Genomic DNA, 56,371 nt, shown 5'->3' with positions numbered 1-56,371 from the left:
CGCCACGTTCAACCAGTCGTCGCGCGTGACCTTGACGTTGCCGACCAGAGGCTCGGCCTTGGGGTCGTCACGGTGCAGGATCGGTTTGCTGTTCATATCAACTCTCCGGCGGCGCGCCGCCCTCGGCGGTTCGGCGGGCAATGAAATCACGCATTGCGTCCAGCCCCGGCTGGTCCTGCGCGGGTGGTTCGAAATTGTTCAGGATGTCACGCCAAACCGCAGTTGCCCGGTGGTTCGCATCGACCGATCCGCGTTCGGTCCAGGTGCCGAAATTGGCATAGTCATGCAGGTGCGGTTCGTAGAATTCGGTGGTGTAGCGCTCCATCGTCTGGCTGGCGGCAAAGAAATGGCTGCCGGGCTCGACCTCGCGCAACGCAGTGTCAAATCCGATCTCCGCCGAACCCGCCTGAGCCCCTGCGCACAGCTCGGCTACCATGTTCAGCACCTCGGCATCGCAGACCAGCTTTTCGAAGGACACGGTTAGCCCCCCTTCCAGCCACCCGGCCGAATGGATGATCACCGTGGCCCCCGCCATCAGACAACCCCACAGCCCGAACTGATTTTCATTGGCCGCCTGCACGTCATTGGCGTTCGAGGCCGACCCGGCCGCCGACCGCCACGGCAGGCCCAGATGGCGCGCCAGTTGCCCTGCCGCCAGCGAGGCCTGGAAATGCGAGGGCGTGCCAAAAGCCGGGGCGCCGGATTTCATGTCCACGTTGCTGGTGAAGGTGCCATAGCAGACCGGCGCGCCGGGTTTTGCCAGTTGGGTCAGCGTCAGAGCCGCCAGCGCCTCGGCATGGGACAGGGTGATCGCGCCCGCGACCGTGATCGGTGCCATCGCCCCCATCAGCGTGAATGGCGTGATGATCGACATCTGCCCGTAGCGGGCAAAGTCGATCAGCCCCTGCGCCATCGGAATGTCCAGCGTGCGCGGGCTGTTGGTGTTGATGATCGTGTAGCAATGCGGGTGGGCGTGGAACTCGTCGTCCGACAGACCCCGCGCGACGGCCAGCATCTGGAAACAGTCCATCACCTGCGGCGTCCCGCGCGAGAAGAAGAACGGGAACTTGTCGGTAAGTTCCATCTGCGCCTGCGTGGTGAAATAGTGGCGCAGATGGGTCGGCACGTCCTGCGGCTCGACCTGCGGCGAGATCATCTGGAACACGTCGAAATGATGGGTGAGCTTCAGGAATTCGAGGTAATCCTGCCCGCTGGCCGGGCGGCGGCCGCGTTCGAGATCGGTGGCATTGGGCGCCCCTGCGCCGGGCTGAAAGACAAGGCTCCCCAGCTCCAGCGTGAAGTCGCGATGCCGCGCCCCGGCCCTGCAGGCGATGGATTTCGGGGCCGAGGCCACCGCAGCCTCGACCAGATCGCGGCCGATGAACACCATCTGGCTGTCTTCATCCACCCGCGCGCCTGCAGCGGCAAAGAGACGCCGCGCCTCGGGCAGCAGGACCTTGACGCCCAGTTCCTCAAGCGTGCGCAGAGCGGTTTCGTGCATGTCGGCGATCTGGTCGGCGGGAAAGACCTCCATCACCGGAAACGGGTTGCGCAACTGTCGATAGTTCACATCGCGGCTGGCGGTCTCCGCGCCCCGGCCCCGGCGCCGGCCTTCTCTGCCCCGCGCCGCCACGATCAGCCCCGCATCGCCTTGCCTTCGGGGTCATAGGGCGACGGCGCGATCACCCGCGCGGGCCGCTCGACCCCGACCACATGCACCGACAGTTCGGTGCCCGGCTGCGCCTTGTCGCGGTCCACCAGCGCCATGGCCAGCGACTTGCCGATATAGTGGCCATACCCGCCCGAGGTCACGAAACCCACGCGCTGGTCGCCCGCCCAGACAGGTTCGTACCCGCTGGCGTCGGCATCCAACGCATCGACCTCGAGCGTCACCTGAACCTGCGCCGGGCCGTTACCTTCACGCTCGGCCAATGCCGCGTCCTTGCCGACGAAGTCCTTGTTCCAGTCGATCCAGCGGTCCATTCCGGTCATGCCGGGGGTGTAGGCCTGAGTGAACTCGGCCGACCAGATGCCAAAGCTTTTCTCAAGCCGCGTGGACAGCATCGCGTTGAAGCCGCATTCGCGTATGCCTTCGCTGGCCCCGGCCTCGAGCAGCGCGCGGCGCAGGGCGATGTGGTCGCCATAGCGGCAGTTGATCTCGTACCCTTTCTCGCCCGTGACCGACATGCGAGCCACCCGGGCGCGCACGAGGCCGATGTCATAGTCACTGCAGCCCATGAATTTCAGGGTTGAGATATCCTGTTCGGCCAGTTTCTCGACCACCACCTGTGATTTCGGGCCAACCACGGCAAAGCCGCAGGCCTCCTCGCCGAGGTCGCGCACCTGTACGCCATCGATCATGTGATCGTCGAACCAGCGCATGTGCCAGGCCCGCAGGTAATAGCTACCCATGATCCACCAGTTGCCATCGCCCCAGTTCAGAACCGTCAGGTCGCCCTTGAGCCGCCCGTTCTCGCCCAGCATCGGCGCCAGTTTCGCGCGGCCCGGTCCCGGCAGTTTCGAGGCCATCACCTTGTCGAGCCAGATTTCCGCATTGGGCCCCGAAACCTCGAACCGTGAGAACCCGGTGATGTCCATCAGGCCCACGCCTTCGCGGATGGTGCGGCATTCCTCGGCCACGATGTCGAAGGCGTTCGAGCGTTTCAGGGTTGGCGTTTCCTCGAACCCCTCGGGCGCGAAATAGAGCGGCACCTCGAGATCCCAGCTGACCCCCCATTTGCAACCCGCTTCGGTCATCGCGTCATGGGCCGGCGACATTTTCAACAGGCGTCCGGCGGGCAATTGCTCGTTCGGATAGGTCATCACGAAACGGCGTGAATAGAACTGGCCCGTCGTCTCGCGAATGTAGCGCTTGTTCTGGGCAAAGTCGCCATAGCGCGCCACGTCCATCGGCCAGGCGTCGGCCTCGGGCTCGCCATGGATCATCCATTCGGCCAGCGTCTTGCCGACGCCGCCGCCCTGCAGGAACCCGGCCATCACCGCGCAGGCGGTCCAATAGCCGCGCTTGCCCGGCACCGGACCGACCAGAGGGTTGCCGTCGGGCGAGAAGGTGAAGGCACCGTTCACCCATGTCTTGATGCCCACGTTCTGGATCGCCGGATAGCGTTCGAAGCCCAGCGTCAGTTCGTTCTCGATGCGGTCCAGCTGCTCCTGAAACAGCTCCTCGCCATAATTCCATGGCGCGCCGTCCATAGCCCAGTGTTCGTGATCGACCTCGTAGATGCCGACCAGAACACCCTTCTGGTCCTGCCGCATGTAGGTGAAGCCCTCGAGATCCACGGTCATCGGCATCTCGAAATCGGCCGCTGCGACCTCGGGCACCGTGTCGGTGATCAGGTAATGGTGCTTCAGTGGCGACACCGGCAGTTCGACCCCTGCCATGCGCCCCACCTGCTTGGCCCACAGGCCGGCGGCGTTGACCACATGCTCGCAGGTGATCGTTCCCCTGTCGGTCACCACCTGCCAGCCATCGGCGGTCTGGATCAGTTCCTCAACCTTGGTTTCCTCGTAGTATTCCGCCCCGCGCTTTTTTGCGGCACTGGCATAGGCCTGCACGGTGCCGGTGGTGTCGATGTAGCCCTCCCGGTCGGCCCACATCGCGCCCAGAATGCCGTCGGTGGACATGATCGGGCAGCGTTTCTGCGCCTCTTCCGGGCTCAGCAATTCGCAATCGTCGATGCCGATGGACTGGAAGATGCGGTAGTTCGCCTGCAACCACTCCCACCGTTCGGGGGTTCCGGCCAGCGTCAGGCCGCCGGTCATGTGCAGGCCGATAATCTGGCCCGATTCCTTCTCGATCTCGCTCAGCAAGTCGATCGTGTAGGCCTGCAGCGCCGCCATGTTCGGATCGGCGTTCAGCGCGTGGATGCCCCCCGCCGCGTGCCATGACGACCCCGAAGCCAGCCGCCGGCGTTCCAGCATAACCACATCCGGCCAGCCGAACTTGGCCAGATGATACAGAACCGAGGCGCCGACGACGCCACCCCCGATGACTACAACGCGATACTGCGATTTCATCCCGACCTCCCCTGGACGATTCCCAAAGGACGCTAGGGGCACTGTTCACTTCTGTCTAGACATTTCTGTACAGTGCTGTCAGGCGCTGGCGCTGGGTCGCGCCTGCACGCTGTCGAACCAGGCCCGGGTTGCCGTATTGCCCTCGGGGATGCGCATCTTGATGACGCGGGCGAAATCCACGAACACGAAGGTCGAGATATCGGCCAGCGAGAACGCCTCGCCCGCGATGAAGGGGCTGTCTTGCAGGCGCTCTTCGAGCAGGTCGAAGAACGCCCCGACGCGCGCGAGGCCGCGTTCGGCCAGTTCTGGGATCTGAGCATGGTTCTGCGGGCCGGGAATGGCGCGGTCCTTGAAGGCCGGATGCGTGTTGCGCAGCGCGTCGGCGATGGGCGCTCCGCCCTGTTGCTCGACGATCGCGTTCAACATCAGCACCAGCCCTTTCTCGTCCGGTGTCCGCCCCATCAAAGGGGGCTCGGGGAAGCGTGCCTCGAGATAGGCTGCGATGCCGAGGTTTTCGGTCAGAACGGTCCCCTCGTCGGTGACCAGAACCGGGATGGTGGCGCGGGGATTTACCTTTCGGAACTCCTCGCTCATTTGCTCGCCCTTGGCGATCGAGATGTCGCGGGTTTCGATCTGAAGCCCTTTTTCGGCGATGAACATGCGGGCACGGCGCGGGTTCGGGGCGGTCGAGCAATCATAAAACAGCATGGCGGTCCTTTGCGTGAACGTCACGCGAAGGTTAGACCGTCCGCCGTGCCGGGATCGAGTCCCCGCGCAAAGTGACCCTGCGGAACGCCGCTCAGCGCCGGTAGATAAAGCAGCGACCTGGAACCGCATCTGCGGGAAGGGTCTGCTCCGTGAGCGTCTCGAAATACATCCGGTCGCTCGAGACCATCAGCCCGCCCTCGGCCAGCAGCGGTTCGATCAGCGGTGAAACGAAGCGGGCGAAGGCATCGTTCTTTTCGCGGTTGTGACCGCCCAGATCGGCATGGATCAGGCTGGCGGTCGCGCCGAACCGATCCAGCGCGGCGGGCAGAGTCTCGCGCACGTCGCCTAGGATCAGACGATCTTCGGGCGGGGTGGAATCGGGGTGCGAGGCCACAGCGCGTTCGAACACATAGACGTGTCGGTTGCGGACCCGGTTCATCATGTGATGATAGGTGCGCCCGTTTCCCAGACCCAGTTCGAACACCGGACCGGCCAAATCGGCCGTGTCGGCAATCGCAAAATCCAGACATGCCCGCTGCGAGACCATGCGATCAATGAACAGATCCAGTCGGCTTTGCGCGTCGGACATTGCGAAATATCTCCCTGATACTTTAAAGACCACCGATCGCGGCCAATCGCGGCTTTGATGACAAAAACTCAAGACTTTGTGTAGGCACAATGCACTGTTCGTCACGTTTCCGCGACATTTCAGCCCAAGAAGGTATTTGACTAGTCGCCCCCAAGCGCGCGAAACTGCGACAAAAAAACCAGGGAGTTCAAAACCAATGTCACGTGGTGGCCACACGGGTGGAAAGCCCGCATGACGGCCTTGTTGTCTGTCCGAGACCTGAGCATCGGTTTCGGCGCCGGGGAGCCCGTCGTCAGAGATGTGAATTTCGATGTCGAGGCCGGGCAAACGCTGGCATTGGTCGGGGAATCCGGGTCGGGCAAGACGATCTCTTGCCGGGCGGTGCTGCGCATTCTGCCCAGGACAGCCCAGATCCGCAGTGGCGTAATGCAGCTGAACACTTCCAAGGGCAGCGTCGCGCTGTCCGAAATTTCCGAACGTGAGATGCGTGGCATCCGCGGCAATCGAATTTCGATGATCTTTCAAGAGCCTATGCGGTCGCTTTCTCCGTTGCACAAGATCGGCAACCAGGTCAGCGAGGTTCTGTGGCTCCATCGGGGCGCCTCCGAGTCTGAGGCTCGCAAGGAAGTGCTGTCGCAGTTCGAACGCGTGGGCTTTCCCGATCCGGCGCGTGCCTATGACTCGTATCCCTTCGAACTTTCGGGCGGGATGCGTCAACGCGCGATGATCGCGATGGCGATGGTGTCCAAACCGGAACTGCTGATTGCCGACGAACCGACAACTGCACTGGATGTGACGACCCAGGCTCAGGTGCTGGGCCTGATCAAGGATCTGCAGAAAGAAACTGGTATGGCGCTGGTTTTGGTGACGCATGACCTGGGCGTGGTCGCCAATATGGCCGAACACGTCGTCGTTATGCACAAAGGCCGGGTGATGGAGGCGGGTTCGGCCGAGCTGATCCTGAATGCTCCGGCCCATCCCTATACCCGCCAGCTGTTTGATGCGGCCCCCGAGATCCCGGACAAGGAAGCCGTGGGAATTCCGATGCCGGACGAGGATCTGATCCTCGATATGAAGGATGTGTGCAAGACCTACACGATGCGGTCGTCGCGCGGTTGGAAAGCGGGCAAGCTGATTTATGCCTGCCGGGGCGTCGACCTGAAACTGGCCCGCGGCAAGACGTTGGCCGTAGTCGGCGAAAGCGGATCGGGCAAGACCACCGCGGCCCGGATCGCGCTGGGGGCCGAGTTGCCAGACCCGGGCGGCGAAGTGCTTTTTCGCGCCGCGCCGGGCGAGGACCCGATACGCGTCCACCAGATGACCCGCGAGGAGCGCACGGCGTTTCAGCGCAAGGCTCAGATGGTGTTTCAGGATCCCTACAGTTCTCTGAGCCCGCGCATGCGCATTCAGGATGCGATGACCGAACCGCTGGAGATCCACAATATCGGTACGACGGCCGAGCGCCGCGACAAGGCCGCTGAGATGCTCGAACGCGTGGGATTGAACGCCGGGATGCTCAAGCGCTACCCCCACGCTTTTTCCGGCGGGCAACGCCAACGCCTGTCAATCGCCCGTGCGATGATGCTGGATCCGTCCCTGATCGTCTGCGACGAGCCGACATCGGCTTTGGACGTTTCGGTCCAGGAACAGATCCTGACCCTTCTGGAAAGACTGCAGGACAGTCTGAACCTGTCCTATCTTTTCATTTCTCACGATCTGGCCGTGGTCGCCCGTATCGCGGACGAGGTCGCGGTCATGCGCCAGGGGCTGGTCGTCGAACAGGCTCCACCCGAGACGTTGTTTTACAACCCGCGCCACCCCTACACCAAGGCACTGATTGCCGCACAACCCGAACCCGATATCAATCGTCCCATCGATCTGAAGCTGGTCGCCCTTGGCGCCGGGTCTCCGGACAGTTGGGATGACGCCTTTAGATTCTCTGACACCATGATACCTTCACTCGTGGAAATGGAGCCCGGCCATAAGGTACGTTGCCATGTTTAAGACCACTCGATTCAAGTTTCTGGTCGCCGCGCTGACGCTGGGCGCGGCGCTGCCCGCCTGGGCCGACACCCTTCCCGACCTGCAGGAAAGCACGTTCTGGAAAGCCGAGGTGGACATCGGAAACCTGCCCCCGGTGCAAGATCGCATCCCGCAGGAACCGCTGATCGTCGACCTGTCTTCGAAGGGGCGCGAATTCGGCAAACAAGGCGGAACCCTGCGCACGATGGTCACCCGGTCCAAGGATATCCGGCAGATGGTGGTCTATGGCTACGCCCGACTGGTGGGCTTCGATGCCCAGTACAATCTGGTCCCCGATCTGCTGGCGTCTTACGACAACGAAGAAAACCGCAAGTACACCCTGCACCTGCGCAAGGGACACAAATGGTCGGACGGCACACCGTTCACCTCGGAAGACTTCCGATACTGGTGGGAAGACGTGGCCAACAACGAGCTTCTCAGCCCGTCCGGCCCCCCAGATTTCCTGCGGGTTGAGGGCAAGCTCCCCACTGTCACGTTCCCGGACGAAACGACGGTGATCTATGAATGGGACGACCCGAACCCGAACTTTCTGGCCTCACTGGCGCAGGCGCGACCGCCATTCATCTACCGCCCTGCTGCGTTCCTGAAGCGTTATCATGAGAAATATGCCGACAAGGAAAAGCTGGACTTCGAGGTCAGTGACGCACGTGTCAAAAGCTGGGCTGCCCTGCACAACAAGTTGGACAACCTCTACAAGTACGACAATCACGAACTGCCCACTCTGCAGCCTTGGCTGAACGCCAGCTCGGGCAAGAAGATCCGGCACAATTTCGTCCGCAACCCATATTACCACCGCATCGATTCGAAGGGTTTGCAACTGCCATACATCGACGTAGTCGAGATGGAGATCGTGGCTCCCGGCCTGGTGGCGGCCAAGGCCAATGCCGGTGAGACCGACCTGCAGGGCCGTGGGCTTGATTTTCGGGATGCGTCGATCCTGAAAAAGGGCGAAGCCAACGGAAATTATAAGACGCTACTCTGGAAAACCGGTGTCGCGTCACAGATCGCGATCTACCCCAACCTGAATTTCGAAGACAAGGTCTGGCGCAATGTGCTGCGCGATGTCCGTGTCCGTCGCGCTCTTTCGCTGGCCATCGACCGGCAGACCATCAACCAAGCGCTGTACTTCAAATTGGCGCATCCGGCCGCCATGTCCGTTCTGCCTGCCTCGCCCTTCTACAGTGAAGAGAATGCGCAGGCCTGGGCGCAATACGACGTCGCACAGGCCAACGCCCTGCTGGACGAGGTCGGGCTGACGCAGCGCGACAAGAACGGCATACGCGTGTTGCCGGACGGCCGCCCCATGGAGCTGGTGATCGAGACGGCCGGGGAACGCCAAGAGGTCGAGAACGCGCTGCAGATCGTGACTGATACCTGGCGGGAAATCGGGGTGAAACTGGTCATGCGTCCGCTTGACCGCGACATCCTGCGCAACCGCGTATTCGCCGGCAATACGATGGCTTCGGTCTGGTATGGCTGGGATGATGGCATCCCGCAGCTGCATACGTCACCGGTTTACCTGGCCCCGACCGACCAGGTGTTTCTGGCCTGGCCAAAATGGGGGCAGCACTATCAAACCGGCGGCGAAGCCGGCGAGCCGCCCGACCTGCCCGAAGCCCAGCGCTTGCTGGAGTTGAACCACATCTGGGAACTTGCAAAAACCGAGGATGAACGCCGGGCGGTCTGGGAGGAGATGTTGAAGATACACGCCGACCAGATCTATGGCATCGGAATTCTGAACGGGGCGCCCCAGCCGATCGTGGTTTCAAACCGTCTGCGCAATGTGCCCGAACAGGCCATGTGGGCGTGGGAACCCGGCGCGCATTTCGGAGTGCACCGCCCAGACGAATTCTTTCTCGCCGACTGACAGGAGCGGATAGATGATCATGCTCCGCTACGCGGTGTATCGCTTTTTCACGATGCTGCTGACCCTGTTGGTGGTATCGATGCTGATCTTCGTGATCATCAACCTGCCGCCGGGAGATTACCTCAGCAACCAGATTGCCGAACTGCAAGCTTCGGGGCAGTCGGCCGGTGTGGCCAAGGCGGAATTCCTGCGAAAGGAATACGCTCTGGACCGCCCGATGTGGGAACAATACCTGATCTGGGTCGGCTTCTTTCCCGGCCCTCATGGGTTTGAGGGGTTGCTGCAGGGCAACTACGGCTGGTCCTTTGAATTCGATCGTCCGGTGGCCGACATCGTCGGGGACACGCTGTGGCTGACCGTGGTCGTGAACCTTGCCGCGATCCTGTTCGTCTATGCCGTGGCCTTGCCTCTGGGCGTAATGGCGGCGGCCAAATCGCGGACCTGGGTGGACTATTCGACCGCCTTCGTGGGGTATCTGGGATTGGCGACGCCCAACTTTCTGCTGGCGCTCATCCTGTTCTACTACGGTCACCGTTACCTCGATTTGCCCATCGGCGGGTTGATGGACCCGGTGTACGAGGGGCAACCCATGAGCTGGGACAAGATGAAGTCCATCTTGGTTCATCTGATCGTGCCCACATTCGTGATCGGCACCTCGGGCGCCTCGGCCATGATGCAGCGCCTGCGCGCCAACATGCTGGACGAATTGGGCAAGCCTTATGTTGAAACCGCTATTGCCAAGGGCATGTCACCGTCGCGGATGCTGACCAAATACCCGCTGCGCGTCGCCTTCAACCCCTTCGTGGCCGACATCGGCAACCTGCTGCCCTCGATGGTGTCGGGATCGGTTTTGGTTTCGGTGGTGCTGGGTTTGCAGACCATCGGCCCCACGCTGCTGACGGCGCTTAAGACACAGGACCAGTTCCTGTCGGCCTTCATTCTGATGTTCGTGGCGCTGCTGACGCTGATCGGCACCATGATCTCCGACATTCTGCTGGTCATGCTTGACCCGCGTATCCGGTACGAGGGGCGCGAAGCATGAGCAAACTTCCCGACGGCCGCTTTGTCGACGACGCCCCGTTCGATCCCGAAGCATCTTTGCAGCAATTGGAGCGCAGGGATCTGGACGCCCCGAATTGGGTTCTGGTCTGGCGCAAATTCAAGACACACCGGCTGGGTCTGATATCGGGCATTTTCCTGCTGCTTTGCTACCTGATGCTCCCGTTTGCAGGGTTCATCGCGCCTTATGGCCCGAACGAACGAAATGGCGAACATCTCTACGCACCGCCCCAATCGGTGAACTGGTTCCACCAGGGCGAGTTCATCGGGCCGTTCGTTTACCCGATCGTGGCCGAGGCCGACCTCGAGACGTTCCAATGGAAATTCGTCCCTGACACCGAGGATCCGCGACCCGTGCGGTTCTTTTGCGAGGCATCCGAGTACAAGCTGGCCGGGCTCATCCGGTCAAACACGCATCTGTTCTGCGCACCAGAAGGCACGACACTGTTCCTCTGGGGCTCGGACCGGCTGGGCCGCGATATCTTCAGCCGCATCCTATACGGCGCACAGCTTTCGCTGACCGTGGGCCTGATCGGCATTTCGGTCTCATTCTTCCTTGGCATCCTGTTCGGGTCTATGGCCGGCTACTTCGGCGGACGGATCGACTGGGTCATCAACCGCGTGATCGAAATCCTGCGGTCTTTGCCCGAACTCCCCCTGTGGCTGGCACTATCGGCGGCGGTGCCGTCGAACTGGTCGCCGGTTGCGGTGTTCTTCATCATCTCGATCATCCTCGGCATCCTCGACTGGCCCGGGCTGGCCCGATCCGTGCGCGCCAAATTCCTGTCGCTGCGCGAAGAAGAATATGTGCGCGCCGCCGAGATGATGGGCGCCAGTTCCGGCCGGGTAATCCGCAAGCACCTGTTGCCGAACTTCATGTCTCACCTGATTGCCTCGGCCACGCTGTCGATCCCCGCCATGATTCTGGGGGAAACGGCGCTCAGCTTCCTTGGCTTGGGCCTACGGGCACCGGCGGTCAGCTGGGGCGTGATGCTGAACGACGCGCAAAACCTCGCTTCGATCGAGATCTATCCGTGGACGGCCATCCCGATGCTGCCGATCATCGTGGTGGTGCTGGCCTTCAATTTCCTGGGTGACGGGCTGCGCGACAGTCTGGACCCATATCAGCAATGAGCCTGTTGGCTTCGCTTCCACCGTCCGAGGCCTATCAGGTCGCCGGCTCCGGTGCGCTTCCCAGCGCATTTGCCGTGTCCGAGCTGGCAACAGCCAGCTTTGCAGCCGTGGGCCACGAGCTTGGACGGTTCATGCAGGCCACCAACCTTGTCTCGCTCCCACCCAAAGCAATGGTCGATCACCGCCTCGCGTCGCTGTGGTTCGGATACTCGTTCAAGCCCGAAGGCTGGGATATGCCAAGCCTCTGGGATCCGATCGCGGGCGACTATCGGGGGGCCGATGGCTGGATCAGGTTGCACACCAACCTCCCCCACCATAGGGAAGCGGCCCTCAGGGTTTTGGCGGCCGAGGGTGATCGTACGGCGGTGACGCAAGCCATCAAGAGCTGGTCGGTCTCGAACCTTGAAACGGATATCGTGGCGCAGGGTGGTGTTGCCGCCGCCATGCGCAGCCGGGCCGAGTGGCTTGACCACCCGCAAGGCCGCGCCGTGACGCGGGATCCGTTGATCGGCTGGCACGGCCCACGCCGGATCACCCTGCGCGACAGGCCACAGGCGCGCGCGGATCGGCCTTTGGCCGGGCTTCGGGTTCTCGACATGACGCGCGTGCTGGCCGGCCCGGTTTCCACCCGCACGCTGGCCGGGTTCGGAGCCGAAGTGCTGCGCATCGACGCACCGGGTTGGGATGAGCCGGGCGTGATCCCCGATATCTCGCTCGGCAAGCGCTGCGCGTATCTGGACCTCAAGACACCCGCTGGCCTAGAAAAGCTGCAAGAGCTGCTTGCGCAAGCGGATGTCTTTGTCCATGGCTACCGACCCGGTGCGCTGGATGCTCTGGGCCTGACAAAAGAGGTGCGCGATACGGTCGCTCCAAACCGGGTCGAGGTCACGCTGGATGCCTATGGTTGGCAGGGGCCCTGGGCCACCCGTCGCGGATTTGACAGCCTCGTCCAGATGAGCGCGGGAATCGCTGACGCCGGCCGCGTTTGGGCCGGAGCGGACAAACCCACCCCGCTGCCAGTTCAGGCACTTGACCATGCCACCGGCTATTTGATGGCCGCCGCTGTCCTCTCGGCCCTGACAGAAGCGGCTTTGGGGCATTCGATCATGGATGGGCGCCTGTCGCTAGCGCGCACCGCCGAGTTGCTGGCCAGTCTCGCGAAATCCGAGACAGGCGACCCGTTCACCGCTGCCGCACCCGGGGACTACGCATCCCGATCAGAAGAGTCCGGCTGGGGCCCCGGCAAACGGCTGAAACCCGCGCTGAGCGTCGGTGAGGCACGGATGCACTGGCCGATCCCGGCATCCCGGCTCGGCACGTCCGATCCCACGTGGCAAACGACCTGAATTAAGGCCCAACCGCCGCGCGGAACGCGCGGCCCTGCCCAACGCTTGGAACGGCGGCGCACCGTCGCCGCAGGTCAAAGGGGCGGGAACGCCCTAGCGGTCGTCGCCACCGGGGCCGATATCGTCCAGATACTCCTCGTCAATCGCGGCTTGCACTGCGCCGGTGACCGCCTCGCGTTGTGTCGGAGACAGGTCTTCGGGGTCCTTGCCATCGGCCAGTCGAACCGTGACTTCGCGGTGGGCAAACTTGATGCCTTCGCGCGCGAACAACTCGCGGATTTCTTGGTACACCTTCTTGCGCACCAGCCACTGGTCGCCCGGCTTGGTCATGAACTTCACCCGGATGATCATCGCGGAATCCTGCATCTCGATGACGCCCTGCGACTTGAGCGGCTGGATGAAGTTGTCCCCGATCACCGGATCCTCCAGCAACTCCTGCCCCAGCTTCTTGATCAGCTTGCGGACCTTCTCGACGTCCGTGTCATAGGTCACGCGCAGAGGCAGTTTCATAATCACCCAGTCGCGCGAGTAGTTGGTCAGAACCTTGATTTCACCAAACGGAATCGTGTTCAGGGCCCCCAGATGGTGGCGCAGCTGGAAAGACCGGACCGAGATTTTTTCGACCGTGCCTTTGACATCTCCGATGTCGATGTATTCGCCCTTGCGGAACGCGTCATCCAGCAGGAAAAACGCGCCCGAGAAAATGTCCCGCACCAGGGTTTGCGAGCCAAAGCCCACGGCCAGACCGACAACGCCGGCGCCTGCAAACAGCGGGCTGACATTTATGCCAAGTTCCATCAGAACGATCAGCACGATGGTCACGACCACCACGGCCAGTATGGCGCCCCGGAACAGAGGCAGCAGCGTGGCAAGGCGGCTTTGACCGCCCTCTCCGCCCTCGTCACCCAACTCGGCTTCGGCGGCTCCATCATCGGTTTCTTCAGCGATTTTGGTGTCGATCCAGATCCGGAAGAAGTGGAACAGGATGTAGCCGATGAACAGGATCACCATAACATCCAGCGCCCTGCCAATGGGCAAATCCTCGCTCCAGCTGGCTTCGGGATTCCAGATGACGACCAGTGCGTAGATGCCAACGACAAAGGCCAGGATGCCTGCGACACGCCGCGCAAGATCTTCGTAGGTCACCAATGTGTGCTTGCGCTTCTCCGCCTCGGGCGTCTCCGAGGTCCGCATGGTATCTTCATCGGTATCGAGTTCGGCATTCAGAGCCTCGATCTGCCGGTTGCGATCGAAGTACCGCTCGAGCAGATAGTTCATGGCGCCATAGGCGATGACGACCGACATGAAGATCATGTAGCTGCTTGCGACGATCGGCAGCGAGTCCTCGGTTTCGAGCACCAGATCCACCGCCAGCTTGAACCAGCTGAAGACCAGATAGACGATCAGGGCCGGGGCCCAGCCAAATGATACGAACCGCAGCAACCAGGACACCTGGTCTGGCTGGCGGCCGCCTCGGATGGCGTTCGAAATGGCCCGGGCATTGAACAGGATCATCAGGATGTTCCCGACCATCCCGATCAGGGTCAGCCCGCCATAGACCATCGCGTAGACGTTGTAGTTGAGCCCGAAATCCGCCACCCAAGTGGAAAACAGAACAGCGGTAATGTCATAGGTCGCCAGCGCCGATGCCCAGATGTACAGCCGCTTGGCGTCACGGTCCGAGAATGGCGGCAGCCTGTACTGGCTGAGATACGGCGACAGCACCATCCGCCACAGGTCGGAAACCGTACGTGAAAGGAAAAACGCCGTGAAAATCGCCGTGACGGTGAACTGGATCGAAATATCTTCGGCCTCGCCGAAGAACAGGTACCCAACGATCAGAGCCATCAGCATTGCGAACACCGTGGCCCCGATACCCATCAAGAACCGGAACACAAGGAACGGCATCTTTTCCCGATACCCTTGCGGGTTTTCCTTGATCCGGGCGACGACCCACCGTCGGGCAAAGCGCTTGCCGTACAGCTCGATCGACAGCCATCGGCCAACCATCAGGAACAGTATGTTCCATCCCAGCACCTCGACATAGGTGAAAATCCGGCCATCAGGACTGGTTTGCTCGAGGATGTAGCGCACCTCGAAGATCGAATAGGGCAACGCCTCAAGGCGGGATCGCACGGCTTCGCTGAACTTGGCAAAGCGCTCCTGCGCCTTCATCAACTGCGAACTTTCCGCCATCGGATCATGAGCGACGTCCTCGGGCTGGCCACCAGCCTGCCCAACCGAGGATACGACCTGCCCGGCGCTGTCGATGACGATCACGCTGGCGCCCGCCTCGGTCGCGGCGCGGATCGCGGCCGCAACATCGTTGTCCTGCGGGGCCTCTGTTTCACCGGACGCCCCGGGATACCCCGGGATCAGCGAGGTCTGCGCCGCCGCACCGGTCGCGAAGGCCAGAGCGATTGTCCACGTCAGGAACAGTACACGGACAAGAAAGTTCGGTTTCATAAGGTCTTGCATCCTGATCTCTTGCTGCACGACAGCCTATAGAACGCACCGGCCTTGATCAAACGATCCACTCGCTGCTTCCCGACATCGTGTAGGACCGTGTTTTTGGCGCAAGCCCAAAGGCAGGATGTTTCCAACCCTATGGAATTCCTATAAGAGCAGGCAGCATCCGGCAAATCCGGGCTTTGCCAACTTCGGGGAATGTTGCAGGCTTCGCGTTATTGGTGACTTGCGCAATGGCTGTTGCCAAATCGCAATGATTGACGCATTTGCGGCTTTGACACAGACCCTTTGGCAGGCGGCGTCAAAAAATATAAGATAACTGGTGCGAAACGCGCGGAAACTGCACCGTAACAAAGATACGAGCGAGGGCATGAGCCTAGGCATCGACGACAAACAGACCGGTCGCGCTCCGCGCATAATGTTCTACAGTCACGATACGTTCGGACTGGGTCATCTCAGACGCTCCCGAGCGCTGGCTGCGGCAATGACGCGGGCGAACCCGCGGGCCTCGGCCCTGATCCTGACTGGCTCGCCCGTTGCCGGGCGCTTCACTTTTCCGCGGCGCGTGGACCATGTGCGCCTGCCGGGCGTGACCAAGCGGGCCGATGGTTCGTATGCCGCGCGCACAATCGGAATGGGGATTGACGAGGTCACTGAGCTGCGTTCGGGACTGATCCAGACCACCATGCGCCAATTCGACCCGGACGTCGTCGTCGTCGACAAGGAGCCGACCGGATTCCGGGGCGAACTGCTGCCCACCCTGGAACAGCTGCATCAATCCGGGCGCGCCAAACTGGTGCTGGGCCTTCGCGACGTTCTGGACGAACCCGAGGTTCTGGCGGCGGAATGGGCCCGAAAGGATGCTGTCGCCGCGACCGAGAAATACTATCACGAAATCTGGGTCTACGGCCTGCGATCTGTTTATGACCCGACAGAAGGATTGCCGCTCAGCCCGTCGGCGCAGGCGCGGATTCACTGGACCGGCTATCTGCGCCGCGATCTCGGCCCTGTCGGCGAACCTCCCGAGCAGCCCTATATCCTTATCACGCCCGGAGGCGGTGGCGACGGGAAGGCAATGGTCAACCTTGTCCTGTCCGCATATGAAAAAGACCCTGATCTGTCCCCCCGAGCCCTGCTTGTCTATGGCCCTTTCCTGTCCGGTGAGTTGCGCGAAGAGTTCGAGACCCGCGTGGCGGCCCTGAACGGTCGTGTGACGGCGGTCGGGTTCGAATCCCAGATCGAAACCCTGTTCGCCGGCGCGGCGGGTGTGGTCTGCATGGGCGGATACAACACGTTCTGCGAGGTGCTCTCCTTTGACAAGCGCGCGGTGATCGTCCCGCGAACCACCCCGCGGCTGGAACAGTGGATCCGCGCCTCGCGCGCCGAGGAACTGGGTCTTGTGCGGATGCTGGACGAGACCCGCGATGGGTTGACGGCCGATGCGATGATCACGGCCATTCGCAACCTGCCGCAGCAGCCCCTTCCCTCGCAGGCGATCCGGGCCGGTTTGCTGGATGGCTTGGACTATGTCTCTGATCGGGTCGAGGCCCTGCTGAGCGTGGAACAGGAACGAGCGACCGGATGACCAAAGCAGAGCCGAGACTGGCGGTGTTGGTCAAAGGTTGGCCGCGCCTGTCCGAGACGTTCATCGCTCAGGAACTGGTTGCTTTGCAGGATGCCGGCCACGCCTTCGACATCTGGTCATTGCGCCACCCAACCGACACCAAACGCCACCCCCTGCACGACCGGCTTCAGGGGCGGGTGCACTATCTTCCCGAATACCTGTACCAGGAACCCCAACGCGTATGGGCGGCGAGACGAACCGCACAGGCGCTTCCGGGTTACGCACAGGCCTACCGGGTGTGGCGACAGGATCTGCGCCGCGATCCCACGCACAACCGGATCCGCCGCTTTGGGCAGGCTTGCGTTCTGGCCGCGGAAATGCCCGGCGGCACGCGCGCGCTGTATGCCCACTTCCTGCATACCCCGTCCTCGGTTGCCCGCTATGCTGCAATCATGCGCGGCCTGCCGTGGAGTTTTTCGGCTCACGCCAAGGATATCTGGACGTCGCCCGAGTGGGAAAAGCGTGAAAAACTTCATGCTGACACCTTCGGAGCGGCGTTCGGCGCAACCTGTACCGAGATCGGCGCGCGGCACTTGCGCGATCTGGCCGATGACCCCGCCCGTGTCGATCTGATCTATCACGGGCTGGACCTGACGCGATTTCCTGAGCCGCCCGTACGAAAACTGCGATCCGTCGATGACCGGTTCCATATGGTGTCCGTCGGACGACTGGTAGAAAAGAAAGGCTTTGATCGCTTGATCCACGCCTTGGCCATACTCCCCCCAGAGATCGACTGGCACTGGACCCACATTGGCGGCGGCACCTTGTCGGACAACCTGCGCGGCCTGGCGGAAAACCTGCGCCTACAGGATCGCATCGCCTGGAAAGGCGCCTGCGATCAACCCGAAGTCATTGCGGCCATGCGCGAGGCGGATCTGTTCGTGCTGCCCAGCCGCATCGCCGCGGACGGGGACCGGGACGGACTGCCCAATGTCCTGATGGAAGCCGCGTCGCAAAAACTGCCGATCCTGTCCACTCCGGTCTCGGCCATTCCCGAATTCATCCAGACCAACGTGCACGGCATCTTGTCCGATGACGAACCCAAGGCGCTTGCAGCCGCCATTTCCACCCTGGCCGCCGACCCGCAGAAAGCGGCGATCATGGCCGATGCGGCTTATGACCGCTTGCTTGCCAATTTTCGCATGGACCCCGGCATTGCGCGTCTGTCCCGCCGCCTGAAAGCCTTGTGCGCGGAGGGTGCCTGATGGTTCGGGTCGCCTTCTATGCGCCGATGAAAGCCCCAGACAGCCCGGTTCCGTCCGGCGACCGCGAAATGGCTCGCAACCTGATGGCTGCAATTGGGGCCGATGGGCATCGTGTTGACCTGGTCTCGCGGCTGCGCATCTATGACAAGACCGGAGACCCGGACCTTCAGAACCGTCTCTACCGCGAAGCCGCGGCCGAGACCACCCGACTGAGCGCAGAACTGCCTGCGGATACAGGCCTCTGGGTGACCTATCACAACTACTACAAAGCTCCGGACCTTTTGGGGCCCGCGGTCTGCCGGGCGCGCGGAATTCCCTATGTTCAGCTTGAGAGCACCCGCGCCATGTCGCGCCTTTCCGGGCCCTGGGCCGGCTTTGCCCAAGCTGCGCACGATGCCTGCGACGCCGCGCAGGTGATTTTCTATCACACAGCGAATGACTTGATCACACTGGAACGCGAGCGGTTCGGTGATCAGTCATTGATTGAACTCCCACCCTTCCTGCCCCGATCGGACCTGCCTCGGTACTCTCGATGCGCGGGGCCGATGCTGACGGTGGGAATGATGCGTTACGGGGACAAGTTGGAGTCCTTCCGCATTCTGGCCGATACGCTGGCATTGCTGAATGGGGATTGGACGCTGAACATCGCCGGCGACGGGCCAGCCCGCCCGGAAGTCGAGGCTTTGATGTCCCCCTTCGGCACACGTGTCCGGTTTCTGGGCCTGCTGAGCCGCGATGACCTTGAAACGATCTACTCCGATGCTGCTCTGTTGGTCTGGCCGGGCGTCAACGAAGCCTACGGGATGACCTATCTCGAGGCGCAGTCCGCGGGCGTCCCCGTTGTCGCCCAGGATCGCCCAGGAGTGCGCGACGTACTGACGCCTGCCAATCATCCTGCCCCTGATTACGGCGCCGCCGCGCTGGCCGATCGAATTGACCGGCTGCTGTCCGATCCCGAACTGCGTCGGAGCGAAGGTCAAAAAGCGCGCGAATACGTGGCCGGCCGTCATTTGATGCCAACCGCAACACGGACGTTCTGGTCGGGTGTTTCTTCGCTGGTAGGGGAGATGTCATGACACGTCTGGCCCTTCTGCGCCACGGTCATACCGCCTGGAACCGCGCAGGGCGCATTCAGGGGCGCAGCGACATCAGCCTCGATGATCAGGCAAAGGCCGAACTGGCCCGATATCGCTTGCCAACTCCTTGGGACCGGGCCGAACTATGGTCCAGCACCCTGACCCGCGCCAGCGAAACTGCGCGGCTGGTCGCCGGGCGCGAACCCGCAACCTCGGCCGCTTTGGTCGAGATGAATTGGGGCGACTGGGAAGGCCAACGCGGGGAAGACCTGATTGCAGATGCCAACACTGGTTACCGGCATATCGAGGATTGGAGCTGGGAATTTCGTCCCCCCAACGGCGAAAGCCCGGCCGACATTCGCCGCCGCCTTGTGCCATGGCTGTCCAGCCTGACCGGTGACAACGTAGCTGTCTGCCATATCGGAATCATGCGGGTCATCTTGGCCCATGCCTGGGGGTGGGAGTTCCAGGGCCCCGCGCCGTTCCGCATCAAACGCAATCGCCTTTACGTGGTCGATTTGGAGCAAATGCGACCGGAGGCAGAGCCCGTCCGGCTTATCCCGCGCGAGGCCAGGTCATGAGGACCATGATCGTCGTCACCCATCTGCTGGGGACCGGACATCTCAGCCGCGCCCTGACCTTGGGTCGGGCTTTTGCGGATGCCGGACACGACGTGACCGTCGCATCCGGCGGGATGCCTGCACCTCAACTGAACACGGATGGAGTTTCCCTGCTGGCGCTGCCACCCCTGCGTTCGGATGGTACCGATTTCACGCGGTTGCTGACGGCCGACGGAGATATTGCAGACGCGGCCTATCTGAACTCCCGCGCTATTGCCCTGACCGAGGCTGTTCGACGGGTAAACCCCGATGTCCTGATAACGGAACTCTATCCCTTCGGGCGCCGAAGCCTGGCCGACGAGTTTCTGGCCCTGCTGTCCACTGTGCGGTCACTGCCGTCCAGTCCCGTTGTTCTGAGTTCGGTCCGGGACATCCTCGCGCCACCGTCGAAACCCGCCAAAGCTGCGCGGACCGAAGAAATCATTGTGCGTTTCTATGACGGTGTACTGGTTCATTCCGACCCCGAAATCACGCCGCTGGATGCCAGCTGGCCGGTTACAGACAATTTGGCCGAACGCCTGTTCTACACGGGCTTTGTTGCCCCGCCTGCGCCGGGCCCTCATGAACAGGGGGAAGGAGCGAACGAAGTCCTGGTCAGCGCTGGCGGCGGATCGGTCGGACAACCGATCTTTCGCGCGGCCATCGAGGCCGCCCAAAAGATGCCCAACAGGCGCTGGCGCCTGCTGGTCGGCGGACAGGATGCCGAAGACCGAATTGCCGAACTGAGGCACATGACAAATGGCGAAAATGTCCTTCTGGAACCCGTACGTCCGGATTTCAGACAGATGCTACCGCTGGCCGCAGCCTCGGTTAGCATGTGCGGGTACAACACCGCCATGGACTTGCTGCAATGCGCGACCCCGGCCGTTCTGATCCCATTTGACGATGGCAAGGAAGTGGAACAGACCCTGAGGGCAAGGAGCCTGGCGCGCCTGCCTGCCGTCGACGTGCTGACCAGCGCGAAGCTGACCGGAGGGACATTGGCCCAAGCAGTCGACCGCGTTCTGCATCAAGGCCCGCGCAAACCGTTGGATGGCGGGTTTGACGGAGCTCGCAAGTCGGTAGAGATTGCCACCTCGCTCTGGGAGGCTCGGCAATGACAACCGATTGGGCACCGCTGCGATCCGAATTGCAGGTGTGGCGAGAGGCTGGGCTTACGCTTCCACTGTGGTGGCGGGACGATGACGCGATCGCGCCCAGCCCGCAATTGGACCGTTTGGTGGGCCTGTCATCCCGAACCGGGCTGCCGGTTCATTTGGCCATCATTCCACGCGATGCCAGTCAGGATCTGGTCGACCAAATTGCCAACCAGACCAGCTTGGTTCCGGTGGTTCACGGCTGGGCGCACCAGAACCACGCGCCTGAAGGCGAAAAGAAGTCCGAGTTCCGCCTGCATCGTCCGCCCGCCTCGATTGTGTCTGATGCACGCAATGGCTTCCTGCGTCTGCAGGAGTCCTTCGGTGATCGTCTGTGCCCGATGTTCGTCCCCCCTTGGAACCGCATCGCGCCCGAAGTGACGGCAGAGCTTGCGGAGATCGGCTATCAGTTCCTGTCCACGGCCACGCCCAGAACGCACGTAGAAGCAGCGCCGGGCCTGACTCAGGTCAATACCCATCTGGATCCGATCGACTGGCGTGGTAAGCGAGGGTTGGCCGATCCGAATGCGTTGATCGCCAAAACCGTCTCGATGCTGCAGGATCGCCGAGAGGGACGTGCCGACCCAACCGAACCTTTTGGCGTGTTGACCCATCATCTTGTCCATGATCAACAGATCTGGGACTTTACCGAGGCGCTTCTGGATTGTCTCATGGCGGGCCCCACACGCGTCTGGTCCGCGGGACCACACTGAATACCCGAGGAGACCTAGATGAGCCGACTGGATTCCATGCTGCGACGCCTGACCGCCCAGCGCGACGGGCTGAACTGGGCTGCGGCGCGGATCAAAGGGCTGAAAGGCGATGTGCTGGACATGGGATTGGGCAACGGCCGCACCTATGACCACCTGCGCGAGATCCTGCCCGATAGGCGCATCTGGGTGATGGACCGGGTTCTGCAATGTCACCCGGACAGCACCCCGCCGGCCGAAGATTTTCTGCAGGGCGAGGCCGAACCGATGCTGAAGAAGCTGGCCGAAAACGGCCCGCGGATCGCATTGGCGCATTATGATTTCGGTCGCGGGATCAAACATGAAGACGTGGCCGAAGCGGCGAGACTCAGCAAGCTGATTGGCTCGGTCATGGTTCCAGGCGGATTGCTGATTTCCGGCCAACCGCTGGAAGGGTTCGAGCAGATCAACGGCCCGGACTCCATCGCGCCTGACCGCTATCTGTTTTACCTCGCCTGATCAGGCCACGCGCTGCCCGCGCGACCAGACGGCAGTCAGGGCCGGGACGTCGCCCCGCATTCGAAAACGGACCAGGTCTGCCCGCAGCCCCGGTTTCAGAGCGCCGCGATCCGCAAGGCCCGCCGCCCGCGCCGGAGCCCGTGTGACAGTGGCGATGCCACGCGCCATGTCATCCCAGATGCGCCCAAGAGTAACGGCTGACAACAGCAAGGCTGACGGCACATAGTCCGACGACAGAATGTCCAAACACCCCAAGTCGGCCAGTTCCCGTGCTGCCACATTCCCAGAATGTGACCCGCCCCGGATCAGGTTTGGCGCGCCCATCATGACCTGAATGTCATGAGCGTGACAGGCCCGTGCGGCCTCGACCGTCGTTGGGAATTCGGCCAGCCGAATGCCATGACGGGCGGATATCGCCACTTGCGCCTCGGTCGTGTCGTCGTGGCTGGCCAGAACCGCTCCGAAGCGGCGCGCGGCGTCCACGGCCTCTTGCTCGTGGCGGTCTCCATTGCGGTCCCTCAGCCTCCGCAACTGGTCGACGTGCCGTGCGAACATGTCGTCATCCATAGCGTACTTGCCCTTGAGATAGGCTTCGAACTTGGACAGGTCCCTAAACTGGCGCTGGCCGGGCGTGTGATCCATCAACGAAACGATGCCCACCCGGTCTTCTGGACCGAATTCCTGCAGTTCCTCGACCAGCGTCTCAGAACAGACTTCGGCGCGCAGATGCAGAAAGTGGCTGATCTTGAGTGCGTCCTGCTCTCGCAACTCCCACAGCTCGCGCGACAGTCCGCGCGCGTATTTCAGATACCGTCCGGCACCGGAGGGAATCGACCCCACCCGCATGGCGTCAAAGACCGTCGTGATCCCGGTGCTGGCCAGTTCCGCGTCATGCGCCAGAATGGCTGCGGCATGGGGCCAGTCCACCTTGGGCCGCGGCTGGATGTGGCGTTCCAGGTTGTCGGTGTGCAACTCGACCAGGCCGGGCGACACATAGTCCCCACCACAGTCAATCGCGCCTTTCGGAACAGCCGCGCCGGTGTCTATGTCAGCGATCGTCTGGCCAAAGATACGGACACACCCCCGGACGGTCTCATCCGGCAGAACAAGCAACGCATTGGCAAGGGTCAGTTCATCTGTCATCGGATTTTCACGTGGTTTGAGGTAAGGAGAGGCCACGCAACAGGAGGCCATTGTGAATTTTGCGCGATACGCGATCTATTTCGTTCCCCCAGCCCAATCCGACTGGAGCAGGTTTGCAACCGCGTGGCTGGGGTGGGACATCGATGCGGGACGGACCGTCGACCATCCGGCCATTGACGGGTTGGACGTCGCCTCGGTAACACAAGTGCCGCGCAAATACGGGCTTCATGCCACGATGAAGCCGCCATTTCGCTTGCGTGAAGATCAGTCGCTGTCCGCTTTGGAGGACACCTGCGCCCGTTTGGCCGGTAAATTCGCCCCCGTTTCGCTGGACGGGCTCGAAGTTGCACGCCTTGGTCGGTTTCTTGCTTTGCGGCCCGTGGGCGACACACGAGACCTGAACGCGCTTGCGGCGGCTTGCGTCCGCGACCTGGACCCTTTTCGTGCCCCGGCCTCGGAAACCGAGATTAACCGGCGCCGAGCGGCCGGGCTGACCATGGAGCAGGACGCCAATCTGACGAACTGGGGCTACCCATACGTTCTGGAGGCTTTCCGCTTTCACATCACCCTGTCCGGTCGCCTGAGCAAGCCGATGCTGGCAAACGTGCAAACCGTGCTGAACCAACGGCTTGTCCCATTGCTGCCAGCCCCTTTTGACATAGGGGACCTGGCCCTTGTGGGCGAGGCTGAGGACGGGCGGTTCCATATGCTTCAACGGTACGCCCTTTCGGGTTGAAGGCCGGACAAGATGGTTTCAACGGTTGCATCCAGTGACCCGGAATTGTCGACCTCGATCACGTGGTTCAGGCCTTCGGGCAGGGCTGCAGTGGCGCGCCCCAAACGCCGGGCTTGATCAGCCGCGCTTTCCCGGCCGCGCACTGCCAGACGTTGTGCCAGAACCTTTGGTTCGGCCGTCAGGGATATCACGATCAGCTCTCGAAATTCCTTCTGCGCCTCGGGCAACACAGCCCTTGAGAGGTTGACCAGAACTGCATCGGCCCTTCGGCGTTGGTCCGTGATCGCAACGGGTATGCCGTAGTGCAGCCCGTGCGCGGCCCAGCACAGAACAAAGCTGCCCTTTTGGACCATTGTTTGAAACGCCCGGTCGGACACGCGGTCAAAATCCTCACCGCCTTCGCCATGGGGACGGGTGATGACTCTACGCACCCTTTCGAAGTTCGACGCGCGCGCCAGCAGTGCTTGGATCACGCTGTCTTTTCCAACACCCGAAGGCCCGACAACTGCAATGACCGGGGCCATCTTCATGCCGCCGCCCCCGGCGCAAACTGCGTGACATCGACCACGCGGCTGCAGACCCGGTCACGGGCCTCTTGGTCGTGGAATATCCCAATGATCGCCGCGCCGCGGGCCTTTGCCTCTTGGATCAGGGACAGCACGGTTTCGCGGTTTCGTGCGTCAAGGCTGGCCGTGGGTTCATCCAGCAACAGAGCCGGATAGTCATGCGCAAAACCACGCGCGATATTCACCCGTTGCTGTTCACCGCCCGAAAATGTCGTGGGACTGAGGCGCCAAAGCGGTTCCGGAATATTCAGGCGCTGAAGGAGGCCCGCTGCCTTGTCCAGTGCGGTCTGCCGCTCGCACCCCTGAACCAGAAGCGGTTCGGCCACGACCTCCAGCGTCGGCACACGCGGCACAACACGCAGAAACTGACTGACATAGCCCAGAGTTTCGCGGCGCAGCTGCAGGATCTCGCGCGGTTGGGCCCGGGCGACGTCCAGGCCACCCACCCGCACCTGCCCCGAGGCCGCCAGGTAATTGCCGTAGATCACCCGCATCAGTGTGGACTTCCCGGCCCCGCTGGCCCCGGTCAGGGCCATGCATTCTCCGGCCCCGACCTGCAGCGACGCGCCCGCCATCACCGGGATCACGGCGCCGCCCTGATTGTGCAGGGTAAAGCTCTTGCTCACGTCGATCAGTTCAATCATCGGATTTCATCTTTTCTGTAGCATTCAAACCTGCAGGACGCTGGACACAAGCAGTTGCGTATAGGCATGCTGCGGGTCGTCCAGCACCTGATCGGTCAGCCCCGCCTCGACCACATCGCCATCCTTCATCACCATCAACCGGTCCGCCAGCAGCCGCACCACGGCCAGATCATGGGTGACGATGATGGCGCTCAGACCCATCTCGCGCACCAGACCGCGCAGCAGATCCAGCAGCCGCGCCTGTACCGAGACGTCCAGCCCGCCGGTCGGTTCATCCATGAAGACCAGCCGCGGACCGGTCACCAGGTTGCGCGCGATCTGCAACCGTTGCTGCATGCCGCCCGAAAACGCGCTGGGGCGGTCGTCCACGCGGCTTTCCGCTATCTCGACCCGGCCCAGCCAATCCAGGGCCTGCCCGCGGATCTGGCCATAGTGCCGGCTCCCCACGGCCATCAGCCGCTCGCCTATATTGCCGCCGGCGCTGACCGACATGCGCAGCCCTTCGCGGGCATGTTGATGCACAAAGGCCCAGTCGGTGCGCCCCAGCATCCGGCGGGCAGGTTCCGACATCGTGACCGTGTCCACCGGCCCGTCGGCGCGGGTATCAAAGATCACCTGCCCGGCATCCGGCTTAAGATGCCCAGCCAGACAGTTCAGCAGGGTCGACTTGCCCGACCCGCTTTCGCCGACGATCCCCATCACCTCGCCGGGGTAGAGGTCGAAACTGACATCCCGGCAGCCGATCCGCGCGCCATAGCGCTTCTCGATGCCTTTGACCTGCAAGAGCGGGGTCATGCCGCATCCTCCTGCGCCAAACTGCCTTGGTGTCCGGCCTCGCGGCGGGACCGACAGTAATCGGTGTCCGAACACACGAACATCCGGTTGCCTGCATCGTCCGTGATCACCTCGTCCAGGTAACTGTCTTCGGCCCCGCACAGATCGCAGGCATGATCGGCCTTGCTGGCCTCGAACGGGTAGTCCTCGAAATCGAGGCTGACGACCCGCGTGTGCGGCGGCAGTGCATAGATCCGCTGCTCGCGCCCCGCCCCGAACAGCTGGATCGCGTCCATTTCCAGTTTCGGATTGTCGAATTTCGGGATCGGAGACGGGTCCATCACATAGCGGTCGGCCACCCGGACCGGATAGGCATAAGCCGTGGAAATCGCGCCGTGCTGGCTGATGTCTTCGTAGAGTTTCACATGCATCAACCCGTATTCCTGCAGGCTGTGCATTTTGCGTGTCTCTGTCTCGCGCGGTTCCAGAAACCGCAGCGGTTCGGGGATCGGAACCTGATAGACTAGGATCTGATCGGCGCGCAGCCGGGCCTCGGGGATGCGGTGGCGGGTCTGAATGATGGTGGCCTTCTCGGTCTCTTCGGTCGTGGCCACGCCCGCCGTCTTTTCAAAGAACTTTCGGATCGACACGGCATTGGTCGTGTCATCGGCGCCCTGATCGATCACCTTGAACACATCATCCGGGGTCAGCGTTGCGGCCGAGACCTGAACCCCGCCCGTGCCCCAGCCATAGGGCATGGGCATCTCGCGGCTGGCAAACGGCACCTGATAGCCGGGCACCGCTAAACCCTTGAGAATGGCCCGACGGATCATCCGCTTGGTTTGTTCGTCCAAATATGCGAAGTTATACTCATTCATTTGATGTATCACTTTCGTTTTTTGGTGTTGTTGTGGACGGTTATCTGGTTACCTCGACCTTCGCGGTCGTCATGCTCTACTTTCTCTGGCGCAGGATACATTCCCGGCGACGGCGCCGGGCCATGCGACGCGACCAACATGGCGAATGGGCCGCGATCGGCGCGGACGCGCCACGCCGGGCTGCGGCTGGCAGGGCATCTCGGCCGGCGGACAGGATGCAGGAAGGGCACTGAAGTCATTCGGCGGCCTCGCGCGGTTCCAAGCGTCCTTCGGCCTCGCGGCGCAATTTGCGCACCAGTTCCAGTTCGGACTGGAAATCGACGTAATGCGGCAGCTTTATATGCTCCAGAAAGCCGGTCGCCTGAATGTTGTCGGCATGGCTGAGGACGAATTCCTGATCCTGCGCCGGAGCTCCCAGATCGTCTTCGCCCAATTCCTCCCAGCGCAAGGCGCGGTCCACCAGCGCCATCGCGATGGCTTTGCGCTCGGACTGACCGAAGACCAGCCCATAGCCGCGTGTGAACTGCGGAGGCTCGGTTTTTGATCCCTTGAACTGGTTCACCGTTTCGCATTCAGTCAGGGCGATCTCTCCGATCTCGATCGCGAAACCCAGTTCGGGGATTTCCATCTCGACCGCGACGGTGCCGATGCGCAGCTCACCCACGAAAGCGTGGTTGCGGGCATAGCCGCGCTGGGTCGAATAGGCCATGCCCAGCACGAACCCCTCGTCCCCGCGCGTCAGCGCTTGCAGGCGCAGGGGGCGGTCGGCCGGAAACTCCATCGGTTCGCGCGTCAGGTCGCCCGGCGGCTCATCGCTGGCGGGTTCATCCTGAATCAGGCCTTCGTCCTTGAGGAATTCGGTGATGTGTGGGGTCGGCTCATGGCGGGGCGCGGCGGTGGGGGCCGCGGGCACCGCGCCATCGGCGGCCAGCTTGAAATCCAGCAGACGGTGCGTGTAGTCGAAGGTCGGGCCCAGAACCTGCCCGCCCGGTGCATCCTTGAACGTGGCCGAGATCCGGCGGTCGCAGGCCATGCCGCCTGTATCGACCGGGGTCGAGTAACCGAAACGCGGCAAGGTGGTACGGTAGGCGCGGATCAGGAAGATCGCCTCGATCAGATCACCGCGTGCCTGCTTGATCGCAAGTGCGGCCAGATCGGGATCGTACAGAGAGCCCTCGGCCATCACGCGGTTCACCGCAAGGCTGAGCTGTTCGCGGATCTGCGCCAAGGAGAATTCAGCCACGCCGGGATCGCCCCGGCGTTCCTCGGCCAGCCAGGCATGGGCGTTTTCAATCGCCTTTTCGCCCCCTTTGACGGCTACGTACATGGCCTAACCCTCGGGCTGGAGGCGGGTGCTGCGCGGCAGGGCCGCGACCGTATCCCCGCAGGTGAAGAAGAAATCGCACCCCAACGGATACAGGTCCGAATTGGCCTGCAGAGCCGCAACATCGGGCACGGAAAGGCGTGCAGTGTCGCGAATGCCCGGCCCTCGCAGGACGGCACCGGAAAGGTCCAACGCGTCGCACTCCACGATCAGGGTGGCGGATCGGTCCGGGTATTCCGGCGTTCCGATCCGATATTGGTCCAGCGGCACAAGATCCTGCCAGCAGCCGACGGCGAAATCCGCCCGCGCGGCGGGCACGAGGGGCGCACCGGTGTGGAAAGTCAGCCACTGGCGAATGGCCGAACTATCGGCCCCGCCCGCCAAACAAACGCCCGTGTCCGGGTCGCACAGCGTCAGCAGCAGCGTTCCCGCGGCGACCGACAGGCCCTCGGGCGGGGTCGCGCCGACCAGCTGCCGAAACTCGCCCGGCCGCGCCATCACGGTCATGGCCGCACGAAAGGCGTGCGCCGCCTGAACCGGAGCATCGGTGAAACCGCCTGAAAAACGGGTCTGTGGGGTCATTGATCCTCTCCGCGAACCATCGTGAAAAACTCGACCTTGGTGGCCGCGGCCTTGGCGGCACGGGCCGATCTGGCCGCCTGAACCTGACGGGTCAGCGGCTCGAGGATTTTCGCCCGCACCGCGTCGGCGTGCCCGGTCTGCATCAGCGCGTCGATCAGAGCGGCGGTTTCGGCATGGGTCTTGTCGCGCCCCTGCACATATCCATGCCCCTCGGTCCCGTCGGCCAACACCAGAGCGCAGCGCGTGACCGTCATCTCACCTAGGTTGAAGGGCGCGCCCGTTCCGCCTGCCCGCCCCCGCACCATGACGCCGCCGATCTCGGGCGCACGCAACCACTGGAATTCGGGACGTGCGCCATAGTCGGCCCACAAGGCCGCCAGCGCCTCGGCCGGCGCACGTGCCAGAAGGCCCAGCCAGGCCCGTCGATCACGTGTCGCGATTTTTGTCTGTTCCGCCATCAAAGCCTCTTGGCCAAGTTGTCTACAACTACTATACAACTAGACAAATCATATCTGGGCAGCCGGTGACTCGCAACGAATATGCTGTGAAGTTTTGATGACATGAGCCAAACACCGATCTGGAAGACCATCGCGCTGGCGCTGACCGCCGACATTGCCGAGGGGCGCTTTGCCACCGGCGACCGCCTGCCGACCGAGGCGCAGCTGGCCGCGACCCACGGCGTGAACCGCCACACGGTGCGCAGGGCCCTAGCCGAACTGGCCCGGCAGGGGCTGGTGCATCCGCGCCGCGGGGCCGGCGTGTTCGTTTCGGCAGCAGCGACCGACTACCCGATCGGCAAACGGGTCCGGTACCACCAGAACATCTCGGCCAGCGGCAAGATCCCGGGCAAGCGTGTGCTGTCGCTGATCACCCGTGCCGCCGACAAGACCGAGGCCGAGGCGCTGGCCCTGGCCCCCGGCGACCCGGTGCATGTCTATGACGGGTTGTCGCTGGCCGATGGCCAACCGATCGCGGTGTTCCAAAGCGTCTTTCCCGCCGCGCGCCTGCCCGACCTGCCCGAAGCGCTGGCCCAGAACGGCTCGGTCACGCGGGCGCTGCGGCACTGTGGCGTGGCGGATTATACCCGCATCTCGACGCGCCTGACCGCCCGCGCGGCTGATGCGATTCAGGCCCGGCACCTGCACCTGATCGAGGGCGCGCCGGTTCTGCATTCGGTCGGCATCAATGCCGATCCGCAGGGGCATCCGGTTGAATACGGCAAGACCGTCTTTGCGGGCGAGCGGGTCACTCTGACGCTGGATGACGATCACGGGTGATGCCGGTCAATCCTCGTATTTCTCCAAAAACGCCTCGGCGGGCAACGCGCGGAAATCCGGCAGCGCCGCGCGCAGTCGGGCATTGTCCCAATCCCACCAGGCCAGAGCCATCATACGCTCGGCCACGTGTTCGGGGAACCGGCGTCGGATGGGGTGGGCAGTGACGCCGCCGACGATGGTATAAGGTGGCACGTCCTTGGTCACGATCGCCCCGGAGGCGACGATTGCCCCGTGCCCGATCGTCACCTCGGGCTTGATGATGGCCGCGTGGCCGATCCAGGTGTCATGCCCGATTTGCGCCAACCGCCCGGCGCGCCGGGCGAACCAGTCCGCGTCGTCCTCGGCATCGTCCCAATAGTCGGCCGAGCGGTAGTGGAAGTGATGCAGCGACGCTTTCTCGATCGGATGGTCGGTGGCGCCGATCCGGGTGAAACTGGCGATATTGGCGAATTTCCCGATCCGTGCATTGGCGATGTCGCAGGTGCGGTCGCAATAGGTATAATCCCCAAACACCGAATTCGTCACCCGCGTTCCGGCACCGATTTCGACAAAGGCGCCAAAGCTGCTGCCGGTTATCTGGCAATCCGGGTGGATGAAAGGCTGGTCCGGTCGCAAGCGCGCCATGGTCTGCAAGTCCTCGTATACGGTTCAAGGCAACATCAGGGGCTTGGCCTGCGGATCGCGCTGTTTGCGCGACTTGGGCGGCCCGCCCTGGATCAGCCGCCTGCGCAGCCAGCCCGAAAACCAGTCCATCAGCATGACCATCAGGATGATCAGCACGATGTAATAGGCGACTTCCTCCCAGTCTTTCTGGGTGATGATCGCCTGTGTCAGCAACAGACCGATCCCGCCCCCGGTTATCGCCCCGATCACGGTTGCGCTGCGGGTGTTGGATTCCAGGAAGTACAGGAGCTGACTGAGCAGAACCGGCGTGATCTGCGGGATCACACCGAAACGATATTTCTGCGGCGCATTGGCCCCGGTGGACTGCACGCCCTCGATCTGCTTCTGATCAACATTTTCCAGCGCCTCGGAGAAGATCTTGCCGAAGGTGCCGGTATCAGTGACCAGGATGGCCAGCGCCCCTGTTAGCGGCCCTGGCCCGAAGGCGCGTGCCAGAACCACCGTCCAGATCAACGCATCAACACCGCGCACGAAGTCAAAGATACGACGAGTGGCAAATCGGACCGTTCTAAACGGATTGAAATTTCGTGTCGCCAGAAATGCGAGGGGCAAAGCGATCATCCCTGCCCCCAATGTACCCAGAAAAGCCATCAGAAGCGTTTCAAAGATCGCCCACGCAACATCCTGATGGCGCCACATCTTGTTGGTCCAGAAATCGTCAAAGATTTCTGCGGCCTCGCCCGAAGCGGCACGCCCCATCAACTGGCTGAAAGACTGACCGTGATAGGGGCTGTCCAAAGTGAACCAGAACAGTTCCCAACCGTTGAAATACCGGAACACCTCGGCCCGGTTGCGTGTCACGGTCAGCCGACCCGCCGGCGTGGTGATCGCCAGGCGATTCTTTGACATGTTGATCCAGTCCGGCACCTCGGCAGTCGGTAAGTCGGCCTGCACTCCGGCAGACCGGCTGGGCGTTGCGCGCACGGTTCCATAACCCGGGATGTCATATTCCACGGTTTCAGGTCCAAAACGAACGATGTGGCTATCTTGCAGGTCAATCACGGTGGTTTCGCCCAAAGCGACCCATTCCGGCGCAGTGCCATCCGGGTAAGCGCCCTTGCGCTCTCCCTCGATCGCAACGGACACTTCTCCGTTTCGATTGTCCCGCGTCACATGTGTCTTGTAGCTGTAGCTGTCGGATACAAGCGTCTTGCCGTTTTCCCAGTTGGCCCGCTCGGCCAAGCCGGGCACGTCAAAGGCAAAGAAAACATAGATCAGGTATAGAATGACCAGCCCCGGCAACCCGAAACTCAGCGCCCGTTTGCGCCGAAAGATGTGGTCGGTTCTGGCTTTCAAGTCGTTGATCGGCAGATCAGTGGCAAAGGTGCTCATGCTGCGGCTCCTTTGGCGGAACCGTGTGTCAGACGGTCACGCAAAACGCCGGACAGCTGATCCACGGCCACGATGGTGACGAACAGAAGCAGAAAGATGGCCGCCGCCTCGTCGTAACGCCCCTGCCCCCAGGACATGGCGTTGCGCAACTCGTACCCCAAGCCGCCTGCCCCCACGAAACCAAGAATGGCCGAGGCGCGGATGTTGATCTCGAACCGCAGAAGAGCGTAGCTGACATAGTTTGGCCCGACCTGCGGGATCACGCCCAAATACATCCGCTGCGACCAGTTGGCGCCAACCGACTGCAGCCCCTCCACCGGTTTCAGAGAGGCGTTTTCATTCACTTCGGAAAACAACTTGCCCAGAGCACCGGCAGTGTGAATGGCGATGGCAATCATTGCAGGTACAGGCCCGCCGCCAAGAACAAAGATCAGAACCAGAGCGATGACAATTTCCGGAACGGCCCGGAAAATATCAGATATACGCCGAAAAACGGGGATCAACGACGGCCACAGCGCCATGCCGCGGGTAGACATCAGCGCCAGAAAGGTGCCGCCCAGAGTGCCCACCAGCGTGGCCGCGGCGGCGATATTCAGTGTTTCGATCAGCGCGGGGAAGAACTCGACCAAATTCGCGGGCAATTCCCCGATCTTCTCCCAGGCCTCAGTCAGAACCTCGGCAGGGTAATCGAAAATGCGGATCCACCCATCGGCAAAACTACCGGCGTTTCGCATGTCGGCGGTTCGGAAACCGGCCACCATAAGTGCCACGAACAGGATCAGAAGTATCCCACCGTAAACCCGTTTGCGACGGGTCATGCTGGTGTAATCCTCCCGGATCCGGTCGAGGCCGGCGGATCCCGCGGTCAGGTCGGTCATGAAAGGCTCCGATGGGGACAGTGGGGTCCGGTTTGCGGCCGGACCCCGAACAGAAGTTGCACAGGCTTAGTTCGACTTCAGCTTGCGGGCTTCAATGATGATTTCGTAGGCCTCGTGGGTGATCGGCTCGAACGCTTTGGCTTCACCTGCGGCCACGCCATAGAAGCACTCACGGTCTTTGTCGGCCAGCCCGGCCATCAGGGCCGTCATCTTCTCTTTGACATCCGCCGGCAATGCCTTGCGCAGAACCACTGGACCCTCGGGGATCGGCTTCGATTTCCAGATTTCGACCATGTCGTTCATGTCAACCAGTCCGGCATCCACGGCGCGGCGCAGCGCACCCGAATTGTAGCCGTCTTCCCAGTTGCCCAGACCGTCGGCCCAAGTCACGCCACCATCCACGTCACCGTTGTTCACGGCGACGATCGTCTGCTCGTGACCACCGGTGAACTTCACCTCACCGAAGTAGTCACCCGACTCCATCGTCGCACCCGTTGCCTGAGGGATTTCGATCGAGGGGATCAGGTAGCCCGAGGTCGAGTTCGGATCACCAAAGCCAAACACCTTGCCTTTCATGTCATCAAGCGAGGTGATGCCGCTATCCTTGCGGGCGAACCCGACCGAGTAGTAGCCATACCCACCATCCACGTTCACCTTGACCAGAACCGGTTCGACCGCCTCGGGGTCGCTCAGATAGGTCTTGGCATAGGCGGAGGCGCCCAGCCAGGCCATGTCGATCGTGCCGCCCAGCAGGCCCTGGATCACGCCGTTGTAATCGGCCGGGGCGAACAGCTTGGTTTCGACACCCAGCGCGTCCTCGGTGTACTCACGCAGACATTCGTTGTTGTTCAGCCGGTCCTGCGCGTTTTCTCCGCCCAGGATACCGATACGGAATTCGCTGATCTCCTCGGCCATGGCGGGCGCGCTCAGGGCGGTGGTCGCGACCAGGGCGGCAACTAGTTTCTTCATCTGTCTCTCTCCAGGTTGATTGGCCCACCCCATTCATCGGGCCGGGCGATAAATGAGGTGGTTTGGGCTCAGATCGTGGCCTCGGCTTCCATCAGAGCCTTCCGGGTGGCATCCAGTGTTTCGATCTCGGTCGAGGTCGCGGCCTCGGAGAAGCTGGCATCAGCGCCGTAGATCTCGCGGGCGACGCCGGTGGTCAGCTGCTCGGGCAGGCCGTCGAACACGATGCGCCCGTCGCGCATGCCGACCACGCGGTCGCAATAGCGGCGCGCGGTGTCCAACGTGTGCAGATTGGCGATCACGGTACGGCCGTCCTCTTCGTGGATGCGGCGCAGGGCCTGCATCACGACCTGCGCATTCATCGGATCCAGCGAGGCGATGGGTTCATCGGCCAGGATGATCTTGGGATCCTGCATCAGGGCGCGCGCGATAGCGACACGCTGCTGCTGTCCGCCGGAAAGCGCCTCGGCCCGTTTAGGGGCATGTTCGGCGATGCCAAGTCGGTCAAGAATGTCGATGGCGCGATGGATGTCTTCCATCGGGAACAGATTGAACATGGTCGCCAGCGTCGAGTACCGGTTCAGCGTTCCGTGCAACACATTCGAGACCACATCCATGCGGGGCACAAGGTTGAATTGCTGGAAGATCATCGCGCAGTCGGCCTGCCACGCACGTTTTTCGCGGCCTTTCAACGTGGTCACGTCGCGCCCGTGAAACAGGATCTGCCCGGCGCTGGCATCGGTCAGGCGGTTGATCATACGCAGCAGGGTGGACTTGCCCGCGCCCGACCGCCCGATGATCCCGATCATGCATGGCTTGTCGACGTCCAGCGTTGCGGTGTCGACGGCAGTATTGTCGCCGAAGCGCTTGGTCAGTTTGTCAATGCGCAGCACGTGCCACCCCCAGTTCATGATGGAGGTCGTCTACAGCTGGTACTAAACGGTGATGTGTCGATCCGGTGAAGCTTTTGTAACGGGCTGAAAGCCGATGGCCTATGCAAGGGCTGGGCATTGCCGCTCGTCCCGTCTATACGCGGGCTCAACACCTGAACCATCAGATCTGTCACATGAGGCCGCAATGAGCTTTGACCGCAAGATCAAGATCGCACCGTCGATCCTGTCCGCCGATTTCGCCAATTTCGGACAGGAGATCCAAGCCATCGAGGCCCAGGGCGCCGACTGGGTCCATGTTGACGTGATGGACGGGCATTTCGTGCCAAACCTCACCTTCGGCCCACCGGCGGTCAAAGCGTTCCGCCCGCATGTCAAGACGGTGATGGACGTGCACCTGATGATCACGCCAGTCGATCCCTACATCCAGGCCTATGCCGATGCCGGCGCGGACTATCTGACGGCCCATATCGAGGCCGGTCCCCACACGCACCGCACGTTGCAGGCCATCCGTGCGGCGGGCATGAAGGCCGGCGTGGCGCTGAACCCGGGCACTCCGGCCGACGCGGTCGAGCACCTGCTGGATCTGGCCGATCTGGTCTGCGTGATGACGGTGAACCCCGGCTTTGGCGGGCAGAAATTCATCGACATGACCGCGAAGGTGCGCCGCCTGCGAGAGATGATCGGCGACCGCCCGGTGCATATCGAAATCGACGGCGGAGTCGATCCCTCGACCGCCCCGCTGGTCGCAGCGGCTGGTGCCGACGTTCTTGTTGCCGGTTCCGCGGTCTTCAAGGGCGGGTCGGTTTCGAACCCGGACGTCTATGGCCAGAACATCCGTGCCATTCGCGCCGCCGCCGAAGGCCACGCGGCCTGACGGCGGCTCCCGCCCTTCGTCGACGTTTTTGGCAAAACGCCTCCTCCTTTTGGGCCCGGCATCGCGCATGGCGCGATGCCGGGCCCAAGGCCGCAAGCGGGATCGGCGCAGCCGAAGTCGCGCGGGCGCGGGAGCGTTTTGCCGACCCTGCCCCTAGGCCAGTTGATCCGCGAAATGCCTCAGCAGCTTGTGTTTTAGGATCTTGCCCGTGGGCGCGGCTGGCAGTGACGTGGCCAGCACGATCCGGCTGGGCCGCTTGTAGCCCGCAAGACGCTCGGCCACGAACTTCGCCAACTCTGCCTCGGACACAGCGCCGATTTCAGGCACCTGAACAAAGGCCAGCACCTGTTCGTCGCCGCCCAACCGATGCCCGATCACCGCAGACTGGATCACCTGCGGATGGTCGTTCAGCGCGGTCTCGACTTCGGGCGGATAGACGTTGAAGCCGCCGTGAATGATCAGTTCCTTGGCGCGGCCGACGACGTGCAGATTGCCCTGCGCGTCGAGGCGGCCGAGGTCACCCGTGCGCAACCATCCCCGGACCAGAACCCGGCCCGTTTCCTCGCCGTTGCGATAGTACCCCTTCATCACATGCGGGCCGCGCGTCAGGATCTCGCCCACGCCATCTCCGCCGCCGGGTATGCTTTCGTCAATGTGCAGTTCGACCCCCGGCAAGGGCGGGCCGACCGAGATATCCGGATCCCCGATCCGGTTGTGCGAGGCGCAGATCCCCGCCGTGCTTTCGGTCATGCCATAGCCATTCTGCAGTGCGACGCCATAGAACGCCTCGGCCTTGCGTTTCCACGCCGGATCCAGCGGGGCAGCCCCGGACGAGGTGTAGCGCAGGGCGTCCGACGGCAGCCGCTCCAACCCCTGTTCCTTAGCATATTGCATCAGCAGCGCATGCATCTGCGGCACACCCGAAAACACCGTGACACCCGAGTTCAACGCGGCAAAGGCGCGGTCCGCCGCGAACCGGGCATCCAGCTGGACGAAGGCCCCGGCCAGCGCCGACCCGGTGACGATCGAGGCCAGCCCGAAGATGTGCGAAATCGGTAGCACGCCATAGACCACGTCATCCTGCGTCAGCCCCCGGAAATTCGCCGAGGTCAGCCCGCCGAACCGCAGGTTTTCGTGGGTCAGCATCACACCCTTGGGCGTTCCGGTCGTGCCGGTGGTGAACAACATCGCCGCGACATCCGTCAGATCGGGGTCGGGCGCGCTCGGGTTCGGCGCGGCCAGGTGCATCTGCCCGAAGCCCCCGGAAACAGGCTGGGCCCCGGCCATTCGCGCATGGTCGCACGCCTCCGGCGACTCCTCGGACGTGAACAGGATCACCGCCGGGGTGACGTGATCCACGATGCGCGCCAACTCGGCCGCGGTCTGACGGGCGTTCACCGGTACCACGCAGGCCCCGATCCGGGAACAGGCAAACAGCGCGGCCACTGCCGCACAGCAATTCTCGAGCACCAGCATGACCCGATCGCAGGGGCGCACCCCCGAGGCCAGCAGGATGCCTGACAGATCGGAAATCGCGCGGTCGAGGTCAGCAAAGCTCCAATTGGCGCCGAACCCGTCGGCGAAGGCGCGGGCCTGCGGGCGGGTCCGGATCTGGGCATCCGGATAGTCGTGCCATTTGTTCATGTCCCTTCGCCCTCCCCTGCGCCGGAACCGGTTTTTCGCTCAGCGTTTCGTGGTGCGCTTGAACACCCCCGCCGCCGTCGCGATCAGGGTTCCGTCGTCGCTGTGCAACTCTCCGGTCACATAGGCCAGCGTGCGCCCGCCCCCCGTTGCGCGCCCCGTGGCCGTCACGCGCCCCTGACGCACCGCCGCCACATAGCTTGTGTTCAGTGACAGGGTCAGAACCAGCGGATGTTCGTCCCGGTCGAACCAGGCCGAGGCGGTGTTGCCGCAAGCCACGTCCAGCAGCATGGCGATGATGCCGCCATGCAGGATGCCCTGGCTGTTCAGGTGATCCGCCCGGATGGTCAAATGACACCGGGCACGGCCGTCGGGGTCGGACAGATCCACCTCGAACCCGATCGCGTTCTGACAGCCCGACCGCCGGACCTTTGGGTCGTCTTCAGGCCGCGCCGAGTGCAATGAACCGCTCCAAATGATAATCCGCGTCGCCGAACCTGTGATCCGACATGACGATCCGCTTGGCAATATGCGCCAGCTCATATTCCTGCGTCATGGCGATGCCGCCATGCATCTGGATCGTTTCCTCGGCCACCAACCGGCCCACCCGCGACACCAGGTTGCGGGCCGCGGCGATCTGCCGGTCGCGATCGGGCGCTTCAAGGTGACCGGCCGCGTTGATCACCGCCGAGCGCGCCTGCTCCAGCTCGATCAGCATATCCGCGAACCGGTGCTGCAGCGCCTGAAAGGTCCCGATCGGACGGCCGAACTGCTTGCGCGTCATCAGGTATTGCCGGGTCAGTTCCACCGCGCTTTCCATCGCGCCCAGCACCTCGGCGACCAGCGCGACATTGGCTGCGGCCACAACGTTCATCAGCGGCTCGAACCCCTGCCCCGCGGCACCCAGACGCGCGGTTTCCGGCAGGCGCACTTCGTCCAGAGTGACCTCGGCCGCGCGGCCGCCGGCCAACATCGGATACCCGCGCAAGCCCAGACCCGGCGTATCAGCAGGCACCAAGAACAGGGATATGCCGTCCAGATCGAACGGCCCGCCCGTTTCGCGCGCGGATACGATCAGCTGCCCGGCGGCCTCGGCATTCACGACCACGGCCTTGCGTCCGTTCAGGATCAAGTCCGTGCCGTCGGTCCGCACGGTGGTCTCGACCCGGCTCAGGTCATACCGGCTGGCAGGCTCACCATGCGCCAGCGCGAGATGCAGCTTGCCCGAGACCACCTGATCCAGCAGCGCCCGCTGATCGGGGCTGCCCACCTGCGCGATCAGCCGACCGCCCAGAATGCAGCTGTCCAGAACCGGCTCGACCACCCCGGCCCGGCCCAGTTCCTCGAACACGGTGGCGATGTCAAAGCCCGCCCCGCCGAACCCGCCATCCGCTTCGTCGAACAGCGCGCCCAGAACGCCCAGATCGGCCAGTTCGCGCCAGATGTCGGCGCTGAACCCCGCCGCGCTGTCCAGAATGTCGTTGCGCACCGGAGTCGTATATCGGTCGGCCAGATAGCGCCGCAGCGTGTCCTGCAGCATCTGCCGTTCTTCGGTCAGGTTGAAATCCATCTCAGCCCCCCATCTTGACCTTGGCGATGATCCCGCGCTGAATCTCGTTCGACCCGCCGAAGATCGACAGTTTCCGGTTGTTGAAGTACTGGGCTGCGACCGGCGCGGCATAGTCCGGCCCGATCGGGTCGTTGTCGCCCGCCACCGCCTCGGAGGCGAAAGGCATCGCATAAGGCCCCACCGCGCGGCGAGCCAGGTCGTTGATCTCCTGCCGGATGATCGTACCCTTGACCTTCAGCATCGAGCTTTCGACCCCCGGTGCCTGTCCGGCCGCAGCCTTGCTGATGATGCGCATGTTGGTGGTGGCCATGGCCATCAGGTCGATCTCGACCCGCGCCAGCCGGGCAGCGAAATGCGGGTTCTCGATCAGGGGGCGACCATTCGCGGTTTCGATCCGGGCAATCCGTTTGACCATGTCCAGCCCCGCCTGGCTGAAGCCGACACCGGCGATGTTGGTGCGTTCATGCGTCAGCAGATACTTGGCATAGGTCCAGCCCTTGTTCTCCTCGCCCACCAGGTTTTCGACCGGGACACGCACATCGTCAAAGAACACCTCGTTGACCTCGGGCGTTCCGTCCAGCAGGACGATGGGGCGCACCTCGACCCCCGGCGTGTTCATGTCGATCAGCAGGAACGAGATCCCCTCCTGCGCCTTGGCCTCGGGGTCGGTGCGCACCAGGCAGAAGATCCAGTTGGCGTATTGCGCCAACGTGGTCCAGGTCTTCTGGCCATTGACGAAATAGTGGTCGCCGTCGCGCACCGCGCGGGTCTTCAGCGAGGCCAGGTCCGACCCGGCACCCGGCTCGGAATAGCCCTGGCACCACCAGTGTTCACCATTCAGGATGCGCGGCAGGAAATACTCCTGCTGCGCCTTCGAGCCGAATTTTTGCAGCACCGGGCCCAGCATCGACAGGCCAAACGGCACGATACGCGGCGCATAGGCGGCGGCGCATTCCTCTTCGAATATATGGCGCTGAACCGCGTTCCACTCGGCGCCGCCAAACTCCTTCGGCCAGTTGAAATTCAACCAGCCGCGCTCGTTCAGCGTGGCGTGCCACCACTGGTACCCTTCCTTGCCGAAGTTCCGGCCAGCCCGGATCTTGTCCGAGATCTCCTTGGGCAGTTTCTCGGCCAGAAAACCGCGAACCTCGTCGCGAAAGGCCTTCTCCTCGTCCGTATAACTCAAGTCCACAGCCGCCCTCCTCCTCGACGCGATCGGAACCTTGCCTGCTCGGCCCCGCGGGCCGGGCTGCGCCGGGCCGGCCCTCGATGGGCTAGCCCGGTGCCCCATTCTTCAATAGATTTCGAACAGACCGGCCGCGCCCATGCCGCCACCGATGCACATGGTCACGATACCCAGCTTTGCCCCGCGCCGCCGCCCTTCGCGCAGCAGATGGCCGACCATCCGCGCGCCGGTCATGCCGAACGGATGCCCGATGGCAATCGAGCCGCCGTTCACGTTGCATTTCTCGTCATCGATTCCCAGACGGTTGCGGCAGTACAGCGCTTGCGAGGCAAAGGCTTCGTTCAGCTCCCACAGGTCGATGTCCTCGACGCTCAGACCATGCCGTTCCAGCAGGCGCGGCACCGCAAAGACCGGGCCGATGCCCATCTCGTCGGGCTCGCACCCCGCCACGCAGAACCCCTTGAACGCGCCCATGGGCTCCAGACCCCGACGCTCGGCCTCGGCGCTGTCCATTACGATCACCGCGGCTGCGCCGTCCGACAGCTGGCTGGCATTGCCGGCAGTGATGTAGTTTCCGGGGCCGCGCACCGGCTCGAGTGTGGCCAGCCCTTCCAGGGTCGTGTTCGGTCGGTTGCATTCATCCCGGTCCACGGTGACCTGCCGGTGCGAGACCTCGCCCGTCTCTTTGTCCTTGACCGCCATGGTGGTCTGCATCGGCACGATCTCGTCGTCGAACTTGCCCGCCGCCTGCGCCGCCGCGATGCGCTGCTGCGACCGCAGGCCGTAGGCGTCCTGTTCTTCGCGGCTGATGCCATAGCGCTCGGCCACGATGTCGGCAGTCTCGATCATCGTCATGTAGATCGCCGGCTTGTGCTCCTGAATCCACGCCTCGGGCACCGGCCGGGTTTTCGGCTGAACCAGCGAGATGCTCTCGACCCCGCCGGCCACGATGGGGCCCGCGCCGCCCTCGGTGATGGCCTGCGCCGCAAGCGCCACGGTCTGCAGCCCCGACGAGCAGAACCGGTTCACGGTCATGCCCGAAACGCTGACCGGCAGCCCGGCCCGGATGGCGATCTGGCGGGCGATGTTGCTGCCGGTCTCGCCTTCGGGGAAACCGCAACCGATGATGCAATCCTCGATCTCGGCCCCATCCAGCCCCGACCGCGCGACCGCGGCCTGAACCGCGTGGCCTCCCATCGTGGCGCCGTGGGTCATGTTGAACGAGCCCCGGAACGACTTGGCCAGCCCGGTGCGCGCGGCGGATACGATTACGGCTTGTTTCATCACTCGGCGTCCTTGTTCAGATCATCAAAGCTGCGGCCCTCGGCCACCAGTTTTTCCAGCAGCGGCGCGGGTTGCCAGAAATAGTCATCCTCGGCCGACCAGGCGCGGATGTCGTCCAGAATACCCGGCAGGCCCTGCAGATCGGCCCATTTCAGCGGCCCGCCGCGATAACGCGGGAACCCATAGCCATAGAGCAGCACCACATCCACATCCAGTGGGCGGCGGGCGATGCCCTCGCCCACCACCTTGGCGGCCTCGTTGACCATCGAGACCATATATCGCCGCACGATCTCGTCATCCGTGAACGTGCGCGGGGTGATACCCTGCGCCGCGCGGTCGGCCGCGATCAGGTCCAGAACCTCGGGGTTCGGCGTGCCGCCGCGCTTGCCTTTTTCATAGACATAGAAGCCCTTGCCGGTCTTCTGCCCGAAATGCCCGGCCTCGCACAGTTTGTCGGCATAGCTGCTGTCGCGGGCGCGCGGGTCCAGCCCCTCGGTGCGTTTGCGTTTGCGCACCGCCCAGCCGATATCCAGCCCGGCCAGATCGGACACCGCGAACGGCCCCATGGCAAAGCCGAAATCGGTCAGCGCCTTGTCGATCTGGAACGGGCTTGCCCCGTCCAGAACCATGTGATCGGCACAGGTGCGATAGGTGCTGAGGATCCGGTTGCCGATGAACCCGTCGCACACCCCTGCGCGCACCGAGACCTTCTTCAGCCGATGCCCCAGCGCAAAGCCAGTGGCGACCACCTCGGGCGCGGTCTTGTCGGCCACCACGATCTCGAGCAGCTTCATCACATGGGCGGGCGAGAAGAAATGCAGCCCGATCACGTCCTCCGGCCGCGTGGTGGCGGCGGCGATCTCGTTGACGTCCAAATACGAGGTGTTGGTCGCCAGAACCGCCCCCGGTTTGCAGACCGCATCCAGTTGGGCAAAGACCTGTTTCTTGACGTCTATATCCTCGAACACGGCCTCGATCACCAGATCGACGGCGCTCAGCGCGTCATAACCGGTGGCAAGCTGCAATTGGTCCGACAGAATCGAGTCGTACTGCTGCTGGCTGATCTTGCCGCGCTTCAGGGCGCCTGCCAGGTTTCCGGCGATCCGGTCCTTGGCCGCATGGGCGGCCTCCTGCGTCATCTCCAGCAAGGTCACGGGCAGACCGGCCAACAAGGCGGCGGTGGCGATCCCCGCGCCCATCGTGCCGCCGCCGATGACCCCGATCTGATGCACCGGACGCGGCTCGACACCCTTCAGTTCGGGCAGCTTGCCCACGGCGCGTTCGGCGAAGAAGGCGTGAATCAGACCCTTGCGCTGATCCGATTCCATCAACTGCATGAACAGTTCCCGCTCGCGCGCCATGCCCTCAGCAAAGCTGGGCGCCTCGCAGGCGGCTTGCACGGCACGCACGGCAACGGCGGGGGACAGTTGGCCGCGGCCCTTCTTCAGAACGGCCTCGTAGACCGCATCGAAATCGACGGGGTCCGGCGCGGGCATCTCTCCGACCGCGCGGCGGGGCGTACCCGAGTCAAGCAGCTCCTGCGCATAGGCCAGCCCGATCTCGCGCGGGTCGCCATCCTGCACCTTGTCGATCACGCCCAGCTTCAGCGCCTCGTCGGCGCGGACATGGCGACCGGTTGTGATCATGTCCAGCGCGGCCTCGACCCCGGCCACGCGCGGCAGACGCTGGGTGCCCCCGGCACCCGGCAGGATGCCCAGATTGACCTCGGGCAGGCCGACCTTGGCCGAGGGAACCGCGATGCGGTAGTGGCTGGACAGCGCAACTTCGAGCCCACCGCCCAGCGCCGTGCCATGCAACGCCGATACCACCAGCAGGGGCGAGGCCTCGATCCGGTCGCACAGGCCGGGCAGCCAGGGCTCTTGCGGGGGTTTGCCGAACTCGCGGATGTCGGCCCCCGCGAAATAGGTCCGGCCCTTGCCGTAAATCAGCACCGCTTTTGCGCCCTCGGCCTCGGCCCGTTCGATCCCGGCCAGCAGGCCCCGGCGCACATCCACGCCCAGCGCATTGACCGGCGGGTTGTTCGCCGCCAGCACCGCGATATCGCCAATCCGTTCGTATTCCACCGCCTCGGACATCAGACTTGGTCTCCTCTTGCCAACCCCAGCTTGTTCCGCATGGCGGAACAATATTCCGCAATAGATTGAACCCGTCCGCGCGCGGGTTCAACCCCTTATACCCGACTGCGCCGCCGGGCCGCATATGTTGCCGGCGAGCAGGCCCCAAACAACTTGTGAACCGGATCGCGGAAAACCGTGCTAGGCTTTGCCCACCCGGCCAATGAATTCGGCCGGGAGCGAAAACAGATTGCAGAACAGGGAGTTTTGAAATGTGTGACGTTTGCGTAATGAACGCGGTGAAAGACCGGATGCTGTCGCGTCGATCCTTTTTCAAGGCTGGCGCGGCGATGGCGGCCGGCACGACGCTTGGAACGGTGGCAGCCCCACCGGCGCTGGCCGCAGGCCATGGAGAGGTGCTGGACATGACCCATGTCTACGACGCCGATTTCCCCACCTATTTCGGCCAGCCGGGGATCGAGGCGACCCAGGCCTTCAATTTCAAGGAGCATGGCTTCAACCTGTTCAACCTTGCCGTCAACGAACACACCGGCACGCATGTCGATGCCCCGCTGCATTTCTCGGCGGATGGGCAGTCGGTGGACGAAATCCCGGTGTCGAATCTCGTCTGTCCTCTGTGCGTGGTGGACATTGCCGCCCGCGCGGCCGAGGACCCGGATGCGCAGGTGACCCCCGACGATCTGAAGGCGTGGATCGCAGCAAATGGCGACATCCCCGATGGCGCCTGTGTCGCTATGCATTCGGGATGGGCCGGGAAAACCGCGACTCCCGAGTTCCGCAACGCCGACGGCGACGGCAAGATGCATTTCCCCGGCTTCCACGTCGAAGCGGCGCAGATGCTGATCGAAGGAACCGGCGCGGTTGCTCTGGCCGTCGACACGCTGTCGCTGGACCACGGGCCATCGGCCGATTTCGTGACGCACTACGCGTGGCTGCCCACCAACCGTTACGGCATCGAGAACCTGGCCAATCTCGACAAGGTGCCCGCCAGCGGAGCGACACTGGTGGTCGGCGCGCCGGCCCATCGTGGCGGGTCGGGCGGCCCGGCGCGCATCTTTGCGATGGTCTGAGCATGGCAACGGTTCGCCTGTTGACGGACGAAGAGGTCAGCGCCGAGGCGCTGGCCGTCTTCGATGACATCCGCGCCACCCGCAACACCGATTACATCAACAATTTCTGGCGCGCTCTGGCCCACGACCCGGCACTGCTGAAAACGACGTGGGAGCGGCTCAAGACCGTCATGGCCCCCGGCGCGCTGGACCCGCTTGTGAAAGAGATGCTTTATGTGGCGGTCTCGGTCGCCAACAATTGCGAATACTGCGTGCACTCCCATTCGGCCGCGGCCCGCGCCAAGGGCATGACCGACCAGATGCAGGCCGAACTGCTGGCGGTGATCGCGATGGCCAGCCAGACCAACGCCCTGGCCACCGCCTTGCAGGTGCCGGTAGACGACCAGTTCAAGGCCTGAGGCTGCGCCTGTCGGGCCAGACTTGCACCAGATGCACAGCGGCTATTCCCTCAAGTGCCTAGCTGCACTGCAGCATCAGGTCTAAATCTCTTTGGTCACATACAGACCAGAGAGGCTCCGCTCATGGCACAGACAAGCACGCACCGCCCTGCAATCCTGAACCTGTTCTCGGCCGTCGCCGATGTGTTCAGCGGCATCTATGATGCTTTGATCCGCATGGGCGAAGCAAATGCCAAGGTCATCAAGATCAAGCAACTCAGCGAGTTGACCGACGAAGAACTGGCTGCGCGCGGCCTCAAGCGCGAAGACATAGTTCGCCTGGTGATGGCGGGCGTCTACTAAGACACGCCCGCACTCTGCACTTCGGCCACGGCCTGCGCGGCCTTGGCATAGGCGGCTTCGCACAGGTCAAAGTCCGCTTCGGTCAGCGCCAAGGACGGATAGGTCTTGCCCGGCGACTTGAACATCCCGTTCTGCATCAGAACCGCATTGAACCGGGTTGCCTTGGCCGTGTCCGCGCGGACCACATCGCGATAATCGCGCACCTTTGCTTTCGTGAACACGATTTCGAACAGGGTCGGATCGCCGATGACGCGATGCGCGACCCCATGCTTGGTCAGCGCGGCCGAGGCCATGTCCATCAGACGCTGACCATTGGCGCGCAGCAGGTCGTACTGACCGGGACGGCGCAGCAACTCCATCGTCTTGAGCCCGGCCACCGCAGCCACCGGATTGCCCGACAGGGTCCCCAACTGCATCAGCCATTTCTCCGCCCCAACGGCGGATTTGTCGAAATGGGCCATGATCTCGGCCCGCCCAGCGATCGCGGCCAGGGGAAAGCCGCCGCCGATGATCTTGCCCAGCGTGGCGATGTCGGGGGTCACGCCATACAGCTCCTGCGCGCCGCCATAGGCGAAACGAAACCCGGTCACCACCTCGTCGAAGATCAGCACGATGCCGTACCTGTCGGCCTCGTCCCGCAGAAGCTGCAAGAAGCCGGGTTCGGGCGGGATGATGCGTTGCAAGGGCTCGACGATGATGCCCGCGACCTGGTTGCCGTGCTCGGCCAGCAGCGATCGGATGTAGTCCGGGTCGTTGAACGGCGCGATCAGCATTTCGGCCTGAACGCTGGCCGGTATGCCCGCGCTGTCGGGAACCGCCTGCGGGAAATTCACCATCCTTGACGGGGCCAGGCTCATCTGTGCTTCGGCGCTCATGCCGTGATAGCCGCCTTCGAACTTCACGATCTTGTCGCGGCCGGTAAAGGCGCGGGCCAGCCGGATCGCGTACATGTCAGCCTCGCCGCCGGACGAGACATAGCGGATCTGATCGGCGCAGGGCACGGCGGCGCAGATCTCCTGGGCCAGTTCGACCGCGCGCGCGTTGTTGGCGAAGAACGTCATGCCCTTGGGCATCTGTTCGGCGACGGCCTCCAACACCTCGGGGTGGCCGTGGCCCAGCAGCATCGGCCCCGAGCCGATCAGCAGGTCGACATATTCTTTGCCGTCTTCGCCCCAGACGCGGCTGCCCCGGCCCTCGCGGATGAAAACCGACGGGTCGAAATTGCCAAAGCCACCGCCGGGCAGCACCGCCCGGGCGCGTTGGCACCAATCGGATTGGCTGAGATGTCGCGGCATGGTCGCCTCCCTAATCCAGTATCACGTCCGGCGCGCCCAGGTATTCGCGGTCGGGCGCGACGCCCAGGCCGATCCCGTCGGGCGGCGCGATCCGGCCGCCCTTGCGGGTTGGGCCATCCGGCGCCAGCCGCGGCGCGACATAGCCCGACAGGTCGCACACGTTCATCAGGCGCGCCGGTTCGGTGGCCGCGCCCAGATGCAGCAGGGCGGCTGTGGTGATGTCAGACCCCCAGGTGTCTTCGACGCACATCTTCGCCCCCAGATGCAGGCACAGATCACGCGCACGGCGCGCCGCCGACAGCCCGCCGAATTTCGAAAGCTTCACCGCGACCGCATCCATGCAGCCCAACGCATGCGCAGCCATCAGGCTGGCGGTGTCGTGTGCGCATTCGTCCAGCTTCATCGGCAGTCCGGTGGCGGCGCGCACGCGGGCGCAATCTTCAATCGTGGCACAGGGTTGTTCCAGCATCACATCCAGATCCGCGACCGCCCGCCCCACCCGACTGGCATCCAGAGACGTGGCGCCGCAGTTCCAGTCGCCATAGACCAGCGGCCCGTCTCCCACCGCTTCGCGCACCAGACGCAGACGCTCGACATCGGCCTGCCAATCGGCATCCGCGCCCAGCTTGACCTGGAACTGGGTGATGCCCTGCGCCTGAGCCTCTCGGGCGATGCGGGCCATCTCGGCCGGGGCGATACAGGTGATCGAGTGATAGAGCGGCATCGTCTGCGCCCGCCGACCGCCCAGCAGCGCGTGCAGTGGCAGCCCTGCCACCTGCCCCGTCAGATCCCACAACGCGATGTCGATCGCCGATTTGGCATAGACATGCCCCGGCAGGTGCCGGTCCAGCCGCGCCATCAACGCCTCGGGTCCGATCGGGTCGGCGCCCAGCAGAACCGCGGCCATGTCCTGCACCGCCGGGGCCACACCGCGCGCATAGGCGGGCAGGTAATGCGGAATCGGGCAGACCTCGCCCCAGCCGGTCAGATCGTCATCGGTGTCCAGCGCCAGAACCACCGTTTCAACCGTGTCGCAGGCCTTGCCGTCAGCCATGTAATAGGCCTGATGGCTGGTCAGCGGCACATGCCAGAGCGAGATGCGGGTGATGCGGGTCATTGGTACACGGCCTTTGGTTCCCCCAGTGCATCTTCATCCGGGGCTACGCCGAGGCCGGGGGCCTGGGGCAGTTCAAGATGGCCCTGACGGTTGCGCGGGCCGCGCCCGCCCGCGAGGTCCAGCGTCAGCATGTCCTGACAGGCCCAGACGCCCAAGCGGTTGTGGTCGGGGATGGTGGCGGCCAGATGCAGCGCCTCGGTATCGGCCAGAACCGAGCCGCCGGTGGCCATCACATACATGTCGATGCCATGCGCCAGCGCAATGTCCCGCATCCGCGCAGCCTTGGACAGGCCGCCGACACGGTTGAGCTTGATTCCGAAGACTTCGGCCAGCCCGTCGCGGGCAATGCGCGCGGCGTCCTGCAGGGTGACCAGGCTTTCATCCACGCTGACCGGCGCGGAATGCAGGGCCCGGATGGCGGCAATGTCGTCCAGCGTCTCGCCGGGTTGTTCGAACATCACGCCCAGATCCTCGGTGGCCTTCATCACCCGCAGCGCCTGTTGCCGCGTCCAGGCGCGGTTGACGTCATAGAGGATGCGCTCACCCGCCGAGCGGTGCGCCTCGACATCGCGGATGCGTTCTATGTCACGCTCCACGTCGCCACCCACTTTGACCGAATGCACCCAATAGCCGCGGTCACGATAGCGATCCATCACCGCGCGGGTTTCCTCGACGGTCTTGGCCCCGACCGAGGAGGCGATCGGCGCGGGGCTGCGCGACCCGCCGCCCATCAGATCGGCAATCGGCAGCCCGGCCGCCTGTCCGGCAATGTCCCAGCAGGCCATGTCGATCGGCGACTTGGCATAAAGATGCCCGGGCAGCGCGTGGTCCATCGCCCGCTCGACCTCCAGAACCCGGCGCGGGTCCAGCCCCAAGACGAAGCGCGCCATGGTCTCGATCCCCGCCCGGATGCCCGGCCCATGCGCGGGCACATAGGTGTGGCCCCATGGCGTGCCCTCGCCCCAGCCGGTCAGCCCGGCATCGGTTTCGATCTTGACGAAGGTGGCATCCAGCACCTCGAATTTCAGACGTCCGCCGGACAGCCAATAGGGATGTTCAAGCGGCAGATCGACGTGAAAGACCGAGATGCGGGTGATCTTCATGCGGCGTCCATCCTGGGCAGGTCGTTCAACCCCTCGCCCCGCCACAGCACGAACGTGAGGATCGGTTGATCCCCCGTGGACATGGCATGGCTTTGCCAACTGGCGTGCAACCGCGTGCCCTCAGCGCCAACAAAGGCCCGATCTCCTTCAACCTTGAAGACCGCGCCACCCGCCAGCGTCAGGTAAAGCTCCTCGGCCTGATGGCTGTGCCAGTCATAGTCCAACCCGGCGCCCCAATAGGCGACATAGCCCCGCAGCTGGGTCGAATGGAAATGACCGGTTGGCCCGAACAGCTCGAAATACCCGTACCGATTGCGGAAATCGGCACCGACCTCTGCCTCGGTATAGGTGCGTTTCCAGTGGGCAAGATGCGCCGCCGACCGGATCGCCTGAACCAACCCCGTTGTCCGGGGCGATCCGGGTTGATCCAGCGCCTGCACCAGTGTCGTGGCGGGGATCGCCCGCGGTTGCAAACCGGTTGCGGTCAGGTCGGTGGGCCAGGTGCCGAATTCCGACAGCGCCGGCATACTCTGATGCAGGTGCCGCGCGGCTTCGAGAACGTTTTCCAGGGTCATGGGATCACCACGATATTGCCGGTATGATGCTTGTCGATGAAGGCCTGCTGGGCCTCTCGCAGCTCAGTCAACGGGTAAGTGGCGGCCAAAGCTGGCTTGATTTGCCCATTTTCTATGTATTTCACGACATCAAAGAAGTTCTGCGGCGTGTTCACGGTCGACCCGGTGAAGGTCAGATCGCGCAGATAGAAGGTGCGCAGGTCGAATTGCACGATCGGACCGGCAATCGCGCCCGAACAGGTATAGCGCCCGCCACGCTCCAGCATGTCGATCAGTTTGGGCCACATCTCTCCGCCCACGACGTCGGCGACGACGGTGATCCGTTCGCCTTTCAACTCGGCCCGCAGGTTCCTGGGGTTGCGCGGCAGAATGCGATCCGGGCCCAGTTTGGCGACCTCGGGGTGCTTGGCCGCGCTGGCCATGGCGATCACACGGGCGCCGCGCAGCTTGGACAACTGGATCAGCGCCCCGCCCACACCGCCCGAGGCGCCGGGGATCAGAACCGTGTCGCCCTCGCCGACCTGCGCCCTGTCCAACATGCCCTCGGCCGTCACATAGGAACAACTGAAGGTCGCCAGTTCGGCATCGCTCAGGTCGGAGTCGATCGCAGCCACGCCGTGGATGTCGGCCTTGGTGTATTCGGCAAAGCCGCCGTCACATTCCGAGCCGAAATATCCCGCCTTGTCGCGGTTCATCGGCTCGGACCAGTCGCGCAGCCAGCCCGCCACGATCACCCGCCGGCCGATGATCGCGGGATCGGCCCCCTCTCCCACGGCCACGACTGTTCCGACCGCGTCCGCGCCCTGAATGCGCGGGAAGGTCAGGGGCGCGCCGCCCCAGGTGCTGTCGTCGTCATCCAACTCGGAATAGGCGCCGCCGGTGGTGGCCTCGTCCACCGCCTTGGAATACCAGCCGGTGCGGGTGTTCACATCCGTGTTGTTCAGCCCGCAGGCGCCCACCTTGATCAACACCTCCATCGGGCCGGGTGTGGGGGTGGGCCAGTCCTCATGCCATTCGTATTTGTCCAGATCGCCATGCCCGGTCAGGACCATGGCCTTCATCGTCTTCGGGATCATTCCGCAGCCTCCATCGCGGTATCGGTGCGGGGCCGGAGGCTTTGCGGGTCATAGGCGGGCGCGCCCAGGATCCGCCCGCGACGCGGCGCGCCCGCAATCACCACCTGCACTTCGGTTCCCGGCACATTGGCCTGCGGTTTGACATAGGCAAAGGCAAGGATCTTGCCGACCGTGTGCCCGTAGGCCACCGAAGCGGTGGAGCCCACGACCTGGCCATCCAGCAGGACCGCCTCGCCGCCATGCCCATCGTTCTGGCCATCCGGTTCGATTTCAAGATAGGCGCAGACCCAGCGCAGATCGGGGTTCAGGGTCCGGTCCTTGCCCAGGTATTCCTTGTCGGTGCGGGCAAAGCGCAGCACGTCGGCTTCGGCCAGGGTGACCTCGTTGGTCAACTCGCCCGCGCCCTTGAAGGCCTTCTCCATCCGCAGCGCATTCATCGCGAACGACCCGTAATCGGCGATGCCCAGCGGCGCGCCCGCGGCCCAGAGCGCATCGTAGACGGCCAAGGCGCTGTCACGCGGCATGTGCAGTTCCCATCCCAGTTCACCGGCATAGGACATGCGGAAAGCCCAGAGCCGGTGACCCGCCACGTCGATTTCCTGCGCGGTCAGCCATTTGAAACGGGCATTGCTCAGATCCGCCTCGGTGCAGGCGGCCAGAACCTCGCGCGCCCGGGGGCCATTGAGGCTGAGCGCGGCCCAGTCGTCGGATCGCAGGATGATATCGACGTTTTCTTCGTCGCGATGCTGGGTCAGGTGGTCCAGCAGGCGCTGCTCGAAGAAGGCGGCACAGACGAGGTAGTACCGGTCCTCGGCCAGCTTCACGACCGTGGTCTCCAGCGCGATCCGTCCACGGCGGTTGAGCATATGGGTCAGCGCGATGCCGCCCACCTTTTGCGGCAGGCGGTTGGCGACCAGCCGGTCCAGCAGGGCCCGGGCATCCGGGCCGCTGATTTCGACCTTGGTGAAGGCCGAGATATCCGTGATGCCGACCGCCTCGCGCACGGCCCTGCATTCGGTGGCCACCATGTCATGCACCACATTGCGGCGGAAGGAATAATGGTCGCGCTGTTCAACGCCGTCCTTTGCGAACCAGCGGGGGCGTTCATGGCCATAAACCTCTTCGAACACGGCCCCCTTTGCTTTCAGCCGGCCATACAGGGGGGACGGCTTGACCGGCCGCCCGGCAAGACGGTTGAAATGCGGAAACGGAATTTCGTGGCGCAGCTTGTAATCCTCATGCGCCTTGGTGACCTGCCAGTCTTTGGTGGCATAGGCCCCGAACCGGCGCGGATCATAGTCGCGCATCGAAATGTCGGCCGCCCCATGCACCATCCACCGCGCCAGTTCGCGCGTCAGGCCCGGGCCCCAGCCGATGCCGATCTGAGTGCCGCAGCAGCACCAATAGTTTCGCACCCCCGGCGCCGGGCCGATCAGCGGATTGCCGTCGGGCGGGTGCGAGATCGCCCCGTGAACCTCGCGCTGGATCCCCAGATCGGCGAAAATCGGCATCCGGTTCAGACTCTCTTCAAGCCACGGCATGACCCGGTCATAATCGGCGTCGAACAGCCAGTTTTCATAGTCCCACGGGCAATGGTCATGCCAGACCGAGTTCGAATTCTCCTTCTCATAGATCCCGATCAGCCCGCGCTTCTGCTCCATGCGGATATAGCCCGAGACCTTCTTGTCGTCGCGAATAACGGGTAGTTCCCGGTCCAGATTTTGGAACTCGGGCACCGGTTCGGTCACGAAATAGTGGTGGGTCATGGAGGTCATCGGCAGTTGCAGGCCCGACCATTCGCCCATCTGCCGGGCATAGGTGCCGCCCGCATTCACCACGTGTTCGCAGCGGATCGTTCCCCGTTCGGTCTCGACCATCCACTCGCCGTTGGCCGCCTGGGTGATGTTGGTGGCCCGGCAGCGGCGGATGATCCGCGCGCCCAGCTGACGCGCCCCCGCCGCCATGGCCATGGTCACGTTCGTCGGGTCCACATGCCCGTCATCCGGCGTATGCAGCGCGCCCAGAACTCCGTCGAGGTTGTAGAACGGGTGCAGTTCGGCCACGCGGTCGGGGCCGACCAGCTCAATGTTGAAACCCAGCGACCGGCCCACCGACAAGGTGTGGCGCTGCCAGTCCATCTCGTCATCGGTATAGGCCAGCCGGAACGAGCCGCATCCATGCCATGTCACCGCCTGCCCGGTCTCGGCCTCGAGCGCTCCGGAATAGAGCCTGATGTTGTAGTCCACGCATTTGCCCAGACCAAAGGAACTGGTCGAATGGGTGATCTGCCCGGCCGCGTGCCAGGTGCTGCCGCTGGTCAGCTCGGCCTTTTCCAGCAGAACGACATCCGTCCAGCCCTCATGCGCCAGGTGATAGGACAGACCCACGCCCATGACACCTCCGCCCACGATCACCACGCGGGCCTGTGACGGCAGTTCATTCCCGGGCATGATTTTTCCTCTCACCGAGTCGCATTTCTACTCGACAGGCTAAGGCCACATTTGTACCATCGTCAATCATGAATGACACAAATGTATCAACCACCGTTCTTGACCGGCTGACCCGTGAATGGGATGCCCTGACGCCCGAAGCGCAGAAGGCTGCCCGTTATGTGCTGGAGAACCCAACGGACGTGGGCGTTTCGACCGTGCGCGAGATCGCCGAGGCCGCGAACGTGAAACCCAACACCTTCGTCCGCATGGCGCGGCAGGTGGGCTTTGAGGGCTACGAGGATTTCCGCGCGCCGTTCCGCGACGCCATCCGTCGGGGCACCGTGTCGTTCCCCGACCGCGCCCGCTGGCTGCAGGAAATCGGCAAATCCGGCGAGTTGGGCGGCCTCTATGCCGACATGGTTGGGGCAGCGATCCGAAACATCGAAGAAACCTTCGCCGGGATCGACGCCACCCGGTTGCAGGCCGCGGCCGAGGCGATCTGGACATCACGTCAGGTTTTCACGCTGGGCGTCGGCGTCAACAACGCGAACGCGCGCAACTTTACCTATCTGGCCTCGACCGGGATGAAGCAGTTCCACGCCATCCCCCGGCCCGGTTCGACCCCGGTGGACGATCTGGCCTGGGCCGATGAACAGGACGTGCTGATCGCGATGACCTGCCACCCCTACCGGACCGAAGTGATCGAGGCGGTAAAGCTGGCCCGCGAACAGGGCATGACCGTGGTCAGCATCTCCGACAGCCCCGCCAGCCCAGTCATCCTGAACGCGCAACACGGATTTGTCGTCGCCGCCGACACGCCCCAGTTCTTTCCGTCATCGGTTTCGACCATCGCGCTGCTGGAGACGCTTCTGTCCTTCGTGGTCGCCCTGTCCAGCGATGAAATCGTCGAGCGCGTGGAGCGGTTTCACCGCCGCCGGCACCAACTTGGCCTTTATGCGGAGGAGCCTGAATGACCGCACCGCTGACCCGCTCGTTGGAGGCCCGCTATTACACCGACCCGGCGACATTCGAACAGGAGAAACAGGGCCTTCTGGCCCGCACCTGGCAATTTGCCGGACATGTGGCGCAAGTGCGCGAGCCGGGCGACTATTTCGCCTTTGAAATCGCGGGTCAGAACTTGTTCTGCATCCGCGGGCGCGATGGCGAAATCCGCACCTTCTACAATGTCTGCCAGCACCGCGCGCATGAGATGGTGACCGGGGCCGGCAACACCCGCGTCGTCGTCTGCCCCTATCACGCATGGACCTATGAGCTGACCGGGCAACTGCGCGCCGGGCCGAACATCAAATCGGTTCCGGGCTTCGACCGCAGCGCTATCTGCCTGACCCCGGTGCGGACCGAGCTGTTCAACGGCTTCATCTTCGTCAACCTCGACGATGACGCCGCCCCGATGGACGACTGGTACCCCGGCGTGCGTGCGGAGATCCGCGCCTTTGTCCCGCAGATTGACGACCTTGAGCCGCTGGAGTGGGTCGAGATCCCCGAGAACTGCAACTGGAAGGTCAGTATCGAGAACTACTCGGAATGCTATCACTGCCCGACCAATCACCCGACCTTTGCCACCGGTGTGGTCAAACCCGAGACCTATGACATTCAACCCGATGCAGGCGGCGGATACGTCCTGCGCCATACGACCGAGTGTCAGAGCCTCGACAAGATGACCTATCCCATCGACCTGTCTGTGCCCCATGCGGGTGACTATCAGTCGTGGTTTCTGTGGCCGATGTTCTCGTTCCAGTGCTATCCCGGCAATGTGCTGAACACCTATCACTGGCGCGCGCAGGATGCCGATCACTGTACCGTCTGGCGCGGATGGTACACCGAGGGCGGGTCCGAAAGCGCGGTGATCCGCCAACTGGCGGTGCAGGACCGGGAAACCACGGTCGAAGAGGACATCCGGCTGGTTGAAAGCGTGCATCGCGGCCTGAAATCGCGCGGCTATCGCCCCGGCCCGCTGGTGCTGGACCCGGCTTGCGGCGTAATGTCGGAACATTCGATCGCCCGCTTGCAGCAATGGATGCGCGAGGCGGTGGATACAGATGCAAGCGGAGTGGACGATGGCCGACATCTTTGACGAAGACCTGTTCCTGAAGGGGCTGACGCAGCGGAAGGCGACGCTGGGCGACGAATACGTGGAAAAGAACCTGGCCGCGGCAGATGATTTCACCCGCCCGTTTCAGGAGGCCATGACAGCCTGGTGCTGGGGCTTTGGCTGGGGGGACGAGGTGATCGACCCCAAGACCCGCTCGATGATGAACCTGTCGATGATCGGCGCCCTGGGCAAGATGCACGAGTGGGAGATCCACTGTCGCGGAGCCCTGAACAACGGCGTAAGCAAGGAGGAGATTCGGGCGATCATCCATGCCGTCGGTATCTATTGCGGCGTCCCGCAGGCGCTGGAATGCTTTCGCGTGGCGCGCAAGGTTCTGACCGAGGCCGGTCAGCTTTAGCCAGTTCCTGCCCCGAAGATCGAGATCGCCCGCCTTCGTGCGGGCTTTCTCTTGTCGACACAAATACGTTACTGAAATTCGATTTGATGCCAAATTGCGTTACATTTTCCTTGCCGCGAATCACTTCCGGGCGTATTACCCGACCAAGCGGTCACTTATTGACTCGGACGCAAGACACGAGGTTCTGACGCATGGACGCTTTCATCTGCGACGCACAGCGCACCCCGATCGGACGCTATGGCGGGGCCCTGTCCCAGGTTCGCACAGACGATCTGGCCGCGATTCCGCTGGCTGCGCTGAAAGAGCGGAACCCGCAGGTGGGCTGGGCCAGCCTGGATGACGTGATCCTGGGCGATGCCAACCAGGCCGGCGAAAGCAACCGGAACGTGGCGCGCATGGCCGCCCTGCTGGCCGGTTTCCCGGTTCAGGTGCCCGGCACCACGATCAACCGCCTGTGCGCCAGCGGCATGGATGCGGTCGGCATGGCCGCGCGGGCCATCAAGGCGGGCGATTATGACATGGCGATTGCCGGTGGCGTCGAAAGCATGTCGCGCGCGCCCTTCGTGATGCCAAAGGCCACCAGCGCCTTTTCCCGCGCCAACGCGGTCTATGACACCACGATCGGCTGGCGTTTCGTGAACCCAAAGATGCAACAGATGTACGGCACGGATTCGATGCCGCAGACCGCCGACAACGTGGCCGAGGACTATGACATCAGCCGCGCAGATCAGGATGCCTTTGCCGCGCGCAGCCAGGCCCGCTGGGCGGCCGCGCATCAGGCCGGCGTTTTTGCCGAGGAAATCACCCCCGTCACCATCCCCCAGCGCAAGGGCGACCCGCTGGTGGTGGACACCGACGAACACCCCCGCCCCGGCACCACGGCCGAAAAGCTGGCGGGCCTGAAGGGCGTCAACGGGCCGGACAAGACGGTGACGGCGGGCAATGCCTCGGGCGTCAATGACGGCGCCGCGGCCATTCTGCTGGCCAACGAGGCCGCCGCGCAGAAAAACGGCCTGACCCCAATGGCCCGTGTCGTGGGCAT

General features: G+C 63.4%; 53 protein-coding genes (2 of these 53 only partly in view). 22 read left to right on the top strand and 31 right to left on the bottom strand.

Features of this window, described 5'->3' with window-relative positions:
* From ACR0MM_RS08265 to ACR0MM_RS08245, 5 genes are all read right to left on the bottom strand, one after another.
* Window positions 1-96: the start of a TetR/AcrR family transcriptional regulator gene (locus ACR0MM_RS08265; protein WP_170340396.1), read on the bottom strand. 591 nt of this gene lie to the left of the window's left edge; only the first 96 of its 687 coding nucleotides appear in the window; it begins with the start codon at window positions 94-96; its stop codon lies beyond the left edge, outside the window.
* Between the two features lies 1 nt (window position 97).
* A complete protein-coding gene (locus ACR0MM_RS08260; protein WP_480695551.1) occupies window positions 98-1,633 on the bottom strand; it encodes a trimethylamine methyltransferase family protein in 1,536 nt (511 codons plus the stop codon).
* 2 nt (window positions 1,634-1,635) lie between these two features.
* Window positions 1,636-4,038: a GcvT family protein gene (locus tag ACR0MM_RS08255; protein WP_480695549.1), complete on the bottom strand. Its 2,403-nt coding sequence runs from the start codon at window positions 4,036-4,038 to the stop codon at window positions 1,636-1,638.
* Between the two features lie 78 nt (window positions 4,039-4,116).
* The gene (locus ACR0MM_RS08250; protein WP_480695547.1) at window positions 4,117-4,746 is read right to left on the bottom strand and encodes a glutathione S-transferase family protein; all 630 of its coding nucleotides are present in this window, start codon (window positions 4,744-4,746) and stop codon (window positions 4,117-4,119) included.
* 91 nt (window positions 4,747-4,837) lie between these two features.
* Window positions 4,838-5,335 (bottom strand): class I SAM-dependent methyltransferase, encoded by a 498-nt coding sequence (locus ACR0MM_RS08245; RefSeq protein ID WP_480695545.1) that lies wholly within the window; start codon window positions 5,333-5,335, stop codon window positions 4,838-4,840.
* A gap of 231 nt (window positions 5,336-5,566) precedes the next feature.
* On the opposite strand from ACR0MM_RS08245, the gene ACR0MM_RS08240 reads away from it, so the two are divergent.
* From ACR0MM_RS08240 to ACR0MM_RS08220, 5 genes are read left to right on the top strand one after another with little or no spacing between them, the layout of a single operon-like run.
* Window positions 5,567-7,339 (top strand): ABC transporter ATP-binding protein, encoded by a 1,773-nt coding sequence (locus tag ACR0MM_RS08240; protein WP_480695543.1) that lies wholly within the window; start codon window positions 5,567-5,569, stop codon window positions 7,337-7,339.
* Window positions 7,332-9,245: an ABC transporter substrate-binding protein gene (locus ACR0MM_RS08235; protein WP_480695541.1), complete on the top strand. Its 1,914-nt coding sequence runs from the start codon at window positions 7,332-7,334 to the stop codon at window positions 9,243-9,245. Before ACR0MM_RS08240 ends, ACR0MM_RS08235 begins: the two co-directional genes overlap by 8 nt.
* Window positions 9,246-9,258: 13 nt before the next feature.
* On the top strand, window positions 9,259-10,287 hold the full coding sequence (locus tag ACR0MM_RS08230; protein WP_093964561.1) for an ABC transporter permease: 1,029 nt from the start codon (window positions 9,259-9,261) through the stop codon (window positions 10,285-10,287).
* Window positions 10,284-11,438, top strand: a complete 1,155-nt coding sequence (locus tag ACR0MM_RS08225) for an ABC transporter permease (RefSeq protein ID WP_170365297.1) — start codon at window positions 10,284-10,286, stop codon at window positions 11,436-11,438. Before ACR0MM_RS08230 ends, ACR0MM_RS08225 begins: the two co-directional genes overlap by 4 nt.
* Window positions 11,435-12,784, top strand: coding sequence for a CoA transferase (locus ACR0MM_RS08220; protein WP_480695539.1), 1,350 nt, complete (start codon window positions 11,435-11,437; stop codon window positions 12,782-12,784). The genes ACR0MM_RS08225 and ACR0MM_RS08220 overlap by 4 nt, the downstream gene beginning before the upstream one ends.
* Window positions 12,785-12,877: 93 nt before the next feature.
* Here the strand turns inward: ACR0MM_RS08220 and ACR0MM_RS08215 are convergent, their stop codons facing one another.
* Window positions 12,878-15,250: a mechanosensitive ion channel domain-containing protein gene (locus tag ACR0MM_RS08215; RefSeq protein ID WP_480696008.1), complete on the bottom strand. Its 2,373-nt coding sequence runs from the start codon at window positions 15,248-15,250 to the stop codon at window positions 12,878-12,880.
* A gap of 373 nt (window positions 15,251-15,623) precedes the next feature.
* Between ACR0MM_RS08215 and ACR0MM_RS08210 the strand changes: the two genes are divergently transcribed.
* The 7 genes from ACR0MM_RS08210 to ACR0MM_RS08180 are packed head-to-tail and all read left to right on the top strand — an operon-like array spanning window position 15,624 to window position 22,122.
* Window positions 15,624-16,838, top strand: coding sequence for a glycosyltransferase family protein (locus tag ACR0MM_RS08210; RefSeq protein ID WP_170441494.1), 1,215 nt, complete (start codon window positions 15,624-15,626; stop codon window positions 16,836-16,838).
* Window positions 16,835-18,082, top strand: coding sequence for a glycosyltransferase family 4 protein (locus tag ACR0MM_RS08205; protein ID WP_480695537.1), 1,248 nt, complete (start codon window positions 16,835-16,837; stop codon window positions 18,080-18,082). The genes ACR0MM_RS08210 and ACR0MM_RS08205 overlap by 4 nt, the downstream gene beginning before the upstream one ends.
* The gene (locus ACR0MM_RS08200) at window positions 18,082-19,158 is read left to right on the top strand and encodes a glycosyltransferase family 4 protein (protein WP_480695535.1); all 1,077 of its coding nucleotides are present in this window, start codon (window positions 18,082-18,084) and stop codon (window positions 19,156-19,158) included. Before ACR0MM_RS08205 ends, ACR0MM_RS08200 begins: the two co-directional genes overlap by 1 nt.
* A complete protein-coding gene (locus ACR0MM_RS08195; RefSeq protein ID WP_480695533.1) occupies window positions 19,155-19,739 on the top strand; it encodes a histidine phosphatase family protein in 585 nt (194 codons plus the stop codon). Before ACR0MM_RS08200 ends, ACR0MM_RS08195 begins: the two co-directional genes overlap by 4 nt.
* Complete coding sequence (locus ACR0MM_RS08190; RefSeq protein ID WP_480695531.1) at window positions 19,736-20,878, top strand: glycosyltransferase family protein; 1,143 nt, start codon at window positions 19,736-19,738, stop codon at window positions 20,876-20,878. The genes ACR0MM_RS08195 and ACR0MM_RS08190 overlap by 4 nt, the downstream gene beginning before the upstream one ends.
* Entirely contained in the window at window positions 20,875-21,627 is a 753-nt protein-coding gene (locus ACR0MM_RS08185) for a polysaccharide deacetylase family protein (RefSeq protein ID WP_480695529.1), read from the top strand. Before ACR0MM_RS08190 ends, ACR0MM_RS08185 begins: the two co-directional genes overlap by 4 nt.
* Before the next feature lie 18 nt (window positions 21,628-21,645).
* Window positions 21,646-22,122 carry a class I SAM-dependent methyltransferase gene (locus tag ACR0MM_RS08180; RefSeq protein WP_480695527.1) on the top strand — a complete coding sequence of 159 codons (477 nt, stop codon included), beginning with the start codon at window positions 21,646-21,648 and terminating at the stop codon, window positions 22,120-22,122.
* On the opposite strand, the gene ACR0MM_RS08175 is transcribed toward ACR0MM_RS08180, so the two are convergent.
* Window positions 22,123-23,265, bottom strand: a complete 1,143-nt coding sequence (locus tag ACR0MM_RS08175) for an alpha-D-ribose 1-methylphosphonate 5-triphosphate diphosphatase (protein WP_480695525.1) — start codon at window positions 23,263-23,265, stop codon at window positions 22,123-22,125.
* 52 nt (window positions 23,266-23,317) lie between these two features.
* Between ACR0MM_RS08175 and ACR0MM_RS08170 the strand changes: the two genes are divergently transcribed.
* Complete coding sequence (locus ACR0MM_RS08170; RefSeq protein WP_480695523.1) at window positions 23,318-24,001, top strand: DUF1045 domain-containing protein; 684 nt, start codon at window positions 23,318-23,320, stop codon at window positions 23,999-24,001.
* Here ACR0MM_RS08170 and phnN read toward each other — a convergent pair.
* The 7 genes from phnN to phnG form a co-directional block, all read right to left on the bottom strand.
* Window positions 23,977-24,531, bottom strand: a complete 555-nt coding sequence (phnN, locus tag ACR0MM_RS08165) for a phosphonate metabolism protein/1,5-bisphosphokinase (PRPP-forming) PhnN (RefSeq protein WP_170339804.1) — start codon at window positions 24,529-24,531, stop codon at window positions 23,977-23,979. The genes ACR0MM_RS08170 and phnN overlap by 25 nt on opposite strands.
* Window positions 24,528-25,211, bottom strand: coding sequence for a phosphonate C-P lyase system protein PhnL (gene phnL, locus ACR0MM_RS08160; RefSeq protein WP_170364989.1), 684 nt, complete (start codon window positions 25,209-25,211; stop codon window positions 24,528-24,530). The genes phnN and phnL overlap by 4 nt, the downstream gene beginning before the upstream one ends.
* A 24-nt stretch (window positions 25,212-25,235) precedes the next feature.
* Complete coding sequence (gene phnK / locus ACR0MM_RS08155; RefSeq protein ID WP_480695521.1) at window positions 25,236-26,006, bottom strand: phosphonate C-P lyase system protein PhnK; 771 nt, start codon at window positions 26,004-26,006, stop codon at window positions 25,236-25,238.
* Entirely contained in the window at window positions 26,003-26,863 is an 861-nt protein-coding gene (locus ACR0MM_RS08150) for an alpha-D-ribose 1-methylphosphonate 5-phosphate C-P-lyase PhnJ (RefSeq protein WP_480695519.1), read from the bottom strand. Before ACR0MM_RS08150 ends, phnK begins: the two co-directional genes overlap by 4 nt.
* 235 nt (window positions 26,864-27,098) lie before the next feature.
* Window positions 27,099-28,190: a carbon-phosphorus lyase complex subunit gene (locus ACR0MM_RS08145; protein WP_480695517.1), complete on the bottom strand. Its 1,092-nt coding sequence runs from the start codon at window positions 28,188-28,190 to the stop codon at window positions 27,099-27,101.
* Between the two features lie 3 nt (window positions 28,191-28,193).
* Entirely contained in the window at window positions 28,194-28,769 is a 576-nt protein-coding gene (phnH, locus tag ACR0MM_RS08140) for a phosphonate C-P lyase system protein PhnH (protein ID WP_480695515.1), read from the bottom strand.
* Window positions 28,766-29,227, bottom strand: coding sequence for a phosphonate C-P lyase system protein PhnG (gene phnG / locus ACR0MM_RS08135; RefSeq protein ID WP_480695513.1), 462 nt, complete (start codon window positions 29,225-29,227; stop codon window positions 28,766-28,768). The genes phnH and phnG overlap by 4 nt, the downstream gene beginning before the upstream one ends.
* A 102-nt stretch (window positions 29,228-29,329) precedes the next feature.
* Here phnG and phnF point away from each other — a divergent pair, with 102 nt between their 5' ends.
* Window positions 29,330-30,046 (top strand): phosphonate metabolism transcriptional regulator PhnF, encoded by a 717-nt coding sequence (phnF, locus tag ACR0MM_RS08130; RefSeq protein WP_170581871.1) that lies wholly within the window; start codon window positions 29,330-29,332, stop codon window positions 30,044-30,046.
* Between the two features lie 6 nt (window positions 30,047-30,052).
* Here the strand turns inward: phnF and ACR0MM_RS08125 are convergent, their stop codons facing one another.
* From ACR0MM_RS08125 to phnC, 5 genes are all read right to left on the bottom strand, one after another.
* The gene (locus ACR0MM_RS08125; RefSeq protein ID WP_170441458.1) at window positions 30,053-30,670 is read right to left on the bottom strand and encodes an LbetaH domain-containing protein; all 618 of its coding nucleotides are present in this window, start codon (window positions 30,668-30,670) and stop codon (window positions 30,053-30,055) included.
* Window positions 30,671-30,694: 24 nt separating this feature from the next.
* Window positions 30,695-32,062: a phosphonate ABC transporter, permease protein PhnE gene (gene phnE / locus ACR0MM_RS08120; protein ID WP_480695511.1), complete on the bottom strand. Its 1,368-nt coding sequence runs from the start codon at window positions 32,060-32,062 to the stop codon at window positions 30,695-30,697.
* Window positions 32,059-32,940: a phosphonate ABC transporter, permease protein PhnE gene (gene phnE / locus ACR0MM_RS08115; protein WP_480695509.1), complete on the bottom strand. Its 882-nt coding sequence runs from the start codon at window positions 32,938-32,940 to the stop codon at window positions 32,059-32,061. The genes phnE (ACR0MM_RS08120) and phnE (ACR0MM_RS08115) overlap by 4 nt, the downstream gene beginning before the upstream one ends.
* 66 nt (window positions 32,941-33,006) lie before the next feature.
* On the bottom strand, window positions 33,007-33,909 hold the full coding sequence (gene phnD / locus ACR0MM_RS08110; protein WP_170339782.1) for a phosphonate ABC transporter substrate-binding protein: 903 nt from the start codon (window positions 33,907-33,909) through the stop codon (window positions 33,007-33,009).
* Window positions 33,910-33,977: 68 nt separating this feature from the next.
* A complete protein-coding gene (phnC, locus tag ACR0MM_RS08105) occupies window positions 33,978-34,799 on the bottom strand; it encodes a phosphonate ABC transporter ATP-binding protein (protein ID WP_480695507.1) in 822 nt (273 codons plus the stop codon).
* Between the two features lie 184 nt (window positions 34,800-34,983).
* On the opposite strand from phnC, the gene rpe reads away from it, so the two are divergent.
* The gene (gene rpe, locus ACR0MM_RS08100; RefSeq protein ID WP_480695505.1) at window positions 34,984-35,673 is read left to right on the top strand and encodes a ribulose-phosphate 3-epimerase; all 690 of its coding nucleotides are present in this window, start codon (window positions 34,984-34,986) and stop codon (window positions 35,671-35,673) included.
* A 153-nt stretch (window positions 35,674-35,826) separates the two neighbouring features.
* On the opposite strand, the gene ACR0MM_RS08095 is transcribed toward rpe, so the two are convergent.
* From ACR0MM_RS08095 to ACR0MM_RS08070, 6 genes are all read right to left on the bottom strand, one after another.
* Complete coding sequence (locus ACR0MM_RS08095) at window positions 35,827-37,317, bottom strand: class I adenylate-forming enzyme family protein (RefSeq protein WP_480695503.1); 1,491 nt, start codon at window positions 37,315-37,317, stop codon at window positions 35,827-35,829.
* Window positions 37,318-37,356: 39 nt separating this feature from the next.
* On the bottom strand, window positions 37,357-37,776 hold the full coding sequence (locus ACR0MM_RS08090) for a PaaI family thioesterase (protein WP_170441450.1): 420 nt from the start codon (window positions 37,774-37,776) through the stop codon (window positions 37,357-37,359).
* Window positions 37,757-38,884, bottom strand: a complete 1,128-nt coding sequence (locus ACR0MM_RS08085; protein ID WP_170524782.1) for an acyl-CoA dehydrogenase family protein — start codon at window positions 38,882-38,884, stop codon at window positions 37,757-37,759. Before ACR0MM_RS08085 ends, ACR0MM_RS08090 begins: the two co-directional genes overlap by 20 nt.
* A gap of 1 nt (window position 38,885) precedes the next feature.
* Window positions 38,886-40,076, bottom strand: coding sequence for an acyl-CoA dehydrogenase family protein (locus ACR0MM_RS08080; RefSeq protein ID WP_480695501.1), 1,191 nt, complete (start codon window positions 40,074-40,076; stop codon window positions 38,886-38,888).
* Between the two features lie 102 nt (window positions 40,077-40,178).
* The gene (locus ACR0MM_RS08075) at window positions 40,179-41,354 is read right to left on the bottom strand and encodes an acetyl-CoA C-acyltransferase (protein ID WP_480695499.1); all 1,176 of its coding nucleotides are present in this window, start codon (window positions 41,352-41,354) and stop codon (window positions 40,179-40,181) included.
* A complete protein-coding gene (locus tag ACR0MM_RS08070; RefSeq protein WP_480695497.1) occupies window positions 41,354-43,450 on the bottom strand; it encodes a 3-hydroxyacyl-CoA dehydrogenase NAD-binding domain-containing protein in 2,097 nt (698 codons plus the stop codon). The genes ACR0MM_RS08075 and ACR0MM_RS08070 overlap by 1 nt, the downstream gene beginning before the upstream one ends.
* A 251-nt stretch (window positions 43,451-43,701) precedes the next feature.
* On the opposite strand from ACR0MM_RS08070, the gene ACR0MM_RS08065 reads away from it, so the two are divergent.
* The 3 genes from ACR0MM_RS08065 (at window position 43,702) to ACR0MM_RS08055 (ending at window position 45,260) form a co-directional block, all read left to right on the top strand.
* Complete coding sequence (locus ACR0MM_RS08065; protein ID WP_480695495.1) at window positions 43,702-44,520, top strand: cyclase family protein; 819 nt, start codon at window positions 43,702-43,704, stop codon at window positions 44,518-44,520.
* Window positions 44,521-44,522: 2 nt separating this feature from the next.
* Entirely contained in the window at window positions 44,523-44,918 is a 396-nt protein-coding gene (locus tag ACR0MM_RS08060; protein WP_480695493.1) for a carboxymuconolactone decarboxylase family protein, read from the top strand.
* Window positions 44,919-45,041: 123 nt separating this feature from the next.
* Window positions 45,042-45,260: a hypothetical protein gene (locus tag ACR0MM_RS08055; RefSeq protein WP_093964526.1), complete on the top strand. Its 219-nt coding sequence runs from the start codon at window positions 45,042-45,044 to the stop codon at window positions 45,258-45,260.
* Here the strand turns inward: ACR0MM_RS08055 and ACR0MM_RS08050 are convergent.
* From ACR0MM_RS08050 to ACR0MM_RS08025, 6 genes are read right to left on the bottom strand one after another with little or no spacing between them, the layout of a single operon-like run.
* A complete protein-coding gene (locus ACR0MM_RS08050; protein ID WP_480695491.1) occupies window positions 45,257-46,555 on the bottom strand; it encodes an aspartate aminotransferase family protein in 1,299 nt (432 codons plus the stop codon). The genes ACR0MM_RS08055 and ACR0MM_RS08050 overlap by 4 nt on opposite strands.
* A 10-nt stretch (window positions 46,556-46,565) precedes the next feature.
* Window positions 46,566-47,672 carry a mandelate racemase/muconate lactonizing enzyme family protein gene (locus ACR0MM_RS08045; protein ID WP_480695489.1) on the bottom strand — a complete coding sequence of 369 codons (1,107 nt, stop codon included), beginning with the start codon at window positions 47,670-47,672 and terminating at the stop codon, window positions 46,566-46,568.
* On the bottom strand, window positions 47,669-48,775 hold the full coding sequence (locus ACR0MM_RS08040; protein WP_480695487.1) for a mandelate racemase/muconate lactonizing enzyme family protein: 1,107 nt from the start codon (window positions 48,773-48,775) through the stop codon (window positions 47,669-47,671). Before ACR0MM_RS08040 ends, ACR0MM_RS08045 begins: the two co-directional genes overlap by 4 nt.
* Complete coding sequence (locus ACR0MM_RS08035) at window positions 48,772-49,350, bottom strand: dimethylsulfonioproprionate lyase family protein (protein WP_170369828.1); 579 nt, start codon at window positions 49,348-49,350, stop codon at window positions 48,772-48,774. The genes ACR0MM_RS08040 and ACR0MM_RS08035 overlap by 4 nt, the downstream gene beginning before the upstream one ends.
* Entirely contained in the window at window positions 49,347-50,426 is a 1,080-nt protein-coding gene (locus tag ACR0MM_RS08030) for an alcohol dehydrogenase family protein (RefSeq protein ID WP_217354727.1), read from the bottom strand. Before ACR0MM_RS08030 ends, ACR0MM_RS08035 begins: the two co-directional genes overlap by 4 nt.
* Entirely contained in the window at window positions 50,423-52,876 is a 2,454-nt protein-coding gene (locus tag ACR0MM_RS08025; RefSeq protein WP_480695484.1) for an FAD-dependent oxidoreductase, read from the bottom strand. Before ACR0MM_RS08025 ends, ACR0MM_RS08030 begins: the two co-directional genes overlap by 4 nt.
* Window positions 52,877-52,944: 68 nt before the next feature.
* On the opposite strand from ACR0MM_RS08025, the gene ACR0MM_RS08020 reads away from it, so the two are divergent.
* The 4 genes from ACR0MM_RS08020 to pcaF all read left to right on the top strand — a co-directional run.
* Window positions 52,945-53,832, top strand: a complete 888-nt coding sequence (locus tag ACR0MM_RS08020; protein ID WP_170371820.1) for a MurR/RpiR family transcriptional regulator — start codon at window positions 52,945-52,947, stop codon at window positions 53,830-53,832.
* Window positions 53,829-54,953 (top strand): aromatic ring-hydroxylating oxygenase subunit alpha, encoded by a 1,125-nt coding sequence (locus ACR0MM_RS08015; protein ID WP_170371822.1) that lies wholly within the window; start codon window positions 53,829-53,831, stop codon window positions 54,951-54,953. Before ACR0MM_RS08020 ends, ACR0MM_RS08015 begins: the two co-directional genes overlap by 4 nt.
* Entirely contained in the window at window positions 54,937-55,329 is a 393-nt protein-coding gene (locus ACR0MM_RS08010; RefSeq protein WP_480695482.1) for a carboxymuconolactone decarboxylase family protein, read from the top strand. Before ACR0MM_RS08015 ends, ACR0MM_RS08010 begins: the two co-directional genes overlap by 17 nt.
* Before the next feature lie 191 nt (window positions 55,330-55,520).
* Window positions 55,521-56,371 carry the 5' portion of a 3-oxoadipyl-CoA thiolase gene (gene pcaF / locus ACR0MM_RS08005; protein ID WP_170369837.1) on the top strand. It continues 352 nt past the right edge of the window, so 851 of the gene's 1,203 nt are visible here — the first part of the coding sequence; its start codon is at window positions 55,521-55,523; the stop codon falls past the right edge of the window.

The organism is Ruegeria sp. BC6 (genome assembly GCF_056539185.1).
The sequence above is the reverse complement of the archived record's forward strand: the minus strand, read 5'-3'. Positions and strand labels throughout refer to the sequence as shown.

Excerpts from the sequence above, each read along its gene's own strand:
- ACR0MM_RS08255 (WP_480695549.1), bottom strand. The coding sequence starts at position 4,038 with ATGAAATCGCAGTATCGCGTTGTAGTCATCGGGGGTGGCGTCGTCGGC.
- ACR0MM_RS08250 (WP_480695547.1), bottom strand. The coding sequence starts at position 4,746 with ATGCTGTTTTATGATTGCTCGACCGCCCCGAACCCGCGCCGTGCCCGC.
- ACR0MM_RS08245 (WP_480695545.1), bottom strand. The coding sequence starts at position 5,335 with ATGTCCGACGCGCAAAGCCGACTGGATCTGTTCATTGATCGCATGGTC.
- ACR0MM_RS08240 (WP_480695543.1), top strand. The coding sequence starts at position 5,567 with ATGACGGCCTTGTTGTCTGTCCGAGACCTGAGCATCGGTTTCGGCGCC.
- ACR0MM_RS08235 (WP_480695541.1), top strand. The coding sequence starts at position 7,332 with ATGTTTAAGACCACTCGATTCAAGTTTCTGGTCGCCGCGCTGACGCTG.
- ACR0MM_RS08230 (WP_093964561.1), top strand. The coding sequence starts at position 9,259 with ATGATCATGCTCCGCTACGCGGTGTATCGCTTTTTCACGATGCTGCTG.
- ACR0MM_RS08225 (WP_170365297.1), top strand. The coding sequence starts at position 10,284 with ATGAGCAAACTTCCCGACGGCCGCTTTGTCGACGACGCCCCGTTCGAT.
- ACR0MM_RS08220 (WP_480695539.1), top strand. The coding sequence starts at position 11,435 with ATGAGCCTGTTGGCTTCGCTTCCACCGTCCGAGGCCTATCAGGTCGCC.
- ACR0MM_RS08215 (WP_480696008.1), bottom strand. The coding sequence starts at position 15,250 with ATGAAACCGAACTTTCTTGTCCGTGTACTGTTCCTGACGTGGACAATC.
- ACR0MM_RS08210 (WP_170441494.1), top strand. The coding sequence starts at position 15,624 with ATGAGCCTAGGCATCGACGACAAACAGACCGGTCGCGCTCCGCGCATA.
- ACR0MM_RS08205 (WP_480695537.1), top strand. The coding sequence starts at position 16,835 with ATGACCAAAGCAGAGCCGAGACTGGCGGTGTTGGTCAAAGGTTGGCCG.
- ACR0MM_RS08200 (WP_480695535.1), top strand. The coding sequence starts at position 18,082 with ATGGTTCGGGTCGCCTTCTATGCGCCGATGAAAGCCCCAGACAGCCCG.
- ACR0MM_RS08195 (WP_480695533.1), top strand. The coding sequence starts at position 19,155 with ATGACACGTCTGGCCCTTCTGCGCCACGGTCATACCGCCTGGAACCGC.
- ACR0MM_RS08190 (WP_480695531.1), top strand. The coding sequence starts at position 19,736 with ATGAGGACCATGATCGTCGTCACCCATCTGCTGGGGACCGGACATCTC.
- ACR0MM_RS08185 (WP_480695529.1), top strand. The coding sequence starts at position 20,875 with ATGACAACCGATTGGGCACCGCTGCGATCCGAATTGCAGGTGTGGCGA.
- ACR0MM_RS08180 (WP_480695527.1), top strand. The coding sequence starts at position 21,646 with ATGAGCCGACTGGATTCCATGCTGCGACGCCTGACCGCCCAGCGCGAC.
- ACR0MM_RS08175 (WP_480695525.1), bottom strand. The coding sequence starts at position 23,265 with ATGACAGATGAACTGACCCTTGCCAATGCGTTGCTTGTTCTGCCGGAT.
- phnN (WP_170339804.1), bottom strand. The coding sequence starts at position 24,531 with ATGAAGATGGCCCCGGTCATTGCAGTTGTCGGGCCTTCGGGTGTTGGA.
- phnL (WP_170364989.1), bottom strand. The coding sequence starts at position 25,211 with ATGATTGAACTGATCGACGTGAGCAAGAGCTTTACCCTGCACAATCAG.
- phnK (WP_480695521.1), bottom strand. The coding sequence starts at position 26,006 with ATGACCCCGCTCTTGCAGGTCAAAGGCATCGAGAAGCGCTATGGCGCG.
- ACR0MM_RS08150 (WP_480695519.1), bottom strand. The coding sequence starts at position 26,863 with ATGAATGAGTATAACTTCGCATATTTGGACGAACAAACCAAGCGGATG.
- ACR0MM_RS08145 (WP_480695517.1), bottom strand. The coding sequence starts at position 28,190 with ATGTACGTAGCCGTCAAAGGGGGCGAAAAGGCGATTGAAAACGCCCAT.
- phnH (WP_480695515.1), bottom strand. The coding sequence starts at position 28,769 with ATGACCCCACAGACCCGTTTTTCAGGCGGTTTCACCGATGCTCCGGTT.
- phnG (WP_480695513.1), bottom strand. The coding sequence starts at position 29,227 with ATGGCGGAACAGACAAAAATCGCGACACGTGATCGACGGGCCTGGCTG.
- phnF (WP_170581871.1), top strand. The coding sequence starts at position 29,330 with ATGAGCCAAACACCGATCTGGAAGACCATCGCGCTGGCGCTGACCGCC.
- ACR0MM_RS08125 (WP_170441458.1), bottom strand. The coding sequence starts at position 30,670 with ATGGCGCGCTTGCGACCGGACCAGCCTTTCATCCACCCGGATTGCCAG.
- phnE (WP_480695511.1), bottom strand. The coding sequence starts at position 32,062 with ATGAGCACCTTTGCCACTGATCTGCCGATCAACGACTTGAAAGCCAGA.
- phnE (WP_480695509.1), bottom strand. The coding sequence starts at position 32,940 with ATGACCGACCTGACCGCGGGATCCGCCGGCCTCGACCGGATCCGGGAG.
- phnD (WP_170339782.1), bottom strand. The coding sequence starts at position 33,909 with ATGAAGAAACTAGTTGCCGCCCTGGTCGCGACCACCGCCCTGAGCGCG.
- rpe (WP_480695505.1), top strand. The coding sequence starts at position 34,984 with ATGAGCTTTGACCGCAAGATCAAGATCGCACCGTCGATCCTGTCCGCC.
- ACR0MM_RS08095 (WP_480695503.1), bottom strand. The coding sequence starts at position 37,317 with ATGAACAAATGGCACGACTATCCGGATGCCCAGATCCGGACCCGCCCG.
- ACR0MM_RS08085 (WP_170524782.1), bottom strand. The coding sequence starts at position 38,884 with ATGGATTTCAACCTGACCGAAGAACGGCAGATGCTGCAGGACACGCTG.
- ACR0MM_RS08075 (WP_480695499.1), bottom strand. The coding sequence starts at position 41,354 with ATGAAACAAGCCGTAATCGTATCCGCCGCGCGCACCGGGCTGGCCAAG.
- ACR0MM_RS08070 (WP_480695497.1), bottom strand. The coding sequence starts at position 43,450 with ATGTCCGAGGCGGTGGAATACGAACGGATTGGCGATATCGCGGTGCTG.
- ACR0MM_RS08065 (WP_480695495.1), top strand. The coding sequence starts at position 43,702 with ATGTGTGACGTTTGCGTAATGAACGCGGTGAAAGACCGGATGCTGTCG.
- ACR0MM_RS08060 (WP_480695493.1), top strand. The coding sequence starts at position 44,523 with ATGGCAACGGTTCGCCTGTTGACGGACGAAGAGGTCAGCGCCGAGGCG.
- ACR0MM_RS08055 (WP_093964526.1), top strand. The coding sequence starts at position 45,042 with ATGGCACAGACAAGCACGCACCGCCCTGCAATCCTGAACCTGTTCTCG.
- ACR0MM_RS08050 (WP_480695491.1), bottom strand. The coding sequence starts at position 46,555 with ATGCCGCGACATCTCAGCCAATCCGATTGGTGCCAACGCGCCCGGGCG.
- ACR0MM_RS08045 (WP_480695489.1), bottom strand. The coding sequence starts at position 47,672 with ATGACCCGCATCACCCGCATCTCGCTCTGGCATGTGCCGCTGACCAGC.
- ACR0MM_RS08040 (WP_480695487.1), bottom strand. The coding sequence starts at position 48,775 with ATGAAGATCACCCGCATCTCGGTCTTTCACGTCGATCTGCCGCTTGAA.
- ACR0MM_RS08035 (WP_170369828.1), bottom strand. The coding sequence starts at position 49,350 with ATGACCCTGGAAAACGTTCTCGAAGCCGCGCGGCACCTGCATCAGAGT.
- ACR0MM_RS08030 (WP_217354727.1), bottom strand. The coding sequence starts at position 50,426 with ATGATCCCGAAGACGATGAAGGCCATGGTCCTGACCGGGCATGGCGAT.
- ACR0MM_RS08025 (WP_480695484.1), bottom strand. The coding sequence starts at position 52,876 with ATGCCCGGGAATGAACTGCCGTCACAGGCCCGCGTGGTGATCGTGGGC.
- ACR0MM_RS08020 (WP_170371820.1), top strand. The coding sequence starts at position 52,945 with ATGAATGACACAAATGTATCAACCACCGTTCTTGACCGGCTGACCCGT.
- ACR0MM_RS08015 (WP_170371822.1), top strand. The coding sequence starts at position 53,829 with ATGACCGCACCGCTGACCCGCTCGTTGGAGGCCCGCTATTACACCGAC.
- ACR0MM_RS08010 (WP_480695482.1), top strand. The coding sequence starts at position 54,937 with ATGGCCGACATCTTTGACGAAGACCTGTTCCTGAAGGGGCTGACGCAG.